Source organism: Stenotrophomonas sp. JAG2, from assembly GCF_041080745.1.
GTDB lineage: Bacteria > Pseudomonadota > Gammaproteobacteria > Xanthomonadales > Xanthomonadaceae > Stenotrophomonas > Stenotrophomonas maltophilia_AA.
The window spans coordinates 167,958-225,628 of record NZ_JBEUMH010000006.1 but is presented as its reverse complement, the minus strand read 5'-3'; the positions used below and the strand labels follow the sequence as shown (position 1 = coordinate 225,628).

The window sequence follows — 57,671 nt, the reverse complement described above, 5'->3', positions numbered from 1 at the left end:
CGCACGGCCTTGGCCGGGGCCTTGGTGGCCTTGCCCGCGGTGCGGCCACGTGCGGCCGGTGCGGCGCCGCCGAACAGTTCTTCCACCGAATAGCCTTGGGCCTTGGCCAGCTTGGTCAGCTGTGCGCGGACCTTGCTGATCGCCGGACGCTTGGCGACGATGGTCTGCTGCTTCTTGGCGTTCTTGATCAGCGCGCCCAGCTCTTTGGCGGACAGGCCGCTCAGGTCAATGCTCATCTACTACTCCGCAATATATTAAGGACAGGGTGAGCCGGTCCTTGGCATCGGAAACAGCATACATTCTCTTTTGCGCAATACACAAACAAACCGGAGATATTGAAACCGGGTCCACCATTGAAAAAGGCCGGGTTACTCACCCGGCCTTTTGTCATTACTTCGTCAATTTCGCCAGCAGCGCGTCCTTGTCGAGGACCTCCGCTTCGGCCGCGCTGCGCGCGCGGTACTCGAAGGTGCCGGCGGCGACGCCGCGTTCGGAGACCACGATCCGGTGCGGCACGCCGATCAGTTCCATGTCGGCGAACATCGCGCCCGGGCGCAGGCCGCGGTCATCCAGCGCCACGTCCAGGCCGGCGGCCTGCAGCTGCGTCAGCAGCTCCGCGGCGGTGGCCGACACGGTCTCGTCCTGCTTGGGGTTGATCATGCAGACCACGACCTGCCACGGCGCCATCGCGTCCGGCCAGATAATGCCGGCGTCGTCGTGATTCTGCTCGATCGCCGCCGCGACGATGCGCGAAATGCCGATGCCGTAGCAGCCCATCGCCAATACCGCGGCCTTGCCGTTCTCGTCGAGGACGGTCGCATTCAACGCCTGCGCATACTGGCGGCCGAGCTGGAACACGTGGCCGACTTCGATGCCGCGCGCGACCTTCAGTTCACCGCCATCGGCGGCACGATCGCCGGCCTTGGCGTTGCGGATGTCCGCCACTTCCGGCTCGGGCAGGTCACGGCCCCAGTTGACGCCGGCGATGTGGAAACCGGCTTCGTTGGCGCCGACGACGAAATCGGCCAGTGCGGCGACCTCGCGGTCGGCCACGATGCGGATCGGCTGGGCCGCGTTGAGCGGGCCGAGGAAGCCGGGCTGGCTGCCCAGGTGCGTGGCGATTTCCGCCTCGCTGGCCATGCGGTAGCCCTGCAGGCCTTCGACCTTGCCGAGTTTGATTTCATTGACGTCGTGATCGCCGCGCACCAGCGCCAGCACGAAACCGGCCTCGCTCATGATCGCGATCGATTTGACCGTGCGTTCCAGGCCCAGCCCGAGCAGGGCGGCCACGGCTTCGCAGGTCTTCTGCGTGGGCGTCTCGACCTTGCGCAGCGTTTCGCTGGCGGCCGGACGCTCGCCGGGCGTGGCGGCGATGGCCGCTTCCATGTTGGCCGCATAGTCCGAGCCGGTGGAAAACACCAGCGCGTCTTCGCCCGACTCGGCGATCACGTGGAATTCCTGCGAGGCATCGCCGCCGATCGCGCCCGAGTCGGCCTGCACCATGCGGAAGTCCAGGCCCAGGCGGGTGAAGATGCGGCTGTAGGCCGCCTTCATGTTTTCGTATTCGCGCACCAGGCATTCATCATGCAGGTGGAAGGAATATGCATCCTTCATCAGGAATTCGCGCGAGCGCATCACGCCGAAACGCGGGCGGATCTCATCGCGGAACTTGGTCTGGATCTGGAAGAAATTGACCGGCAGCTGCTTGTAGCTGGACAGCTCCTGGCGCGCGAAATCGGCGGCGGCCTCTTCGGCGGTCGGGCTGTAGCAGAACACCTGCTCCTTGCGATCCTTGATCTTCAGCAGCTGCGGCCCGAACTTTTCCCAGCGGCCGGTGGCTTCCCACAGTTCCTTGGGCTGGATGGTCGGAATCTGGAATTCCACCGCACCGGCACGCTCCATTTCCTCACGCACGATGCGCTCGACCTTGCGCAGCACGCGCAGGCCCAGCGGCGACCAGGTGTACAGCCCCGAGGCCAGCTTGCGGATCATGCCCGCGCGCAGCATCAAGCGGTGGCTGGTCAGCTCCGCGTCGCTGGGGGTTTCCTTGGTGGTGTGCAGGTGGAACTGGGAGAGGCGCATCGTCGGCTTCGCTGAACGGCAGAAGCCGATATTCTGCCAGTCCGGCCGCCACGATGGGGGTTGCCGGTGGTTTTGGCCCCGCCCGGCGGGGCCGGCGGCTCAGGCCTTGGGCGTGCAGTAGGCCTGGATGGCGGTCTCGGCCAGGGTCTTCTGGGCGCTGCGCTGCGCGTCGGTCAGCGTGGTATCGGCCTTGCCGTCGCCATCGGTGTCCTGCATGACTTTGCCCGGCCCGTCGAGCAGGGCAAGGTTGCCGCGGGCGTCGGTGCAGGCCTTGTTCTCGGCCGGGGCGGCCGCCGCCGTGCGTGGGACGGGGTCCCGGTTCTCGACCTGGCGGGCCTCGTATTTCTGCCCCGTCGGCGGCTTCTCCGAATACTGGGTGACGCCGTTGCCGTCTTTCCACTTATAGACGTTGCCGGCGCTGGCCGTGGCGCTGGCGAGCAGCAGCAGGGCGCTGAGACGGGACAGGGCACGCATGGCAACTCCGGGAACGGGACAGAGCCGCGATTGCAGCACCCCGGGCCGGTGCTGGCAAGCTAAACTGGCCCCATGGATCAACTGAAACCCCCGCCGCGCTCGCGCAGCATTTACCTGCTGCCCAACCTGTTCACCACCGCAGGCCTGTTCGCCGGCTTCTACGCGATCATCGCCGCGGCCAACGGCGATTTCGTCAATGCGGCCATCGCGGTGTTCGTCGCCGCGGTCATGGACGGCCTGGACGGCCGCGTGGCCCGGCTGACCGGCACCAGCAGCGAATTCGGCGTGCAGTACGACTCGCTGGCCGACCTGGTCAGCTTCGGCATGGCCCCGGCCCTGGTGATGTACCACTGGTCGCTGTCGTGGCTGAAGTTCGACGACCCGGTCCTCGGCCGTGTCGGCTGGGCGGTCGCCTTCCTGTACGCCGCCTGCGCCGCGCTGCGCCTGGCCCGCTTCAACACCCAGGTCACCGTGGTCGACAAGCGCTGGTTCATCGGCCTGGCCAGCCCCGCCGCCGCGGGCCTGATGATGTCCTTCGTCTGGGCCTTCGCCGATGGCAACCTCGGCTGGGACGGCAACCAGCTACGCTATGTCGCCCTCGGCGTGACCCTGGTGTCGGCCCTGCTGATGGTGAGCCGGATCCGCTTCTGGAGCTTCAAGGGCAGTGGCGAAAAGGGACCGCGCGCGGATCGTGTGCCGTTCCTGGCGCTGGCCCTGGTACCGATCGCCATCGCGATCATGGTCATCGATATGCCGCGCGTGCTGTTCGCGGTAGGCGTGGTGTATGCCTTGTCCGGCCCGTGTTACTGGGTGTGGCAGCGCACCCGCAAGACGGTCGAGCCGAACGCGTGAGCGGGCAGGCGCTGCCGCCATTGTGGTCGCCGGCGCAGCAGTCCTGGCTGCAGGCGATGGGCTATACGGTGTTCGTCGACGGCAGCGTCGAGCCGGAAGGCCTGGTTGTGCCGGAGATCGAGTTGCGTGCGGCCCCGGTTGCCGAGCCGCCGGCGCCGGTGCGTTCCCCGCGCCCGGCGCCGCCGGCGGACGCGCCGCCACCGGCACGGCGCAACGCCCCACGCACGGTAGAGGAACACGCACCGGCCAGTGCGTCGGCGGCCGCTCCGGCGCGCGCAGGTGGCGGCCGCCGCGCCGCGGTGCGGATGCCGGATCGCCTGCAGATCGCCCTGCTGCGCGCCTCCGGCTGCAACCCGGCCGAGCCGGACACCCAGGCCCTGATGGCCAGCTGGAACCTGGACGAACTGCGCAGCAATGCCGCCGCCAAGCGTGCGTTGTGGCCGCAGCTGCGCGCGCTGCGCAAGCGGGGCCGCCCGTGAGCGCGGTGAGCTCGCCGCGGCCGTTGTCGCTGCGCGCGCTGCGCGAAAGCGACCTCAATGCGGTGATGGCCATCGAGGTACGTGGTTATCCGTACCCGTGGACCCGCGGCATCTTCCAGGATTGCCTGCGTGCCGGCTATCCGGGCCTGGCGATGGAAGAAGATGGCCTGCTGATGGGCTACGGCCTGCTCAGCATCGCCGCCGATGAAGCGCATATCCTCAACATCTGCGTGGATCCGCTGTGCCAGTCGCGCGGCCATGGCCGTCATCTGTTGCGTGCGCTGGTGAAACTGGCGCGCGACCACGGTGCGCACCGCGTGTTCCTGGAAGTGCGGCCGTCCAATACCTCGGCAGTGGCGCTGTACCACAGCGAGGGGTTCAACGAGATCGGCCGCCGGCCGCGTTATTACCCCGCCCGCGAGGGGCGCGAGGATGCGCTGGTGATGGCGATCGAGCTGGTCGACGACGACATCCAGGTGATGCCGCCGCTCTGACGGCCCGATGTAGAGCCACCCCATGGGTGGCTGCGCCTGTCTCCGACAGCCACACCCCGTACGGGCCGGATCGAACAGCAGCCACCCATGGGGTGGCTCTACGTGATCCGCAGCACTACCGCGCCGAGTACGATCAGGCCGGCGGCGATCCAGCGCTGGCGGGTGACCCGTTCGTGCAGGATCCAGGCCGAGATCAGGATGCCGAACAGGATCGAGGTTTCGCGCAGCGCGGAGATCATCGCAACCGGCGCCACGGTCATGGCCCACAGCGCCAGGCCGTAGGAGATCAACGTCCCGAACCCGCCCACGATGCCGTAGCCCCAGTTGCGGCGCGCATAGTCACGCAGTGCGCCGGCGCGGGTGCACAGCGCCCACAGGGGCAGGGGCAGGCCGGAGAGCAGGAACAGCCACAGGGTGTAACTCACCGCGGCGCCCGAATGGCGCGCGCCCCAGGCATCGACCAGCGTATAGGTGGCGATGACCCCGGCATTGAGCAGTGGCAACCACGCGTGCTGCCGCGGGAGGCCGCGCGTCATGCACAGGATGCCCAGGCAGATCAGCGCGATGCCGGCCCATGCGATCCACACCAGGCGCTCGCCAAGGAACAGCGTGCTGACCAGGGCGACCAGGATCGGCGCGCAGCCGCGCATCAGCGGGTACGACGCGCTCATGTCGGTCAGCTGGTAGGTGCGGGCCACCAGCACGTAATACCCGACCTGGAGCAGGGTCGAGGCAGCCAGCCATGACCAGCTCTGCGCCGCGGGCGCGGGCAGGAAGGGCAGGCCGATCGCGGCGATCACCGCCGCCGAACCGGTGACCAGGATCGTGGTCAGCAGCGTGTCGGTGCCGCGTTTGACGATCGCGTTCCAGCTGGCGTGCAGCAGGGCGGCGAACAGCACGATGCAGAAGAGGGGCAGCGACATCGTGTCGGCGGTCATTCAATCCGTGGACGAACCCGCATCATGCCGCAGATGGGCAGGCATTTTGAAAGGCGGCCGACCGAGAGGTCGGCCGCCCATGCGCTTACAGCTTCGCGCGCTGCGAACGCAGACCCGCCAGCTGGGCGGTCCACTCGACTAGGCGCACGCGCTCCTGTTCGACCACCGCCGCCGGCACCTTGTCGGTGAACTTGGAGAGCTTGGTCTCGCTCTTGTCCTTTTCCGATTCCACCCGGGCGATTTCCTTGTCCAGGCGCGCGCGTTCGGCGCCCAGATCGACCAGGCCCTCCAGCGGCACCAGCAGGGTGAGATCGCCCACGATCGCGGCGGCGGCCGGCGGCGTGTCGCTGCCGTTGGCCAGCCACTCGATGCGCTCCAGCTTGAGCAGGAACGACAGCGAGGAGGTGAAGCGGGTCATGCGCGCGCGGTCATCGTCGTTGCCACCCTGCAGCAGCAGCGGCACCAGCTTGGACGGCGGCACGTTCAACTCGCTGCGCACGCGGCGCAGGGCGTTGACCATCGACTTCAGCCATTCCACATCGGCTTCGGCGCGGGCGAAATCACCGGCGAACTCCTCGGCGGTCGGGTACGGCCGCAGCGAAATGGTGTCGTCGGTGATGCCCAGGCGCGGGGCGACCTGCCGCCACAGCTGCTCGGTGACGAACGGGGTCAGCGGGTGCAGCAGGCGCAGCAGCGCTTCCAGCACGTACAGCAGGGTGTGGCGGGTGCTGTTGGCATCGTCGGCATCGGCGCCGTTGAGGGCCGGCTTGGTCAGTTCCAGGAACCAGTCGCAGAACTCGTTCCAGGCGAATTCGTACAGGCACTGCGCCAGCAGATCGAAGCGGTAGTTGGCGTAATGCGTCTGCGCTTCGGCCGAGACCGCCGCCAGGCGCGCGAGAATCCAGCGCTCGGCATCGGTGCGCGGCTGCGGCACGCCGGTGAAGCTGCTGCCCTCGGTGTTCATCAGGGTGAAGCGGCTGGCGTTCCACAGCTTGTTGCAGAAGTTCTTGTAGCCCTCGGCGCGGTTCATGTCGAACTTGATGTCGCGGCCGTGGGTGGCCAGCGCGGCAATGGTGAAGCGCAGCGCATCGGCACCGTGGGCGATGATGCCCTCGGGGAATTCGCGGCGCGTCGCCTTCTCGATCTTCGGCGCGTCCTTGGGCTTCATCAGGCCGGTGGTGCGCTTGGCGACCAGGTCTTCGATGGAGATGCCGTCGATGATGTCCAGCGGATCCAGCACGTTGCCCTTGGACTTGGACATCTTCTGGCCCTGCGCATCGCGGATCAGGCCGGTGATGTAGACGTCCTTGAACGGAATCTTCCCGGTGAAGCTGTCGGTGGCCATGATCATGCGGGCCACCCAGAAGAAGATGATGTCGAACCCGGTGATCAGCACCGACGACGGCAGGTAGCGCTCGAAACCGCGCGCGTCCATCGCCTGCTCGTTCGGCCAGCCCAGCGTGGAGAACGGCCACAGCTGCGAGGAGAACCAGGTCTCCAGCACGTCGCTGTCCTGGTGCAGGGCGACATCGGCGGCAAGGGTGTTCTTCGCGCGTGCTTCGGCTTCGTCGCGGCCCACATAGCAGTTGCCCGCGTCGTCGAACCACGCCGGGATACGGTGCCCCCACCACAGCTGGCGGCTGATGCACCAGTCCTGGATGTTCTCCATCCAGTGGCGGTAGGTGTTGATCCAGTTGGCCGGGACGAACTGGATGCTGCCGTTCTCGACCAGCTCCAGGCCGCGCTTGGCCAGCACGTCCATCTTCACGAACCACTGGTCGGTGAGGTACGGCTCGATCACCTGCTGGGTACGATCACCGCGCGGCACCTGCAGCTTGTGTGCCTTGGTCTCGACCAGGATGCCGAGGTCTTCCAGCTCGGCCAGGATCACCTTGCGCGCTTCGTAACGGTCCAGCCCGCGGTACTTCTCCGGCGCGTTGTCGTTGATCGCCGCTTCCGGGGTGAACAGGTTGATCATCGGCAGGTCATGGCGCAGGCCGACCTGGTAATCGTTGAAATCGTGCGCGGGGGTGACCTTGACCACGCCGGTACCGAACTCGCGGTCGACGTAATCATCGGCGATCACCGGGATCTCGCGGTCGGTCAGCGGCAGCTTGACCATTTTGCCGATCAGGTGCGCGTAACGCTCATCCTCCGGGTGGACCATCACCGCGGTGTCGCCCAGCATGGTTTCCGGGCGGGTGGTGGCCACGGTCAGGGTGCCGCTGCCGTCGGCCAGCGGGTAGCTGATCGACCACAGGAAGCCGTCTTCCTCCACGCTCTCCACTTCCAGATCGGAGATGGCGGTCTTCAGCACCGGATCCCAGTTGACCAGGCGCTGGCCACGGTAGATCAGGCCCTGCTCGTGCCAGCGCACGAAGGCCTCGACCACCGCTTCGGACGGCTGCGGGTCCATGGTGAAGGTGCTGCGCGACCAGTCGCTGGAGGTGCCCAGGCGGCGCATCTGGCGCTCGATGGTGTCACCGGACTGCGCCTTCCACTCCCACACCTTCTCGATGAAGCCGTCGCGGCCCAGCGAATCGCGGGTCTCGCCGGTGTTGGCCAGGGCCAGGTTGCGCGACACCACCATCTCGGTGGCGATGCCGGCGTGGTCGGTACCCACCTGCCACAACGTGTCGTAGCCGCGCATGCGGTGGTAGCGCACCAGCGCATCCATCAGGGTCTGCTGGAAGGCATGGCCCATGTGCAGCGTGCCGGTCACGTTCGGCGGCGGCAGCAGGATGGTGTACGGCTCGCCCTTGCCGGACGGCTTGAAATGGCCGGCCTTCTCCCACGCGTCGTACAACGCGGTTTCAAAGGTTTTCGGGTCGTAGCTGGAGGCGAGTTGGGTCATGCGGGAACCAGGATCGAATACGGAAGGTGGGGGTGCCGGAAGCTCAGCGCCCGAAGGCGCGGCGGATCTTCTGGTCGGTATGGAACTGCGAGACCGCGTAGGCGGCCCAGATCGCGGCGGGCAGCCAGCCGATCAGCGTGATCTGCAGGATCAGGCAGAGGATGCCTGCGATCGGGCGGCCGATGGTGAAGAAGGCGAACCAGGGAAAGATCAGGGCGATCAACAGGCGCATCAAGGGTCTCCGGGGTCGGCGGCGACCGGACGGGCGCCGCGCGGGTTACATGTCGTACTTGTTCAGGTCAAAGCCCAGCGCCTTGTACTGGCGCCAGCGCTCGCGCAGCGGTTCGCGCGCTTCCGGATCGGCCGGGACCACTTCCAGCACGCGGTCGCAGGCGGCCAGGTAGGGGTCGTCGCGCAGGTTGATCACCAGCGGCCGGGCCGGGGCCTCGGTGCCGGGAACGGCGATCAGCACCAGCGCTTCTTCCTCATCCATGTCTTCGCCGGCGATCTGGTGCGGGATGTAGGCATCGTTGTCGAACGCCCACAGCAGCTCGTCCAGCTCCTCGGCCTGGGCCTGGTCGCGCGCCAGCACGAGGGTGAACAGCCCGGCGTCGTTGGCCTTGCGGGCCAGTTCGCAGACCAGGCGCAACGGCTCGGTCAGGAAGCGGGGCTTGGCGATCAGGTAGAAATCAGCACGGGACATGGCAGGGCCTGGAGCGGAGGGGGAACCCGGCGCCAGGCCGGGCGGGATCGCGGCCACCGCAGGGCGGCCGCGATCGGGCAGGGCATCAGGCGCGGGCGACCTGGTCCAGCAGCCACTGGCTCAGCAGGCCGACCGGGCGACCGGTGGCCATGCCGCGCTTGCCTTCGTCGCTGGCCACGCCGGCGATGTCCAGATGGGCCCAGCGCTGGCCCTCGGCGAAGCGCGACAGGAAGCAGCCCGCGGTGATCGCACCGGCCCAGCGGCCGCCGATGTTGTAGATGTCGGCGAAGCTGGAATCCAGCATCGGCTGGTATTCGTCCCACAGCGGCAGGCGCCAGGCGCGGTCGAACACGTGCTCACCGGCGGCCAGCAGCTCGTTGGCCAGGTCGTCGTGCTTGGTCATCAAGCCGGCGGTCTGGTGGCCCAGCGCGACCAGGCAGGCACCGGTCAGGGTAGCCACGTCGACCAGCGCGGCCGGCTCGAAGCGCTGCGCGTAGGTCAGCGCGTCGCACAGGATCAGGCGGCCTTCGGCGTCGGTATTGCCCACTTCGATGGTCTTGCCCGACATCGAGGTGATCACGTCCGACGGGCGGTAGGCGTTGCCGTCGATGGCGTTCTCGACCGCCGGCACCACCACCACCAGGTTCAGCGGCAGCTTGGCCGTCACGGCCGCGACGAAGGTGCCGATGACGTTGGCGCCACCGCACATGTCGTACTTCATCTCTTCGATGCCGCCCTGGGTCTTCAGGTTGACGCCACCGGTATCGAAGGTGATGCCCTTGCCGACCAGCACGTAGGGCTTGGCGTCGCCGCCGTTGCTCCACTTCAGCACGACCAGGTGCGGGCGGTTGGCCGAGCCGCGGGCCACGGCCAGCAGCGAGCCCATGCCCAGCGCTTCCATCTGCTGCTCGTCCAGGATCTCCGCCTCGGCGCCGTCATGGGCCTGGGCGAACGCGACCGAGGACTCGGCCAGGTAGGCCGGGGTGCAGACGTTCGGCGGCAGGTTGCCCAGCTCGCGGGCGTACTGCACGCCGGCGGCGATGGCCTGGCCCTGGGCCAGCGCCTGGGTGTCGGTGCCGGCGACGGCCAGCGTGGTCAGCCCCGGCTCGTCGGCCTTCTTCTTGCCCAGCGTGGCGCTGTAGCGGTAGGCGGCGTGGTCGGCGGTGATGATGGCCTGGCGGATGTTCCAGGCGGCATCGCGGCCCTTGACCTCGATCTCGGTCAGGGTGAACAGCGCGTGGCGGTTGACCCCGCTCTTCAGGGCGCGGCTGGCATCGCCGACCGCCTTGAGGTACTGCGGCACGCCGAATTTGGCCGGCTCGCCCAGCCCGACCACCAGCACGCGTGCGGCGGTGACGCCGGGCAGATCGTGCAGCAGGGTCGTGTTGCCGGTCTTGCCGCCCACGTCGCCGCGGGCGATCAGGGCCGACAGGCGGCCACCGGACGCGGTGTCCAGGGCCTGCGCCGCCGGGCTCAGGGTCTGGTCGGCATAGGCGCCGACGATGACGCAATCGCACTCGGCCGAGGCCGGCGCTGCGTGGTTCAGGGTGAATTCCAGGGCCATTGATCAGATTCCGTTGGCAAATCCGTACAATCGCGAGCTGTTTACGTCCCGTCAGTAGACTGGGCAGCACCGCGAACGAATCCGAGAGTTTAAACCACCGCCCCATGTCGAAGCTCGATCGCTATCTCCTGCGTGATTTCGTCCAGAGTTTCCTGGCCACCCTGATCGTGTTGCTGGTGGTGAGCGTCGGTGGTGTCCTGGTGGACATCCTCGGCAACATCGCCGACGGCCGCCTGCCTGCCCGCCTGCTGTTCTCACAGCTGGGCCTGCAGTTCATCGTCTATATGCCGCTGATCCTGCCGCTGGCGCTGATGCTGGGCCTGCTGCTGGCCACGGCCCGGCTCTACCGGGACTCGGAAATGGCGGTCATCACCGCCATTGGCGTCGGCCCCAGGCGCCTGCTGCGTCCCCTGCTGATGCTGGTGGTGCCGGTGGTCGGGCTGATCGCCCTGTGCTCGCTGTGGCTGGGCCCCTGGGCCGACCGCACCGGCGAGACCATGATCGACGAGGCCAACCGCAGCGTGGTCATGGCCGGGCTGGAGGCGGGCAAATTCACGCCGCTGCCCAATGGCGGCGTGGTCTACCTGTCCTCGGTCTCCCCGGACGGCACCCAGTTGGGCAAGGTCTTCATGCAGCGCCAGAAGGAGGACCGCATCGAGGTGATCTCCGCCGATCACGGCCGGATGTACTTCGAGGGCGCCAAGCAGCGCTACTTGGAGCTGGATGAGGGCCACCAGGTCGAAGGCCCGGCCAACGGCGCGCTGGACTACAAGCTGATGACCTTCGCCCGCAACGACGTGGCGATGCCCGACGGCGCCGAGACCCGCAAGGACGACGACCCCGAGCTGCTGCGGACCACGCAGCTGTTCGGCGATGAGCGCCCCGAGGCGCAGGCGCAGCTGCACTCGCGCATCGCCCCGCCGCTGATCGCACTGGCTTTCGCCCTGATGACCCTGCCACTGGCCCGCAGTTCGCCGCGCCAGCAGCGCTACGGCCGGATGATGCTGGCCTTCCTGGCCTACATGGTGGGCATGAACCTGATGTTCATCGGCACCCGCTGGATCGCCGATGGCAAGATTCCCGGCATCGCGGGCCTGTGGTGGCTGACCCTGCCGCTGCTGGGCCTCGCCCTGTGGATGTATTTCCGCGACGGCAAACTGTCGCGCCCCCGGAGGACCGCATGAACGTGTTGCGCCCCATGCGGTTCGATCTGTACCTGGGCCGTGCCGTGTTCGGCACCGTCCTGTTGACCTGGGCCGTGCTGGTCGGCCTGGATGTGGTGATGGCCTTCTCCGGCGAGTTCAAGGACGTCGGCAAGGGCAGCTATACGCTCGGCCACGCCGCCGCCTGGGTGCTCTACACCGTGCCGCGCCGTGCCTATACCTTCTTCCCGACCGCCGCCGTGATCGGCGCGCTGATGGGGTTGGGCCAGCTGGCCGCCACCTCCGAGCTCACCGCACTGCGCGCGCTGGGCCTGTCGCGCAAGCGCTTGAGCGTCTCGGTGGCGATCGCACTGTCGCTGATGACCGCGGTGATGGTGTTCAGCGGCGAAACGCTGGGCCCGTGGGGTCAGAGCAAGGCGGACGAGATCAAGGCCAGTGCGAAGTGGGGCAGCAGCCTCAGTGCGGCCCGCTATTCGGGCGTGTGGGCGCGCGAAGGCGACACCTTCCTCAATGCCCAGAGCGGCGATGAGCAGTTGCAGGCCGGCGGCGGTACGCGCCTGATCCTGCACGATGTGCGTCTGTACAAGATCGCCGAGGACGGCCGCCTGGCCTCGTTGACGTATGCGACCACCGCCGAGCATGGTGCCGACGGCTGGGTGTTGAACAAGGTGCGCCGCGATACGTTCGGTGAGCGTTCCGCCACCCGCCAGACGGTCGAGTCCGAGCCGTGGAATTCACGCTTGGACGCGGCGGCGCTGGCGAGCGGCATTTCCAAGCCGCGCAACCTGACGGCGATGGATCTGCGCACCAGCATCGAGTACCGCAAGCGCAATGGGCTGGATGCGCGCGATTACGAGGATGTTTACTGGAGCCGCTGGTTCTATCCGATCAATGTGCTGGCGCTGTGCCTGGCGGCGGTGCCGTTCGCGTTCGGTTCGCTGCGCAGCGGTGGGATGGGCAAGCGCTTGTTCCTGGGCATTCTGTTCGCGCTGGGCTTCTGGCTGCTGCAGTTGTTCTTCGGCCGCATGGCCGGTGCGCTGAAGTTCGATTATCGGATTGCGTATGCGTTGCCGCCGGTCGTGATGATGGTGGTATCCGGGTTGTTGTTCCGGCGAAAGTCGGGCTGATTCCCCTGCTGGAGCGCCAGGCATCAGACGCCAGACGCCAACGCCAAACGCCAAACGCTGGAACAGCCAAAGGCCAAAGGCCGAAGCCAGAGCGGCCACCATGTTCTCTCAGGCTAGGCGCGACGGGCTCGCCATTCCGGGACCCGCCGCAAGTACGTCCATGTAGGCTCGTGTGCTGCCATCCATGGCAGCACACGGTCCCGGCCTGGCAATCCCGCCGCGCCTCCGACAGTGTGCTGGTTGGGGAGGGGAGAGCAGCCGGGCATGGCCCGGCTCTACCCGTTCTGATGGATTGGCGAAGTGCCGGTGTTCGTGTTCAATCTTGGCGACTGAGCGACTGAGCGACTGAGCAGTTGATCGACTAAGGGATTGATCGATTGAGCGAAGGTTCGACTGCGCGATGGAGGTTGCGCTCCTGAAGGCGTCTCGATCGCGAGAGCCGGTATTCAGTGCGAAACGTCAGCCAAGCAAAAAATCCGCTTTCACCCACCGCACTTCGCAATCTGTCAATGCGGAGAGGCGCAGCCCATTTCAGGACCGTAGTGCGCCATGGATGGCGCACTACGAGCCTACAGGGACGTACTTGCGGCGGGTCCAGAAATGGGTTGCGCCTCTCCGCAAACACAGAGAAAACAGAGACGCTGCCGTTTTGCGTTTTGCGTTTTGCGCTTTGCGGTTGGCAGTTGCCTTCAACGCTTCGGCAGCCGAACAACCCGCGTCCCGCTGGCCCGGTCATGCCAGGTCAACCGCTGTCGATCCACCAGCGCCCACCAGAACCCCAGGCCGGCCGCCAACACCGACAGCGAGCCCACCGCATACCGCAGCCACAACTGCCTGCGCGTCGGCACCGTGCCGTCCAGCGATACCACCTGCAACCGCCACGGCCGCATCCCCAGCGTCTGCCCACCGCGACGCCAACTCATCGTCGCGTATACCCCCGTCACGCCCCAGCAGCACGCCCACAGCGCCCACTGCCACGCACTGAACGGCGCGATGTTCTCGCGCTCCGCATGGCCGCTCAACGTATAGACCGCCACGAACAGCGCGCCCAACAGCATCCACAGCGCCAGCGCCGGGAAGACGTCGTACAGGAGCGACAGCAGGCGCCACAGCAGCAACGACGCAGGACGATCAGCGGCAGTGGACGACAGCGGGGCATCGGTCATGTCCCGGAGCATACCCGGCCCGCCGCTCACGTTCGATGGCCCCCGATCATTCCGCTCCGTATGCTGTCCGCATGTCCGACGCCACCACCCCCGCACTGCGCCGCCAGCTCGTGCAGCACCTGCCCGAGCTGCGCGACGACGACAACGTCCGCATCCAGCGCTTCCTCGACACCGCCTGGGCCGAACACGGCCTTGCGCGCGCCAGCCTGGACAGCTATCGGCGCGATCTCGAAGGCCTCGCGCGCTGGCGTGATGGCGCCGCAGGGGGACTGGCCGGCCTCGACCGCGCCGGGCTGTTCGACTACCTCGCCTGGCGCTCCCGTCATGGCTGGTCGCCGCGCAGCAATGCCCGCCTGCTCTCCGCCCTGCGGGCGTTCTTCGCCGATGCCGTCCGCCGCGGCGAACGCAGCGACGACCCCAGCGCGCTGCTCGATCCGCCCAAGCTGCCCCGCCTGCTGCCCAAGGCGCTCGCCGAAAGCCAGATCGACGCACTGTTGGCCAGCCCCGACATCGACACGCCGCTCGGCCTGCGCGACCGCGCCATGCTCGAGCTCATGTATGCCGCCGGCCTGCGCGTCAGTGAGCTGGTCAACCTGCCGGCCAATGCCGTCAACCTGCGCCAGGGCGTGCTGCGCGTCACCGGCAAAGGCAGCAAGGAACGCCTGGTCCCGCTCGGCGAAGAATCCCAGCACTGGCTCGAACGTTACCTGGCCGAATCGCGCCCCCGGCTCACCGGCAAACGCAACGTGCCCACCCCGCAGGACGGCGCCGTGCCGATGTTCCTGGAGCCCTCCCTGCATCCGGTCAGCCGCCAGCAGTTCTGGGGCTTGGTGAAGAAGTACGCGGTGCTGGCCGGGATCGACCCGGCCCGTATCAGCCCGCACGGCCTGCGCCACAGCTTCGCCACGCACCTGCTCAACCGGGGCGCAGATCTGCGTGCCCTGCAGATGCTGCTGGGCCACAGCTCCCTGTCCACCACGCAGATCTACACACTGGTCGCGCGCGAGCACCTGCAGAAACTGCACGCCAAGCACCACCCGCGCGGCTGATACCGCGCCGGACAGGGGCGCGCGCCGCCGTTCCACTGCGGTCCAGCTGCGGGGGCAGGCAGCTGTGCGAGAATCCAGTCTGACTCCTTACACCGGAATGCTCGATGCTCCGTGTTGCCATTGCGGCGCTCTTCGGCGCGCTCAGCCTGACTGCCTGCGCGCAGCAACCGTCCGCTCCGGCGGCCAAGACCACGGCCGCTGCTCCGGCCGCTGCCGGCGATGCCGACCAGCGCGTGCGCACCGCGCTCCAGCAGCTGGACCCGACCTTCAAGCCCGATTTCATCGGTGCGGCGCCATTTGCCGGGTTCCGCGAAGTGCTGGTCGGCGGCCAGGTGCTGTACGTCTCCGATGACGGCCGCTATCTGATGCAGTCCCAGCCGTACGACATCCAGAACAAGGGGCCGGTCAGCAGCCAGGGCCTGCTCACCTACCGGCGCAAGCTGCTCGACGGCGTGCCCACCAACGAGCGCATCGTGTTCGCCGCGCCGAACGCCAAGTACACCGTCAGCGTCTTCACCGACATCGAGTGCGGGTACTGCCGCAAGCTGCACCAGGACATCGCCGAGCTCAACCGCAACGGCATCACCGTGGAATACCTGGCGTTCCCGCGCATGGGCCTGGGCAGCCAGGACTACACCGACATGATCTCGGTCTGGTGCGCGGCCGACCGCAAGCAGGCCCTGACCGCGGCCAAGACCGGCAAGGCCGTCACCCCGAAGAACTGCACCAACCCGGTGGCGATGCAGTACAAGCTCGGCCAGCAGATGGGCGTCAACGGTACCCCGGCGATCTTCGCCGCCGACGGCACCCAGCTCGGTGGCTACCTGCCGCCGGCCCAGCTCAAGGCGGCGCTGGAGCGCGTCTCGGCAGGCGGCAGCCGCTGAAAACAACACGCCCCGGCCAGGCCGGGGCGTGTTCTTCACTGAGCGGGGTGATGCTTCGCTCGATCAGCCGGGCCGCGCCCTGCTCGATCAGTCAGGCGCCGTCCCGCGCTACGGTGTTACTTCAGGCCATCACTGATCGCCTTGGTCAGCGTGCCCTGCGCATCATCGCCGCTGAACTCCCAGAAGAACGCACCGCCGAGGCCCTGCGTTTTCACGTAGCCCATCTTCTCGGTGACCATGGCCGGCGTGTCCACGCTCCAGAAGGTGGTGCCGTTGGATATCCACGTGGCCTTGGCGACGCTGTCGGTGTAGACCGGCCAGTTGAGGGTCTTGAGCACCTTCCAGTCTTCGATGCCGGCCTCGTACGTGCCCGGTGCCGCGCCGCTGGCGCTCTTGTAGAGCCCGTTGTTGCCGGCGGCCACACCGGTCCAGCCACGGCCGTAGTAGCCGATGCCCAGGTTCAACTTGCTGGTCGGCACCCCGCGGCTGAGGAAGGCCTCCATCGCATCATTGCTGTTGTAGAACTTCTGGTCGCCGGTGGAGGGATCGGCCGGTGAATCGAACAGGGCCGAGTGGTGATTGGTCTGCGGATCCCACGCGCCGTGGAAGTCGTAGGTCATCACGTTGATGAAATCCAGGTACGGGTGGTAGCTGGCCGGATCGGTCACGCGGATCTTGTCCACGCCTGCGCCCACGGCCACCGTCAGCAGCAGGCCCGGCCGCACCGCATCGAGCTGGCGGCGGAATTCGGCCAGCAGCGCGGTGAAGTTGGCATTGTCGGCTGGCGTGCCGCAGCTCAGCCCGCAGGCCACCGGGTACTCCCAGTCGATGTCGATGCCGTCGAACACGCCGAGCGCCGCACCCGCGCCGCCCGCACCATCGGCGACCGGCAGGTTGCCCTTGATGTAGGCATCGATGCACGAGGCCACGAACGCCTGCCGGTTGGCCGGCTGCGCCGCGCTGGAGAACCCGCGCGACCAGGTCCAGCCGCCGAGCGAGATCAGTACTTTGATGTTCGGGTGCTTGGCCTTGAGCTGCTTGAGCTGGTTCCAGTTGCCGCGCAGCGGCTGGTCCCAGGTATCGCCGACCCCGCTCACGCTGGCGCCGGCGGCAAACGACTTGCCGTAGTCGGCATACGCATCGCCGCCCACGCCGGTGTTCGGGTCGGAGGCCTGGGTCACGCCCACTTCGCAGCGGTTGTTGCGCACGTTGCCGAAGGCGTAGTTGATGTGGGTCAGTTTCGCCGCCGATCCACTGGTGTCGATGTTCTTCACCTGGTAGTTGCGGCCATAGATGCCCCACTGGGTGAAGTAACCGATCACCCGCTTGGTGCCGCCACCGCCACCGCCAGCGGCCGTGGTCACGCTGATCGAACCACTCTGCGCCGAGGCGTTGCCCGCGTTGTCGCGTGCCCGCACGGTGTAGGTGTAGGCGGTGCTCGCGCTGAGTCCGCCATCGGTGTACTGGGTCGCACCGGGCGAGCCGACCAGGCTGCCGTTGCGGTACACGTCGTAGCCGGCCACGCCGCTGCCGCCGCTGTTGTCGGTGGCCGCATTCCAGGCCAGGTTCACCGTGGTGGCGGTCTTCGCGGGCGAGGCCAGCCCGCCCGGGACGCTGGGCGGCGTGATGTCGTTGCTGGCGGCGGTGACGGTCACGTTGACCGTGGCCGAGGATGTCACCGCGTTGTTGTTGTCGGTCGCCACCGCCTTGAAGGTGTGGCTGCCGGCCGCGGCGTTGCTCCAGACCACGCTGTAGGGCGCGCTGGTGTCGATGCCCAGCGAGGTGCCGCCGCGGAAGAACTCGACCTTGCTGACGCTGCCGTCGGCGTCGCTGGCCGTGGCGCTGACCGTGATGCTGCTGCCGGCGCTGAAGCTGGCCCCGGCGGCCGGGGAGGTCAGCGTGACGCTCGGCGGCTGGTTGCTGCCGCTGCCGTCGCAGGCGCCAAGGTTGGAGTAGTAGGGCGCGCCGGCCGGGTGGTCGGGCGGGGCGTTCCAGATGTCCTGGTTGGCGCGGTACAGCACGCCCCCCTTCTGCAGGGTCTGGCCGGCCAGATAGATGGCCGCGCCGTTCCATTCGGGGGCCCCGGTACAGTTCGCCGCCTGGACCAGCGTGGGCGTGCCCGCGGCCGCGGCCAAGGCCAGGGCGAGCAGCCAGCGGGGTCGGCGGAGGAGGGTGGCGGGGGAGGAAAACGATGTCACTGCACGGCGCGCAATCGGGTCTGGCATGGTCGGTCTCCGATCAGGTGGGCGCATGCCGCCGGGATGGCGGCATGCGTGCAGCAGTTCCGGACGCCGGTGAGAGAGGCCGGCAACGACATGGGGGACGGACGGCACCTGGCCGCAGGCCAGGTGGTGATAACGTTGTCATGTAATCCGGGTGCAATCCGTGAACCAGTGCATGGTTCTGGCGTGAACGAGGTTGGCCCCGGCCTTGGCCGGTCGATCCCCCGGGCCGGGCCGTGGCGGCCGACTTGGGTACAATAGTGGGCCCCGTTCCCAACCACGGTTCCCCGGACATGATGGTCCTCGAGGGCGCATCCGCCCTTTCGCCGTTCCGCCGCGAACGTCTTGAATCCCGCCTGCAGTCCCTGGCCGCCGATCTGCGCATCACCGGTGCCTGGCATGTCTACTTCATCCAGACCGAGGGCGATGCGGCCCCGGACCCGGCGATCCTGAGCCGGATCCTGGAAGCCCAGCCGGCGCTGGCCGGGCGTGAGGACGGGGCGGTATCGCGCTTCGTGGTGCCGCGGTTGGGCACGCTGTCGCCGTGGTCGAGCAAGGCGACCGAGCTGGTCCGCGGTGCCGGGCAGCCGATCCGCCGGGTCGAACGTGGCCTGCGCATCGACCTGGCCGGCTGGCCGGCCGATGCCGCCGCGCAGGAAGCGGTGATCCGCGCGCTGCACGACCCGATGACCCAGTCCGTGCTGGCCGAGACCACGCAGGCCCAGGCGCTGTTCAGCGCCCCGGCGCGCGGCGAGCTGGAGCGGATCGCACTGGATGACCTGGAAGCGGCCAACAACCGCCTCGGCCTGGCCATGGCCCAGGACGAGATCGACTACCTGCGCCAGCGCTTCGGCGACCTGGGCCGCAAGCCGTCGGACGTGGAACTGATGATGTTCGCGCAGGCCAACTCCGAGCACTGCCGGCACAAGATCTTCAATGCCAGCTGGACCATCGACGGCGCCGACCAGTCGCACTCGCTGTTCCGGATGATCAAGAACACCCACCAGCAGACCCCGCAGCACACGTTGAGCGCCTACAGCGACAACGCCGCGGTGGTTGCCGGCTTCCCGGCCGCCCGTTATCGCCCGGACCCGGCCACCGGCCAGTACCGCAGCGAGGCCGTGGTCGATTCGGCGTTCTGCATCAAGGTGGAAACGCATAACCACCCGACCGCGATCGCGCCGTTCCCCGGCGCGGCCACCGGCGCGGGCGGTGAGATCCGCGATGAAGGCGCCACCGGCCGCGGCGGCAAGCCCAAGGCCGGCCTGACCGGTTTCTCGGTCTCGCACCTGCGCATCCCGACCCTGCCGCAGCCGTGGGAAGCGCCGCGCGCGCTCAACCCGCGCATGGCACCGGCGCTGGACATCATGCTGGACGGCCCGCTCGGCGGCGCCGCCTTCAACAACGAGTTCGGCCGCCCGAACCTGCTCGGCTACTTCCGCAGCTTCGAACTGCCCGAAGGCGAGGGCCTGACCCGCGCCTACGACAAGCCGATCATGCTGGCCGGTGGCCTGGGCGCGATCGACCAGAACCAGGTCGAGAAGCTGCGCCTGCAGCCCGGCGATGCGGTGATCGTGCTCGGTGGCCCGGCGATGCTGATCGGCCTCGGCGGGGGGGCGGCCAGCTCGGTGGCCTCCGGTGAAAGCGCCGAAGACCTCGATTTCGCCAGCGTCCAGCGCGACAACCCGGAAATGGAGCGTCGCTGCCAGGAAGTGATCGACCGCTGCGTCGCGCTCGGCCTGGACAACCCGATCCGCTGGTTCCATGACGTCGGCGCGGGTGGCCTGTCCAACGCGATTCCGGAGTTGCTGCATGACTCCGGCGTGGGTGGCGTGATCGATCTGGGCAAGGTGCCCGCCGATGACCCGTCGCTGTCGCCGATGCAGCTGTGGTGCAACGAATCGCAGGAACGTTACGTGCTCGGTGTGCCGCAGGCGCGCCTGGCCGAGTTCGCCGCGCTGTGCGCGCGCGAGCGTTGCCCGTTCGCCGCGGTCGGTGTCGCGACCGCCGAAGAGCGTCTGGTCGTGGCCTATGGCGCGACCGTGGGCAACACCCCGGCCGATGCCCCGATCGATCTGCCGATGGACGTGCTGTTCGGCAAGGCGCCGAAGATGCACCGCGACACCGTGCACCCGGCTGCACCGCGATGGCCGGCGCTGAAGACCGCCGGGCTGGACCTGCACGAGGCCGGCCTGCGCGTGCTTGCGCATCCGTCGGTGGCCTCGAAGAACTTCCTGGTCACCATCGGTGACCGCAGCGTCGGTGGCCTGACCGCACGCGAGCAGATGATCGGCCCGTGGCAGCTGCCGCTGGCCAACGTCGCCATCACCCTGGTCGGTTTCGATACCGTCGCCGGTGAAGCGATGGCGATCGGTGAGCGCACCCCGCTGGCCCTGCTGGATGCGGCCGCCTCGGCGCGCATGGCGGTCGGTGAAGCGATCACCAACCTGTGCGCGGCCCCGGTCGATGCGCTGGAAACGGTGAAGCTGTCGGCCAACTGGATGGCCGCGGCAGGTCACCACGGCGAAGACGCGCTGCTGTATGACGCAGTGCGTGCGGTCGGCATGGAACTGTGCCCGCAGCTGGACCTGAGCATTCCGGTCGGCAAGGACTCCCTGTCCATGCAGGCGCAGTGGCAGGCCGACGGCCAGGCGCACAAGTCGGTATCGCCGGTGTCGCTGGTGATCTCGGCCTTCGCGCCGGTTGCCGATGCGACCGGCCAGCTGACCCCGCTGCTCGACCGCGATGCCGACAGCGAACTGTGGCTGATCGGCCTGGGGGCTGGCAAACAGCGCCTGGGCGGCTCGATCCTGGCCCAGGTGCACGCCGACCATTCCGCACTGCCGGCCTTTGCCGGTGCCGTGCCGGACCTGGACGATGCGCAGCGCCTGCGTGCCTTCTTCGAGCTGATCCGCGACGCGCGCCAGGCCGGCCTGCTGCTGGCCTACCATGACCGCAGCGACGGCGGCGCGTTCGCCGCGCTGTGCGAGATGGCCTTCGCTTCGCGTCTCGGCCTGGACATCACCCTCGATGCCTGGGGCGATGATCCGTTCCGCAGCCTGTTCAATGAAGAGCTGGGTGCGGTGGTGCAGATCGCCAAGGAAGACCGCGCGGCGTTCGCCGATCTGGTCGAGCGTCATGCCCTGACCGAATGCGCGCAGCGCATCGCGCGCCCGACCACCGCCCCGGTGGTGCGCGTCTCGCTGCAGGGCGACAGCTTGGTCGAGTGGCGCTGGGAAGCGCTGTTCGATGCCTGGTGGTCGGTCACCCACGCGATGCAGAAGCTGCGCGACAACCCGGACAACGCCGACCAGGAGCGTGCGATCGCGCGCAACTTCAACGCGCCGGGCCTGAAGCCCAAGCTGACCTTCGATATCAGCGAAGACGTGGCGATGCCCTTCATCAACACCGGCGCGCGTCCGCGCGTGGCGGTGCTGCGCGAGCAGGGCGTCAATGGCCAGATCGAAATGGCGAACGTCTTCGAACGTGCCGGCTTCAGTTCGTTCGATGTGCACATGAGCGACCTGATCGAAGGCCGCGTCGCGCTGTCCGATTTCACCGGCCTGGTGGCCTGTGGCGGCTTCAGTTACGGCGATGTGCTCGGTGCCGGCCGCGGCTGGGCCACCTCGGTGCTGGAGCGCAGCGCGCTGCGCGATGCCTTCGCGGCGTTCTTCGCCCGCGAGGACAGCTTCGCCCTGGGCGTGTGCAACGGCTGCCAGATGATGAGCCAGCTCAAGGACATCATTCCCGGTGCCGGGCACTGGCCGCAGTTCCGCCGCAACCGCAGCGAGCAGTTCGAAGCGCGCACCGCGTTGCTGGAAGTGGTGGAATCGCCGTCGATCCTGCTGCGCGGCATGGCCGGCTCGCGCCTGCCGGTCGCGGTGGCGCACGGCGAGGGCCAGGCCGTCTTCGCCAATGCGGTCGATCAGGCCGCGGCGCGCGTGTCGCTGCGTTACATCGATGGCGATGGCAACGTGGCCACCCAGTACCCGCTGAATCCGAACGGCTCGCCCGACGGCATCACCGGCCTGACGACGACCGATGGCCGCACCACGATCATGATGCCGCATCCGGAACGCACCCCGCGTGCGATCAACCACAGCTGGCATCCGGACGACTGGAACGGCGATTCGCCGTGGCTGCGGATGTTCCGCAACGCAAGAGTATGGTGCGGCTGATACTGCGCAGCGCATCGAATGCGATGCGGTGAAAGTCGCGTGAAGAAACCGCCGGCCTGTCCGGCGGTTTTCTTTTGCATGGCCGACAATCTGATCGACAGCAATGAGTTACATCGCGTTACAGCGTGAAAACGCGTTATGGCGATTGCTCACATACATCTAACAAAATCAGGCAATAACACGTCGTTTCTGTGACGCAATTCGCGGTCATATGAATTTCAATGTCAAAGTCTTGACGTTGTTCAAACTGTACGTTAACACTGCATCCTCATTTCGACAGCGTTCAGTTCCGCAGTAAGCGCATGGATGGCGTGCACGCTGTAGGTATCTGCCAGCCATTGCGCACAACGCAGTAAATCAAGCGAAAAAACGCCCCCAGGGGACGTTGGACCACGCGGTCCGGCGTTGGCGTCGCTTTGCCTAAAACCAGCCTAATCAGGAGCCGCATCGATGAATCGGATTTATCGCAAGGTCTGGAACAAAGCACTGGGGCAGATGGTCGTCGCCTCGGAATTGGCCAGCAGCCAGTCCTCGGGTGTCGTCATCGATCAGCGCCGAACCTCTGGCGGACGCAACACCGCACTGCTCTCGGCCGCCGTCGCGTTGACGCTTGGATTGGGCACGGCAGGCGCCGTGCAGACGGCGTACGCGCAATCGGTGGAAGTGGGGGGCAATGCGAACTGCCTGGTGCTCAACAGCGGCATCGTCGACAGCTGCGTGGTCGATGGCAACGCCACGGCATCGGGCACCAACGCGGTCGCCATCGGCAGCAACAGCACGGCCTCGGCGGCCAACAGCGTGGCGCTCGGCGCCGGCTCGAAGGCCAACCGGGCCAACACCGTGTCGGTGGGGGATGCCGGCAAGGAACGCCAGGTCACCAACGTCGCCGCCGGCACGGCCGCGACGGACGCGGTGAACAAGGCACAGCTGGACAAGGTGGCGGTCGCGGCCGAAGGCGCGACCCGCTATTTCAAGGCCGACGGTGACGGCAGCGACGCCGATGCGGCAAAGATCGATGGCGAGGGTGCACTGGCCGCAGGTGCCAGCGCCAATGCCGATGGCGACGGCGCAACGGCGCTGGGTCGCAGCAGCCAGGCGATCGGCAATGCCACCACGGCAGTGGGCAGCGAAGCGCTCGCGATCGGCCTCGGGGCGAGTTCGTTCGGCCAGGGCAGCATGGCCTTCGGTGATGCCAGCATCGCGCTCGGCCAGAGTGCCGCGGCCTTCGGTCTGGGCGATGTCGCCCTCGGTGCATCGGCCGTGGCGGCCAGTGAAAACGGTGCGGCCACCGCGATCGGCGGCCTGGCGGAAGCCAGTGCCGATGGCGCGACCGCGATCGGTGGGGGTGCCTTGGCCATCGGCCCGGGCAGCACCTCGCTCGGCCGCGGTGCGGCCAGTGCCGGTGAAGCCTCGGTCGCGGTCGGCGCGTTCAGCGTCGCGGTCGCGGATTTCAGCGCGACCCTCGGCGCGAACTCGGCTGCGGTGGCGGTGGGCAGCGTGGCGCTCGGCGCCGGTTCGTACGCCGATCGCGTCGATACGGTATCGGTCGGCAATGCGGAAAACGGCCTGCGTCGCCAGATCACCAATCTTGCCGATGGCACCGAAGACAGCGACGCGGTGAACAAGGCGCAGCTGGACCAGGTCGGTGCGGTCGCAGCCAACACCGACAAGCGCTTCCAGGCCACCGGCAGCAGCGACAGCGATGCCGGTGCCCTCGCAGCAGGCGACAACGCGACCGCGATCGGTGAAGCCGCCAACGCGCTGGCCAACGGCGCGACCGCGCTCGGCAGCGGCGCCACGGTCACCGCGCAGAACGCTACGGCCGTCGGCTACAACGCCAGCGCCACGGGCCAGAACAGCGCGGCGTTCGGCACCAATGCGCAGGCCAATGGTCCGGGCAGTGTGGCAGTGGGCGGTGCAGCGGTGGATGCCGATGGCAACCCGCTGATCACCAACGGCGGCGTGCCGGTGGATACCGGTGCGACCAGCGCAGGCGTAGGCGGCACGGCCGTCGGCGCGAGCGCGGAAGCCTCGGGTTTCGCTGCATCGTCCTACGGCGTCGGCGCATACGCGGCCGGTGCACAGGCCTCGGCGTTCGGGGCGGTGGCCAATGCCACCGGCGACTATTCCACCGCCGTCGGTACGCAGAGCGTGGCGACCGGCAACAGCAGCACCGCCATCGGCGGTCCGGCGGATCTGCTGCCGGGCCTGGGCTTCTTCGTTCAGACCCAGGCCAGTGGCGAAGCGGCCACCGCGGTGGGCGCAGGTGCGATCGCCAGCGGTGATTACGCGGTGGCCAACGGTACCCTGAGCGAAGCCTCGGGCACCGAAGCTACCGCCGTGGGCTACTTCGCCTACGCCCCGGGCGAGGGCGCCACGGCGCTCGGCGCGGAGACCTGGGCCAGCGGTGAACTGAGCACCGCGGTGGGCTTCTACAGCACTGCGCGCGGCGCGAACAGCGTTGCGCTGGGCGCCAACTCCACCGCCACCCGCGACAACACGGTCTCGGTCGGTGATGTCGGCAACGAGCGCCAGATCACCAGCGTCGCGGCCGGTACCGAAGCCACAGACGCGGTCAACAAGGCGCAGCTTGACGCGGTTGCGACGTCGGCCTCGGCGACCTCGGCGCAGTTCAAGGCGAACGGTGCGGCCAGCGGTGCGGTTGGCGCATTCGCCGATGGCGAGGATGCGCTGGCGGCCGGTGAAGCCAGCAATGCGCTGGGTGCCGGCGCCACTGCCGTGGGTGGTGGTGCGACCGCAGTCGGCGATGACACCGTCGCGCTGGGCCGCAACAGCAGCGCCACCGGCACGGGCAGTGTCGCCATCGGCGGCCTGGGCCAGGCGTATGACGAATACAACCAGCCGCTGGTCGATGACCAGGGCAATGCGATCCTGATCGGTGCCACTGCCGCGCCGGACAGCGTGGCGGTCGGTGCCGGCGCGCAGGCCACCGGCACCACCAGCAATGCGTTCGGCAGCGGTGCACAGGCCACCGGCAGCAACAGCCTGGCCAGCGGCTACAAGGCGCGCGCCACCGGCGACTACAGCGTGGCGCAGGGCGACAACGCCTTCGCCAGCGGCGAAGAAACCACCGCGACCGGCGCGTATGCGTGGGCCACCGCGGATGGCGCCACCGCCTTCGGTTCCAGTGCGTGGGCGACCGAAGCCAACGCGACGGCGGTGGGTCAGTCGGCCTGGGCCAGCGGCACCGGCTCGACCTCGATCGGGTACAACAGCTGGGCGCGCGGCAGCAGTTCCACCGCGCTCGGCCGCGGTGCTTTCGGCTACGGCGACAACAGCGTGGCCGTCGGTTTCCAGGCATTGGGCAACAGCATCAACAGCATCGCCATCGGCACCAACGTGGTCGCCGGCGGCGAGAGCGCGATCGGCATCGGTGCCGGCAGCAGCGCAACGGCGTCCAATGCGGTCGCGCTCGGCGCGGGTGCGGTCGCCGACCGTGCCTACACCGTCTCGGTCGGCAACGATGACCGGCAGCGCCAGATCACCCAGGTGGCCGCCGGTACCGAGGGCAGCGATGCGGTCAATGTGGATCAGCTGACCGCGGCAACCGACCAGTTCCAGGCCAGTGGCGAGGGTGTGGCCGTCGCCGGTGGCCAGGAAAGCGTGGCCGCCGGTGCGAACGCGGCCACCGATGGCGATTACGCCACCGCGGTGGGTTCAAGCAGCTTCGCGGCCGGCACGGGCGCGTCGGCGTTGGGCAGTGGCGCCTTCGCCCTGGCCGACAACGCCAGTGCCGTCGGCTTCAATGCCGTCGCCAGCGGTGCCAATGCGATCGCGGTCGGCGCCAATGCGCAGTCCACCGCCGAGTACGCGACGGCGACCGGTGCCGAAAGCCTGGCCTCCGGCGAGCAGAGCACCGCGACCGGTGCGGCCAGTGTCGCCTCCGGCGCCGGCAGCCTGGCCGGCGGCGCGCTGTCGGAGGCGGCCGGTGAAGAATCGGTGGCCCTGGGTTACTTCAGCAGCGCGAGCGGCGAAGGTGCAACCGCGGTCGGTGCGGAAAGCGTGGTCAGTGGGACGCTCTCGGCCGGTTACGGGTTCGCCTCCGAAGCGACGGCGAATTACACCACCGCGATCGGTGGCTACGCGGTGGCGTCGGCCTTCAACGCGACCGCACTGGGCAGCTTCGCCCAGGCGACCGGCTCCAACAGCGTGGCACTCGGTGGCGATGCCGAAGCCTCCGGTGCGTACAGCACCGCCACCGGCCAGGGCAGCCTGGCCAGCGGCATCAACAGCGTGGCCGTCGGTGGTGCGCTGTTCGGCCTGCTGCCCACCGAAGCCTCCGGCAACTACTCCACGGCCGTCGGCGGTGGTGCATGGTCGCCGGGCGTCAACAGCACCGCGCTCGGCAATGCGGCCACCTCGAGCGGCGCGAACAGCGTCGCCCTCGGCGCCGACTCGATCGCCGACCGCGATGACAGCGTCTCGGTCGGCAGTGCCGATGCGCAGCGGCAGATCACCAACGTCGCAGCAGGCACCGACGGCACCGATGCAGTCAACGTGAACCAGTTGAATGCAGTGGCCGATGCGGCCGCCACCACCAGCAAGTACTTCCAGGCCAGTGGCAGTGCCGACAGCGATGCCGGTGCCTACGTGGAAGGCGACAACGCGCTGGCCGCCGGTGAGGCGTCCAACGCCATCGGCAACGGTGCCACCGCGCTGGGCAGCGGCAGCACCGTGATCGGCACCGAATCCACCGCGCTGGGCTTCAACGCCACGGTCACCGGGGACAACGCGGTGGCGATCGGCAGCAATGCGAGCAGCAGCGCCGCAGGCGCGGTGGCCATCGGCGATCTGAGCGCGGCTTCCGGCGCGGCCAGCGTCGCCATCGGCGGCGGTTCGCTGTCGCAGGGCTTCGGTGCGGTGGCGATCGGTGCCGGCTCCGAGGCTGCGGGCCTTGCCGCCACGGCGGTCGGTTACGGCGCCTGGGCGCTGGGTCGCGAGTCCACCGCGATCGGCAACTTCGCCACCGCGGACGGCTGGCAGGCCAGTGCGTTCGGCGCGAACGCCACCGCAGGCTTCTTCGGCACTGCACTGGGCAGCAATACGCAGGCGGCCGACGTGGCGACAGCGGTAGGCCAGGGCACGCGTGCGGATATCGCCGGTGCCGCCTTCGGGGTGCAGGCCAACGCAGGCCTGTATGGCGTGGCGGTGGGTAACAACGCCGCTACCGGGGAAGACGGCGTGGCCGTCGGCTTCAACGCGCTGGCCGGTGCGGATGCGGGCAGTGTCACGCAGGGCATCCAGACCACCGCCATTGGCAGTGAAGCCTGGGCGACCGAAGACGGTGCCACCGTCGTCGGCTACAACAGCTACGCACAGGCGGTGAATTCGACCGTGGTGGGCAGCAACACCTGGACCACCAAGGACGCCGAGAACAGCGTCGCGCTCGGCGCCGGATCGCTGGCTGATCGTGCCAACGCCGTCTCGGTGGGTGCCGCGCAGGCCTGGACCGACGCGGCGGGCGTGGTGCATGAGGCCATTGATCGGCAGATCACCAATGTCGGGGCCGGTACCGAAGACACCGATGCGGTCAATGTCGCGCAGCTGAAGGAGGTGGCAGCAACGGCTGAAGCCACCAGCAAGTACTTCCAGGCCAGCGGCAGCGCTGACAGCGACGCCGGTGCGTACGTGGAAGGCGACAACGCGCTGGCCGCCGGTGAGGCGTCCAACGCCATCGGCAACGGCGCCAGCGCGCTCGGCAGCGGGGCAACGGCCGTCGCCGACAACGCGACCGCGGTCGGCTTCAACGCCTTGGCAAGCGCCGAAGGCGCCGCGGCCCTGGGCAGTGACGCGCAGGCGACCGGCGAAGACAGCGTCGCGGTCGGCAACGGCGCCAGTGCCAGCGAGATCGGTGCCAGTGCCACGGGCGCCGGTGCGCAGGCCGGCGGTGCTTACGCCACGGCGACCGGCAGCCAGTCCACGGCGGCGGGCCAGCAGGCCACCGCCAACGGCTTCCGCGCGAATGCCTCCGAAGCCGGTGCATCGGCTTTCGGCAGCTACAGCGAAGCGACCGGGCAGCTCTCTTCCGCGCTGGGCTACGGGGCGGTTGCCTCCAACGCCTACGCCGTGGCGGTGGGTGCCGCCTCGACCGCCTCCGGCGCGGGTGCGGTGGCAGTGGGCGAATCGTCTGAAGCCACCGGCGATGAGAGCGTGGCGATCGGTGGCACGACCTTCTACGGTCTGCTGCCGTCGCGCGCGTCGGGCACCGGTGCTTCCGCATTCGGTGCAGGCGCGTGGGCAACCGATGATTACGCCACCGCGATCGGCTGGAACGCGTGGGCCGATGCGGGCAATGCGACCGCACTGGGCGCCAGTGCCAGCGCGGAGGGCGTGAACAGCGTCGCGCTCGGCGCCGGTTCCACCGCGGATCGCGACAACTCGGTCTCGGTCGGTACAGCCACCGCGCAGCGGCAGATCACCAACGTCGCCGCCGGTACTGAAGGCACCGACGCGGTGAACGTCGATCAGCTCAATGCGGTCGCCGATGTGGCGGAAACCACCAGCCGGTACTTCCAGGCGTCGGGCAGCGGCAATGGCGATGACGTCGGCAGCTATGTCGACGGGGCGTATGCCACCGCGGCGGGCGAAGCGGCCAATGCGTTCGGCACCGGGGCCTCGGCCTATGGCAGCGGCGCCCTGGCCTCCGGGCGCAACGCCTCGGCGTCGGGCTTCAACGCCTCGGCCACGGCCGATTCGGCGACCGCCATCGGTGGTGCGCTGTATTACGAAGATGACAATGGCAACGTGCTGCTGGACAAGGCCACCAGTGCCAGCGCCGTCGGTGCCACCGCACTCGGTGCGGGGGCGCAGGCGGACGGCAGCTTCAGTACCGCCACCGGCGCCGGCGCCACGGCAACGGGGCTGCAGTCCTCGGCGTTCGGCTACAGCGCCGAAGCCGGCAGCGACTACAGCACTGCGGTCGGTACCTTCAGCGCGGCCAGCGGCGTGCGCACCACGGCGTTGGGCTACGGCGCCGAAGCCAGTGGTGATTACGCGTCCGCACTGGGCTGGGGCAGCACCGCCTCGGGCAGCTACGCCAATGCACTGGGCTACGCGTCGCAGGCCAGCGGCGACAACAGTGTCGCTGCCGGTTCCAACGCCTGGGCCACCGCGGCACGCACCACGGCGGTCGGGCAGCTGGCCTGGGCCACCTCCCAGGGCGCCACCGCCATCGGTCAGGACAGCTACGCGTACAGCGGCATCAATGCCACCGCGTTGGGCACCAGTTCGTCGGCCAGTGGCGCGGGCAGCGTCGCGCTCGGCGCCGGCGCCCGCACCAGCGAGGCCAACGTGGTCTCGGTCGGCGGCGGCAATGGCACCACCGGCCCGGCCACGCGCCGCATCACCAATGTCGGGGACGCGGTCAATGCCAGTGACGCGGTGACCAAGTCGCAGCTGGATACCGTGGCTGCGACCGCCGATGCGGTCGGCAAGCACTTCCAGGCCAGCGGCAGCGGTGTGGCCACGGCAAGCGGCAGCGATGCGCTCGCCGCCGGTTCCGGCGCGACCGCCAGCGGAACCCGCAGCAGTGCATTGGGTACCGCCGCCATCGCCTCGGCCACCGGTGCCACCGCAGTCGGCGCCGATGCCTCGGCACGCGGTGCCAACAGCACCGTGCTCGGCCGCCAGGCCTCGACCAATGCGACCAACGGCGTGGCGATCGGCAACGGCGCATTCGCCAGCAACGGGGCCAACAGCATCGCGATCGGTTCGGCAGCGGGCGTCTCCGGTGCCAACGCTGTGGCGCTGGGTGCGGGGTCGCGCGCAGTGGAGGCCAACGTGGTCTCGGTGGGGGGCGGCAACGGCACCGACGGCCCGGCCACGCGCCGCATCGTCAACGTCGGCGCCGGCCGCATCGCGGCAGGCAGTACCGATGCGGTGACCGGTGGCCAGCTCAACACCACCAACCAGCGTGTCGGTGCGGTGGAAACCCGGGTCGGTGATATCGACACCCGGATCGGCTCGGTCGAGAACGTCACCGCCAATGCGCTGACCTATGACGACAGCAGCCGCGACACACTGACCCTGTCGGGTCTGCAGGGCACCACGCTGGACAACGTCGGCAGCGGTTCGATCGCGTCCGGCAGCCGCCAGGCGATCAACGGCGGACAGTTGTTCCAGTCGCTGACCGATGTCGCCACCTTCCTCGGCGGCGGCGCCAGCGTGGGCATGCAGGGGGTGTTCGTCGCGCCGAACTATGTGATCCAGGGGGCGACGTACAGCAACGTGGGCGATGCACTGGGTGCGCTGGACCGCAAGGTCAGCGATCTGGACCAGCGCGTGGCCGGTGGCGGCAGTGGCGGTGCACGTGCACGCACCGCCGCAGTGGCCACCGCCAGCGTCGCACCGGAAGCCAGTGTCATGAGTGCTGCCAGCGAGGACGCGATTGCGACGGTCCAGGGCACGCCGACCGCGGCGAGCGTGGGCAGCAGTCAGCCGCTCAGCGCGCCGGCGGCCGCACCGGCCGCGGTCAATGCGGTGGTGATGGGGGACGGTGCCGTGGCCAGCGGGGCGTCGGCCACGGCGATCGGCCAGGGCGCGACCGCCTCGGCCGCCAACTCCGTGGCACTCGGGCAGGGTTCGGTGGCGGATCGTGCCGATACGGTCTCGGTCGGCAGCGTCGGCAACGAGCGTCAGGTCGCCAACGTCGCGGCCGGTACGCAGGCCACCGATGCGGTCAACAAGGGCCAGCTGGACGGTGGCATCGCGACCGCCAACAGCTACACCGACCAGCGCTTCACCTCGATGGCCGACAGCTTCGATATCTACAAGGGGGAGATCGACCAGCGCCTGCGTCACCAGGACCGTCGCATTGATCGCCAGGGTGCGATGAGCGCGGCCATGCTCAACATGGCCACCAGCGCCGCCGGCGTGCGCACCCAGAACCGCGTCGGTGTCGGCGTCGGTTTCCAGGGGGGCGAATCGGCGCTGTCGCTGGGCTACCAGCGCGCGCTCAGCGAGCGCGCGACGGTGACCCTGGGCGGTGCCTTCAGCAGTGATGACAGCTCGGTCGGCGTGGGTGCCGGCTTTGGCTGGTAAGCCGTTTCAACGCGGGGCCGTGCGCGGCCCCGCTGCAACGCAATGCAAGGCCTGAGGGGGCGGGTCACGGGAACCCTGGCCAGGGCCGGCCAGGGAGCTCGCATGGAGTGTTGGCCTGAACAGTCGTTTGATCCATGACCTTGAAGAGGACGTCAACGTGACCAGTAAGCAGAACCTTCGCATCAATGTGCTGGCAGCCGCCGTGCTGTCGTTGTCCGCAGGCGCCAGCGCCTATGCCGCGGGCCTGCCGGCCAAGGAGCCGGTGCGCCAGCCGGCTGCCGCCCAGGGCGCAGAGCGCATCATCGTCAAGTACCGCACGGGTACCGCGGCGGCCACGGATCGTTCGGCCAAGCTGACGGCCGTGCAGTCGGCGGTCGCCCGTGCCAGCGTCGGTGGTTCCGCCGCCGGGCGTGCCAGTGCGGTGAACCCGCAGATCGTGCGCAAACTCGGCGTCGGTGCCGATCTGATCCGCCTGCAGGGCCGCCTGAGTCCGGCCGAACTGCAGAAGGTGTTGGCCGAGATCAAGGCCGATCCCTCCGTGCAGTACGCCGAAGTGGACGTGAAGCTGCAGCGCACCGACGTGCGCCCGCGCAATGCCACGCCGCAGCTGGTGCCGAACGATCCGTACTACGCCCAGTACCAGTGGCATCTCAACAGCGCCACCGGCGGCATCAACGCGCCGGCTGCGTGGGACGTCGCCCAGGGCGAAGGCGTGGTGGTGGCGGTGCTCGATACCGGCATCCTGCCGCAGCATCCGGATTTCTCCGGCAACCTGCTGGAGGGCTATGACTTCATCAGCGACGCGGAAACCTCCCGCCGCGCCACCGATGACCGCGTCCCGGGTGCGCTGGATTACGGCGACTGGGTCGAGAATGACAACGAGTGCTACGCCGGCTCGCTGGCCGATGACAGTTCCTGGCACGGCACCCACGTGGCCGGCACGATCGCCGAGTCCACCAACAATGGCGTGGGCATGGCCGGTGTCGCGTACAAGGCACGCGTGCTGCCGGTGCGCGTGCTCGGCAAGTGCGGCGGCTACCTGTCCGACATCGCCGACGCGATCACCTGGGCCTCCGGTGGCACCGTTGCCGGTGTGCCGGCCAACGCCAATCCGGCCGAGGTCATCAACATGAGCCTGGGCGGCGGCGGCGCGTGCGATGCGCTGTACCAGGATGCGATCAACGGTGCCGTCTCGCGGGGCACGACCGTGGTGGTCGCGGCCGGCAACTCGGCCTCCAACGCGGCCAACTTCCGTCCGGCCAGCTGCGCCAACGTGGTGTCCGTCGGTGCGACCCGGATCACCGGTGGCATCGCTTATTACTCCAACTTCGGCACGGTGGTGGATCTGTCCGGCCCGGGCGGCGGCGGCAGCGTGGACGGCAATCCGGGCGGCTACGTCTGGCAGTCCGGCTACAACGGCCTGACCACCCCGACCTCCGGCGCCTACAGCTACATGGGCATGGCCGGTACCTCGATGGCGTCTCCGCACGTCGCGGCGGTGGCGGCCCTGGTGCAGGGCGCGGTCACCGCGGCCGGCAAGGATCCGCTCAGCCCGGCTGCGCTGGAAACGCTGCTCAAGCAGACCGCGCGCGCGTTCCCGGTCACCATCCCGACCGCCACGCCGATCGGCTCCGGCATCGTCGATGCCAAGGCCGCGCTCGACAAGGCGCTGGAAGAAGAGTGCACCGAAAACTGCGGACCGGTCGCCACGCCGCTGACCAACAAGGTTGCCGTTGGTGGCCTGAGCGGCGCCGGTGGCAGCGAAGCGCTGTACAGCTTCGAGGCACAGGCCGGCAAGGTGCTGAGCCTGCTCACCTACGGTGGCAGTGGCAATGTGTCGGTGTACGTGAGCCAGGGCAAGGAGCCGACCGCCACCGCGTTCGACGCCAAGTCCACGCGTCCGGGCAACAGTGAAACGGTGCGCTTCACCGCACCGGCGGCCGGCACGTACTACATCAAGGTGGTCGGCGAGTCCGCGTTCAGCGGCGTGAGCATTCTGGCCAACCAGTAATACCGCAGCACCCCGAACGGGAGTCCGTCATGTGACGGGCTCCCGTTTTTACATCTGGACGGTGTGCAATCCCGCGTAGGATCGCGGTGAACTGCTAAAGTCGCAGCGGTTGCCAGGAGAATGTTCTTGAACGCGGTTGCCCAGGATCCCACTGCAGCATCCACAGCCGAATCCCGCATCGTTGCGGTATTGCTGGAGAAAGGTCGGCTCAAGGACGGCGACCTGGCCCGTGCGCGCCCGCTGCACCGTGAATCCGGCGGCAGCCTGCTGGGCTTGCTGGTCCGGCTGGGGCTGGTCTCCGAGCGCGACCATGCACAGACCAGCGCCGAGGTACTCGGCCTGCCCCTGCTCGACGCCAAGACGGTGCCGGAATCGCCGCCCGAAGCCCTGCTCGACGGGTTGCCGCTGACGCTGCGGTTCCTCAAACAATTCCATGTCTGTCCGCTGGCGCTGCACGACGACGCGATCGATCTGTGGGTGTCCGATCCGCAGGACCCGTATGCGGCCGATGCGGTCCAGCTGGCGATCGGGCTGCCGGTGCGCCTGCACGTTGGCCTGCGATCGGAGATCGATGACCTGATCGAGCGCTGGTTTGGCCAAGGCCGCAGCGCGATGGGCGCGATCATCGAGACCGCCGACGGGGAGGGCGCCGCGGTCGACGACATCGAACACCTGCGCGATCTGGCCTCCGAAGCGCCGGTCATCCGCCTGGTCAATCTCGTCATCCAGCGCGCGGTGGAACTGCGCGCCTCGGATATCCACATCGAGCCGTTCGAGAATCGCCTGAAAGTGCGTTACCGCGTGGACGGCGTGCTGATCGAGGGCGAAAGCCCGCCGGTCAACCTGACCGCCGCGGTGATCAGCCGCATCAAGATCATGGCGCGGCTGAACATCGCCGAGCGCCGCCTGCCGCAGGACGGCCGCATCATGCTGCGCGTGCAGGGCAAGGAGCTGGACCTGCGCGTGAGCAGCGTGCCGACCGCGCACGGCGAAAGCGTGGTGATGCGCCTGCTCGACCGCGATACGGTGGTGTTCGATTTCCATCGTCTGGGGTTCACCGACGCCTTCCTGCCGCAGTTCCGCAAGGTGCTCGAACAGCCGCACGGGATCCTGCTGGTCACCGGCCCGACCGGCTCGGGCAAGACCACCACGCTGTACACCGCGCTGAGCCAGCTCAATACCGCCGACGTCAAGATCATCACCGTCGAAGACCCGGTCGAGTACCAGATCGAAGGCATCAACCAGATCCAGGCCAAGCCGCAGATCGGGCTGGATTTCGCCAATGCGCTGCGTAGCATCGTGCGGCAGGATCCGGACATCATCATGATCGGCGAAATGCGCGATCTGGAAACCGCGCGCATCGCGATCCAGTCGGCGCTGACCGGCCACCTGGTGCTCTCCACGCTGCACACCAACAACGCGGCCGGTGGCATCACCCGCCTGCTCGACATGGGCGTGGAGGATTACCTGCTCACGTCCACCATCAACGGCATCCTGGCCCAGCGCCTGGTGCGCCGGCTGGAGCCGCAGCATGCGCAGCGTTATGCCGCCTCGCCGGAGGAGGTCGAGAAGTTCGGCCTGCGCCGGCTGCAGCCGGAGGGCGAGATCTTCCTGTACCGCGCGCAGCCCTCGGCGATCGCGCCGACCGGCTATCTCGGCCGGACCACCATCGTCGAGTTCCTGGTGATGAACGATGCGCTGCGCAGTGCGGTGATGCGTCGCGCCGGGATGGGCGAGATCGAGCAGATCGCCCGCGCCGCCGGCATGCGCACGATGTACGAAGATGGCCTGTCCAAAGCGCTGCAGGGCCACACCACGCTGGAAGAAGTGCTGCGCGTGACGGAGGAATCCTGATGCGCGTGCGCGGCCGGCAGTGGGAGAACGGCTGAGCATGGCCCAGTACCGCTACAAGGCGCTCAACGCGCATGGCGAACTGTTCGATGGCCAGATGGAGGCGGCCAGCGAAGCCGAGGTGGCCGCGCGCCTGCAGGACCAGGGCCACATGCCGATGGAAGCACGGCTGGCCAGCGAGGGCGTGGCCGGTGCCTCATCCTGGGCGGCGCTGCTGCGCCGGAAGCCGTTCGACGGCGGCGGGCTGGTGCAGTTCACCCAGCAGCTGGCCACCCTGCTCGGTGCGGGGCAGCCGCTGGACCGCGCGCTGAGCATCCTGCTGGAGCTGCCCGAAGACGAGCGTACGCGCCGGGTGGTCACCGACATCCGCGACATCGTGCGCGGCGGTGCGCCGCTGTCGACCGCGCTGGAACGCCAGCACGGGGTGTTCTCGCGGCTGTACATCAACATGGTGCGCGCCGGTGAAGCCGGGGGCAGCCTGCACGACACGCTGCAGCGGCTGTCGGACTACCTGGAGCGCAGTGCCGAACTGAAAGGACGCGTCATCAATGCGCTGATCTATCCGGCGATCCTGCTGGCGGTGGTCGGCGGCGCGCTGCTGTTCCTGCTCGGCTACGTGGTGCCGCAGTTCGCGCTGATGTACGAAAGCCTGGATGTCGCCCTGCCGTGGTTCACCCAGTGGGTCCTTACCGCCGGCCTGGTCGTGCGCGAAGGCTGGATCATCATGATCGTGGTGCCTGCGGTGATCGCGCTGGTGGTGGAGCGCCGCCTGCGGCAACCGGCCGCGCGCCTGGCCGTGGATGGCTGGCTGCTGCAGCGCAAAGGCATCGGCCCGTTGCTGGCCAAGCTGGAGACCGCGCGCCTGGCCCGCACCCTGGGCACGTTGCTGCGCAACGGCGTGCCACTGCTGTCCGGCCTCGGGATCGCGCGCAACGTGCTGGGCAACCGCGCGCTGGCCGCCGATGTCGACACCGCCAGCGACGAGGTCAAGAACGGCAACGGCCTGTCGGCGTCGCTGTCGCGCGGCAAGCGTTTTCCGCGCCTGGCGCTGCAGATGATCCAGGTCGGCGAGGAATCCGGTGCGCTGGATACGATGCTGCTCAAGACCGCCGATACGTTCGAGCAGGAAAGCGCGCGTGCGATCGACCGTCTGTTGTCGGCACTGGTGCCGGTGATCACCCTCGTGCTGGCCTCGGTGGTCGGCCTGGTGATCGTGGCCGTGCTGGTACCGCTGTACGACCTGACCAATGCCATCGGCTGACCGGCCGCTGGAGAATACCCCTGTGATTCGATGCAAGGAGCCTGCCATATGCAACGTCGTCGCCTGACCCGCTTCACTTCCGCGCGCCACCAGTCCGGCATGAGCCTGCTGGAAATCATCATCGTGATCGTGCTGATCGGTGCGGTGCTGACCCTGGTCGGCAGCCGCGTGCTCGGCGGTGCCGATCGTGGCAAGGCCAACATCGCCAAGGCGCAGGTGCAGACCATGGCCGGCAAGATCGACAACTACCAGCTGGACACCGGCAAGCTGCCGGCCAAGCTGGATGATCTGGTCACCCAGCCGGGCGGCAGCGCCGGCTGGCTCGGCCCGTATGCCAAACCGGCCGACCTCAATGATCCGTGGGGTCACGCGCTGGAGTACCGCGTGCCGGGCGAGGGCCAGCCCTACGATCTGATCAGCCTGGGCAAGGACGGCAAGGTGGGTGGCAGCAGTTACGACGCGGACATCCGGTACGAGTAACCGGCCTTGGGAGCACCGTGGCCCGTGTCGAGCAGACCGCCGCATCGCGTGCCCGCGGGCAGCCGTGCACGCGGTCTGTCGCTGCTGGAGATGCTGCTGGTGGTCGCCCTGATCGCGATCATCGGCGTGGTCACCGCCACCGCGATGAACGGTGGCATCGATGGCCTGCGCCTGCGCAATGCCGGCAAGGAGATCGCCACCCAGCTGCGCTACACACGCACCCAGGCGATCGCCACCGGGCAGACCCAGCGCTTCGTGATCGATCCGCGCGCGCGCAGCTGGCAGGCCGCGAACGGTCGCCATGGGCAGATTCCCGCCGCGCTGGACGTGCAGTTCCGCGGCGCCGGCCAGCTCAGCACCGCGCCGGGGCAGGGCAGCATCGCCTTCTTCGCCGACGGTGCCGCCAGTGGCGGCAGCATCGCGCTGAGCACGCGCGGTGCGGTGTGGGACATCCAGGTGGGCTGGATCACCGGCGAAGTCCGTGCGGGCCCGCGTCGGGAGGGCCGATGAAGAAGCACCAGCGCGGCTACTCGCTGCTGGAGGTGATCATCGCCTTCGCTCTGCTGGCGTTGGCGCTGACCCTGCTGCTGGGCAGCCTGTCCGGCGCCGCGCGCCAGGTCGGGCAGGCCGAGGTGCGCAGTCGCGCCACGTTGTACGCGCAGTCGTTGCTGACCAGCACCGGCGTGGAGGCGCCGCTGCAGGAGGGCAGCACGCAGGGCGAGTGGGAGCAGGGCAAGTACCGTTGGCGGCTGCAGGTCGAGCCTTATGCGGAGCCGCGCACGACCACCGCGCCGGTGACGACCGACGTCGGCGGCCCCACCCTGGCCCAGATCACCCTGCAGGTGCGTTGGGGCGAGGGTAACGGCGAACAGCTGCAATGGCGCAGCCTGCGCCTGCTGCCCGCCGTACCGGGCACGCCGCGATGACGCTGCGCGCGCGGCGTCCCCGCGGTTTCACCCTGATCGAAATCCTGCTGGCCACGGCGCTGCTGGTGGGCGGTCTGGCACTGGCCTTCGCCACCGTGCGCTCGGCGATGGCGATCAGCCAGCGCGGCGAGCGCATGGCCGCCCAGAACGAGCGCATGCGCGCGGTCGAAGGCTTCCTGCGCCGCCGTCTGTCGACCGCGTTGGTGATCGCGACGTCGCCGCCGGATCCCACCCGCGACCCGGTGTATTTCCTGGGCGAGCCGCAGCGGATGTTGTTCGTCTCCGATCTGCCCGGGTATCTCGGGCGGGGCGGGCCGTATGCGCATGAACTGCAGGTCCGGCGCACGGGCGCGCAGCAGCAGCTGGAGGTCGGGTTGACCCTGCTGCAGAACGGCGAAGCGATCGAAGAAGCTCCGCCGCGACCGCCGGAGATGTTGGCCGATCAGCTGCGCGAGGTGCGCTTCCGCTATCGCGGCACGGATCCGCGCACCGGCCAGCTCACCGAGTGGCTGGACCGCTGGGAGGACACCCGGCGCCTGCCCTTGCTGGTCTCGATCGAGATCGTGCCGCTGCAGGGGCCGGCGTGGCCGCCGATGATCGCCGCCTTGCCGCCACCACGGACGGATCGCCCATGAGGCCGGCGCGCGGCGCGGCGCTGGTGCTGGTGCTGTGGTTGATCGCCCTGCTCACGGCGGTGATCGGCGCATTCGCGCTGAGCGCGCGAGTGGAGCACATGCAGCAGCGTGTGATCGGCGACGACGCCATCGGCCAGGAATATGCGCGTGCCGGGCTGGAATACGCCCTGCATCGCCTGCAGCCGCGCGCCAGCCAGCCGGCATGGGTGGCCGACGGCCGCCGCTACCGGTGGACCTTCGATGAACGCCGGATCGATCTGGCGATCCTCGATGAGAACGGAAAAGTGAACCTGAATCTGGCCGATGCCAGTCTCCTCACCGCCTTCCTGCGCGCGATGGGTGAAGCGCCGGACCGGGCGCAGCGATTGGCCGGGGCCATCGTCGACTGGCGCGATGCCGACAGCCTCAAGCAGCCCGGCGGGGGCGCGGAGACGCCGGATTACGTCGCGGCCGGCCTGCCCTATGGCGCACGCAATGCGCGCTTTGAGACCGTGGGGGAACTGCAGCGCGTGCTCGGCATGGATGCAGACCTGTATGCGCGGATCGAACCGATGCTGACCCTGTACAGCCGCCAGGCACGGCCGGACCCGCGGTTCGCGTCCGGCCCGGTGTTGACCGCGCTGGGGCTGGACGCAGAACGCCTGCTGGCCGAACGCGAGCGCGCCGCGGCCGCGGATGACGCCGGATTGCCGGTCGCACCGCTTGCAGGTGGCAGCGGCACCTATAGTATCGAGAGTCGCGCCACGGACGAACGCGGCCGGATATCGGTACTGCGCGCCGTGGTGAGGATGGGGTCGGCAGGCACGCCGGGAACGGCATACACAGTATTTCGCTGGGAACAGGGAATGGCAGCAAGATGACGGCATGGCGTGACAGTCTGGTGCGGGCCCGGGGGCGCGTGTCGCCTGGCGTGGGCAGCAGCCTGCGCTGGTGGCGGCAATCATTGCTGGCCTGGCTGCCGGTGCGCTGGCAATGGGCGATGGGCTGGTCACGCTCGCGCCTGCTGCTGCAGCGCGACGGTGACGTCCTGCGCCTGCAGCGCCAGACCGGCGAACAGATCGAGGCGATCGCCGACCTGCCGTGGCCGGTCTCGCCCGGCGCGGTCGACGGCGTTCTGGATGCGCGCCTGCGCGGCCTGCCGCGGCACTGGCTGCTGCCCGCCGAGACGGTGCTGCGCCGCCCATTGCGCTTGCCCGCGGCGGCCGCCGAGCGGCTGCGCGACGTGGTCGGTTTCGAGATTGATCGGCAGACGCCATTCGATGCCAGCCAGGTCAGCTATGACGTACGCGAGCTGGGGGCGTTGCCGGATGGCCAGCTGCAGGTGGAGCTGGTGGTGATCCCCCGTCCGCAGCTGGAACAGTGGGCACAGCAGGCCGGGCCTTGGGCACAGGCCGTGGCCGGCGTGGATGCGGTCGACGCCGAGGGCCGTCCGCTGGACGTCAATCTATTGCCGGTTGCGCAGCGGCAGCCGTATCGGGACCCGATGGCGCGCTGGAACGCGATCCTGGCGATCAGCGCGATCGCACTGATCGCGCTGGCCGGTCATCAGCTGCTCGAGAATCGCCAGGCGGCGGCGGATGCGCTGCGCGCGCAGGTCGATGACGCCGCACGCGATGCACGCCGGGTCGCCGCCGAGCGGCAGCAGGTGCAGAGCCTGGTCGAAGGCGCTGCGTTCCTGGAGGGCAAGCGCGCCGAACATGCCAGCACGGTGGAGATCTGGAATGAACTCACCCGCCTGCTGCCGGACGGCACCTATCTGGAAAAAATGTCGATCGAAGGCACGACGCTGCAGCTGATCGGGCTCAGCCGCGAAGCCTCGCAGCTGGTGCCGCTGCTGCAGGATTCGCCGCTGTGGCGCAAGGTCAACCTGACCGGCGTGCTGCAGGCCGATGGCGCGACCAGCGGCCGCGACCGCTTCACGCTGACGGCCGAGCTGCAGCCGCTGCCCGGCGCCACGCCACCTGCGAAGGAGGTTGCCGATGGCAGCACAACCGACGCGCCGTGATCGCTGGCTGGCGCTGGGTCTGCTGCTGGCGGTGATTGCCGTGGCCTACCTGCTGCTGGTGCATCCGTGGTTGACCCGCCCGCTGCTGGCGATCAACGCCGATATCGCCGCCGTGCAGGAGCGCCAGCAACGCGTGGACACGCAGTTGGCGCAGCGTGGGCAGATCGCCACCCAGCTGCGTGAGGTGCAGGCGGCGCTCGAAGGCCGCCCCGGCTTCCTGCGCGAGGCCACCGCTGAATCCGCCGCGGCCGCGCTCTCCAGCCGCCTGCAGGATGCCGTGGCCTCGGCCAGCCCGGGCAACCGCAGCTGCACCATCAGCAACCGCACGCCGCTGCCGGATGCCAGCCGTGAGCCGGCGTTCCCGCGCGTGGCGCTGCAGGTGCGCCTGCGCTGTGGCGTGCCGGAGATGGCCGCGGTCCTGCATACGCTGGAGACGGGCACGCCGCGCCTGTTCGTGGACAACCTCAATCTGCTCGCGCAGCGCTTCCAGCAATCCCCCAGCGAAACCGGTACGGGCCTGGACGTGTCGTTCGAACTGGTCGGGTATCTGCGCCCGGGCGCCGCGCTGGAGCCCGGTGCGGCGCCACCACCGCCGCCATCGCCGTTGCCGGCCGGGCCGAATGCCGACCCGGGCGCGGCACCGCCCGCCGATGCGGCGGAACCCCCGTCGGATGATGCGGCCGACCCAGCGCCTGCACCGGCCGCTGCCGAGGAGGTCGAGCATGAAGCTTGAAGCAGCCGGCCTGCGCACCTGGTGGCTGGGCGGCATCGCACTGTGGGCGCTGGCGATCTGGGTGGCGACGCTGTTCGGGATGGGCAGCCGCATCGCCCCGGCCACCGATGGCGATGCCGGGGCCGCGCCGTTGCCGCGACTCGGGCCCGCTGCGCCCGAACGCATGGCCTCGGCCAGTACCTATGCACAGATCGGCGCGCGCCCCTTGTTCGCCGAAGACCGTCAGCCGCGCCCGTACCTGCTCGGTGGCACCGAGCAGGGCACGGCCAGCAGCGTATCGCTGACCGGCGTGCTGCTGACGCCCGGCTTCGGCATGGCGATCCTGACCACCGACCAGCGCCAGTCGCTGCGGCTGCGCTTGAACGGTGAAGCGGTCAACGGCTGGCAGCTGCTGGCGCTGGAACCGCGCCGCGCCACCGTCAGCGGCCCGGGCGGCACGCAGACGCTGGAGCTGCCCGTGTTCAACGGGCAGGGCGGCGAACCACCGACCGTGCTGGGCGCCACGTCACTCACCTCGGTACCGCCGGCCGGCACCGGCGCGCGTCCGATCAACAGCGTGGCAGCACCGATGCCGCCACCGCCGGCTCCCGCGCCTGCGCCCCAGGCCGCCGCCGCACCCTCGAATGCAGCGCCCACCGCGCAGAATCCGCAGGGGCCCAGCGAAGAGCAGATGAAGGCGATCCGCGAGCGCATCCAGGCGCGCCGCCAGCAACTGCAGCAGCAACAGCAGTCGCAGCAACCGCCCGCGGGCGGCTCCGGCCACAACCCTTAGAGTGACAGCATGACCCTGCGCCTTTTCCCCGTGTCTTTCCTCGTCGCCCTGTTGGTGGGCTGCACCACCGTGCCCGCGCCGGAGGTACGCCGCGATGCGGTGCTCGACAGTCACCAGGTGGTTGCCGGCGACGGCTCCCGCGCGGGCATCGAGGCCGAACCGCTGGGCAACCATGGCGCCCCGCAGGCGGTGATCCGCCGCGGCACCGGCACCATGATCAACCGCAGCGCCGCGGCCGCACCGCAACCCTCGCTGGGCAATGCCTCCACCGGCAACGCCACGTTCAACTTCGAAGGCGAATCGGTGCATGCGGTGGTCAAGGCGATCCTCGGCGACTTCCTCGGCCAGAACTACGTGATCGCGCCGGGCGTGCAGGGCACCGTGACGCTCGCCACGCCCAAGCCGGTGTCCTCCGCACAGGCGTTGAACCTGCTGGAAATGGTGCTGGGCTGGAACAACGCGCGCATGGTCTACAGCGCGGGCCGTTACAACATCGTGGCCGCCGACCAGGCGCTGGCCGGGACGGTCTCGCCGAGCACCGCCTCGCCGGCCAATGCGCGTGGCTTCGAAGTGCGCGTGGTGCCGCTGCAGTACATCTCCGCCACCGAGATGAAGAAAGTGCTGGAGCCGTACGCGCGCCCGAACGCGATCGTCAACGTCGACAACGGCCGCAACGTGATCACCTTGGGCGGCACCCGCAGCGAGCTGGAAAACTACCTGCGCACGGTGGAGATCTTTGACGTGGACTGGCTGTCGGGCATGTCCGTGGGCGTGTTCCCGATCCAGTCGGGCAAGGCCGAGCAGGTCGCCGCCGATCTGGAAAAGGTGTTCGGCGAGGAGAGCAAGACCCCAAGCGCCGGCATGTTCCGTTTCCTGCCGCTGGAGAACGCCAACGCCGTGCTGGTGATCACCCCGCAGGCACGTTACCTCGACCAGATCCAGCAGTGGCTGGACCGCATCGATACCGCCGGCGGCAATGCGCGGCTGTTCTCCTACGAGCTGCGCTACGTCAAGGCCAAGGACCTGGCCGAGCGCCTGGCCGAGGCGTTCGCCAACGAGAACGGCCGTAGCGGCCGCGGCAGCGGTTCGCTGGCGCCGGGCGCGTCGCCGATGGACATCGGCAGCCGCGATGGCAACAGCAACAGCAACTTCTCCAACACCGGCAGCAGCAACGGCAGCAGCCGCGGCGGACTGGGCGAAGGCACGATGAGCCTGCCGCAGCGCCAGTCCGGCAACGCCAGCTTCAGCCTGGAAGTGCAGGGCGATACCGTCGGTGTTTCGGCGGTGGAGGAAACCAACACCTTGCTGGTGCGCTCCACCCCGCAGGCCTGGCGCTCGATCCGCGAGGTCATCGAAAAGCTCGACGTGATGCCGATGCAGGTCCACATCGAGGCGCAGGTGGCCGAAGTCGCGCTGACCGGCGACCTCAGCTATGGCGTCAACTGGTTCTTCGAGCAGGCCGTCGCCACCGGCAAGACCGAGAGCGGCATCGACCTGCCGAGCGCGCTGGGCCGCTCGATCTGGGGCAGCATCTCCGGCACCGTCGGCAACGACGGCGTGGGCTGGACCTTCCTCGGCAAGAACGCGGCCGCCGTGGTCAGCGCACTGGACAAGGTCAGCAACCTGCGCCTGCTGCAGACCCCGTCGCTGTTCGTGCGCAACAACGCCGAAGCCACCCTCAACGTGGGCACGCAGATTCCGATCAACTCGGTGTCGGTCAATACCGGCGTGGGCGGCGACAACACCTACAGCCAGGTGCAGTACCTGGATACCGGCGTGATCCTCAAGGTGCGACCGCGCATCACCCGCGATGGCGTGGTGTTCCTGGACATCGTGCAGGAGGTCAGTTCGGCCGGCGCGATCCCGGCCGGGTGCGACCCGACCCGCACCACCTGCAATCCGCCGATCAATACCCGCAAGATCTCTACCGAAGCGGCGGTGCAGAGCGGCGACACCATCATGTTGGCCGGCCTGATCACCAACTCCGACGACGACGGCGCCAGGGGTGTCCCGGGCCTGAGCAGGATCCCGGTCATCGGCGCGCTGTTTGGCAGCAAGACGAAGAAGTCCGAGCGCTCCGAGGTGATCGTGCTGCTGACCCCGACCATCGTGCGCAACGCGCAGGAGTCGCGGAACCTGACCGACGAATACAGCAGCCGCTTCCGCGCGATGGAGCCGTTCCCCGAGCCCAAGGCCAAGCGCTGAGTGTTGCCCGGCCCCCGCTGTCACCGCGGGGGCCGATCTTGTTACGCTGGCCGCGCCCAAGGGAGGCTGCGATGACACAGCGACACGGCGAAGACGGCAGCACCCGGAGGTCGGCATGACTACGGTCATCCTGCTGCCGATCGGGGTCGATGATGCCGCGCTGGACCGCTGCCTGGCCGCGCTCGATGCCGGCACTGCGCCCGGCACCGCGATCTGGCTGGCCGACGATGGCCAGGCCGGGCCACGCGCGCAGGCGGTGATCGAACACTGGCTCGCGCAGACGCCGCTGCAGGCCGAGTACACCCGCCGCGCCCGCGCCATCGGTGAAGTGGCCCACCTGGATGAGATGCTGGCCGCGTGCACCGGCGCCGATGTCGTGGTGCTCGCCCCGGATGCGATCCCGGCACGGGGATGGCTGCAGCAGCTGCAGGCCTGCCTGGCCCGCGATCCCTCGATCGGCTCCGCCACGCCGTGGTGCAACGCCGGTGAGACGGCGGCCTGGCCGCGGCTGGGCGAGATCAACCCTCTTCCGGACGACCTGGATCTGGCCCCGCTGGCGCAGGCCTGCGCGGCGATGCCGCCGCTGCATCCCGAGCTGCCGTCCGCGGTGACCCACGCGGTGCTGTTGCGCGGCAATGCGCGGCGCAAGGCGGGCGGCCTGGACATGCACAGCTATGCCTCGTGGAATGCCGCCCTGATCGACCTCAGCCTGCGCATGGCCGGGCTCGGCTGGCGGAATGCACTGTGCGAGACCGCGTTCGTCGCCCGGGTCGCCGAAGGCGTGACCGGCGAGGGCGACATGGAGGCGCTGGCAACGCGCTGGCCGGCCTGGCCGCCGCGGCTGGCCGGCTTTCTGATGGCCGATCCACTGCAGCAGGCCCGCCACGACCTGCAGCAGCATCACCGGCAGGCGATAATGCCCAAGGCGCAGGGCGATCTGTTCGCGCCGCCCGTCATTGCCGTCCCGGAGTCGCCTGTTTGAGCCCTGCCATCGCCGCCATCATCGTCAGTTACCAGAGCGCCAGCACGTTGGACGCCTGCCTGCTGCGCCTGCGCGAGGCGCGCGACATCGCGGAGATCCGCGTGGTCGACAACGACTCCACCGACGGAACCCTGGAAATCGTGCAGCGGCATGCCAGCGCGGATGCGCGGGTGCGCTTCATCGCCAACCCGGACAACCCCGGCTTCGCCGCGGCCAACAACCAGGGCGTGGCCGACAGCCAGGCGCCGTGGCTGGCCTTCATCAACCCGGACCTGATGGTCGGCCCCGAAACCCTCGCCCTGCTGCGCGAACGCGCGCTGCCGTTGGGTGACTGCGTGCTCGGTGTCGAGCAGGTCGACGAGGACGGTCGCCCGGACGATGCGGTGCGCCGTCGCGACCCGGATTTCGCCGCAATGCTGCGCAATCCCGGGCAGGGCGGGAAACTCGCCATTCCGGTCGACCGCAGCCAGCCGCTGCAGACCGTGCCGGCCCTGTCCGGCGCATTGCTGCTGATGCCGCGCGCGCTGTTCGACCGGATCGGGGGATGGGACGCCGGCTACCGCCTGCACGCCGAGGACCTGGACCTGTGCCGTCGCGCGCGCGAGGCCGGGGCGGTGATCGCCATCGCCAACGACCTGCAGGTCACCCATGTGCGTGGTGTCTCCAGCCGCTCGCGGCCGTTCTTCGTGGAGTGGCACAAGCACCGCGGCCTGTGGCGGTACTTCCGCCGGTTCGAGGCGCCGCAGCGTCCCTGGCTGGTGCGCTGCGCGGTGTGGGGCGCGATCTGGGCGCATGCCCTGGTCCAGGTGCCACGCCTGCTGCGTCGCCGGTAGACCTCCGCTGCCCGGCCGTTGGTCGTACACAGTGGCAGGCGCATAATCTTCAGCATGATCATCCAGTCCCTGCTCGACACCGACCTGTACAAATTCACCATGATGCAGGCGGTGCTGCATCAGTACCCCGGCGCGCAGGTGCAGTACCGGTTCAAGTGCCGGACCCCGGGCGTCGACCTGGCGCAGTTCATCGACCAGATCAACGCCGAGATCGACCACCTGTGCAGCCTGCGCTTCAGCGCCGAAGAGCTGGACTACGTGCGCGGCCTGCGCTTCGTCAAACCGGACTTCGCCGATTTCCTCGGCCTGTTCCACCTGGACCGCAAATACATCGCGCTGCGCCCGTCCACCACCGTCCCCGGTGAGATCGAGCTGGACATCACCGGTCCGTGGCTGCACACCATCCTGTTCGAAGTCCCGCTGCTGGCGATCATCAACGAGGTCTGGTTCCGCAACACCACCGACTCCGATTTCAGCGAAGGCGAGCGCCGCCTGCAGGCCAAGACCGCGCTGCTGCGCGATACGCCCGGTTTCGAGCTGTGCCGGATCGCCGATTACGGCAGCCGCCGCCGCTACTCGCGCGCGTGGCATGCGCGCATGCTGCCGATGCTGCGCGATGCGCTCGGTGCGCAGTTCGTCGGCACCAGCAACGTGCATTTCGCCCGCCTGTACGGCATGACGCCGCACGGCACCATGGCCCACGAGTATCTGCAGGCGTTCCAGGCGCTGGGCCCGCGGCTGCGCGATTCGCAGGTCGCCGCGCTGGAGTCGTGGGCGCGCGAGTACCGGGGCGACCTGGGCATCGCGCTCTCCGACGTGGTCGGGCTGGAGGCTTTCCTGCGCGATTTCGACATGTATTTCTGCAAGTTGTTCGACGGTGTCCGCCACGACTCCGGCGACCCCTTCACCTGGGGCGACCGCATGCTGGCGCATTTCCACAGCCGCCGCGTGGATCCGCGCAGCAAGGTGCTGGTCTTCAGCGATGGCTTGAACATCGAAAAAGTGATGCAGCTGTTCGACTACTTCCGCGGCCGTTGCCAGGTGGCGTTCGGGGTGGGCACGCACCTGACCAACGACCTGGGGCCGACCCCGCTCAACATCGTCATCAAGATGGTCCGCTGCAACGGCCAGCCGGTCGCAAAACTGAGCGATTCGCCGGGCAAGAGCATGTGCGACGATCCGGGTTATCTGGCGTACCTGCGCCAGGTGTTCGAGCTTTCACCCGAGTGAGACGCCTTAAAAAGCGACAATGGGACGTCATCCGCGTCACTAAGTGACCTTAAGCGTCACTTTTCCGAGAAAATGTGATCTTCATCACGTTGCACTGGCTAGCTCTGGCAACTTGGCCTACGATTTGCGTGATGGAAGTCACATTCGTTGGTCATCACATGGAGCTGTCTAGTGAAGGTCCTATCTGTTTTCGGAACGCGTCCTGAAGCTATCAAGATGGGGCCGCTGGTGCGCGCACTGCACGCCGCGCCGGGAATCGAGTCCATTGTCTGCATCACCGGCCAGCACCGGGCTATGCTCGACCAGGTGATGTCGCTGTTCGAGATCCACCCGGATCACGACCTGGATGTGATGGTGGCCGACCAGACGCTCAACGGCCTGTGTTCCCGGCTGTTCGCCAAGCTCGACGCGTTGTACGAAGCGGTAGCGCCGGATCGCGTGCTGGTGCACGGCGATACCAGTACGGCGATGACCGCCGCGCTGGCCGCCTTCCATCGCCGCATCCCGGTGGCGCACGTGGAGGCCGGGCTGCGGACCGGTGACCTGCAGCAGCCCTGGCCGGAAGAAATGAACCGCCGCGTGATCGACGTGGTCGCCGACCATCTGTTCGCGCCGACCGACAGCTCACGCTACAACCTGGAACAGGAAAACCTGGCCGGGCGCATCAGTGTCACGGGCAATACCGTCATCGACGCGCTCAAGCAGACGGTCCAGCGCATCGACCAGGATGCTGCGCTGCGCGCATCGATCGATGCGCAGTTCCCGTTCCTGCAGCCCGACCGCAAGCTGCTGCTGGTCACCGGCCATCGGCGCGAGAACTTCGGGGGTGGCTTCGAGAACATCTGTCGTGCGCTTGCCGAGCTGGCACAGCGCGAAGACCTGCAGATCGTCTACCCGGTGCACCTCAATCCGAACGTGCAGGGGCCGGTCCATGCGCACCTGGGTGGCCTGGACAACGTGCATCTCATCGCGCCACAGGATTACCTCAATTTCGTCCGCTTGATGCAGCGCGCGCACGTGGTGCTGACCGATTCCGGTGGCGTGCAGGAAGAGGCCCCCGCGCTGGGCCGCCCGGTGCTGGTGATGCGCGATGTCACCGAGCGTCCCGAAGCGGTGCAGGCGGGCGTCGTACGCCTGGTCGGCACCGATCCGGACCGGATCGTTGCCGCCGTGCACGCGGCCTGCGACCGGCCGGCCGTGGCCGCGCACTTCATTCCCGATGCCAGCCCCTATGGCGATGGTCGTGCTTCGGCACGCATCGTCGCCGCGCTGCGCGGTGAGCCGTTCGATGAGTTCGTGGCCGCCCACGTCTCTGCCGTTTCCCACTCCTCCCTTTCAGAAGTGATGCCATGATCCAGACCAACCGTAGTACCGATCGTTTCCGCAAGGTATTACCGCTGGCCTTGGTGATGGCCCTTCCACTCAGTCCTGTCCACGCTGCCGATACCCCGGCCGGGCAGTTCACGGAGTGGGCCGCCGATGCCACGGTGACCCGCAGCATGACGCTGCGCGAGTTGGGTTTCCGTCAGCCGCTGACCCTCAGTGGCCAGGAAAGCCAGCGTGAAATCTATCTGCCGGTACCGGCGGGCGTGCCGACCCGCGATGCGCAGCTGCAGCTCGATGGGCGCTACGTGCGCGGCCATACCGGCCGCAGCTCGGGGTTGTGGTCGGTCGATGGCGACCCGGTTGCCGCGCGCTCGATCACCGATGCGCAGGGGGATGCCAGCCAACTGCTCGGCATCGACGGCCTGCCGCGCGACAACGGTTTCGTCCGCGTGGGCGTGGGCTGGTGGTCGGTGGTATCGGATTACCGCTGCGCCGATCAGAGCGCCCCGGCCAACGTGTTGCGGTTGTCGCCGGAGTCGCGCTTCAGCTACAGCTTCGATGGTCGCGCGGTGAACACCGTGGCCAAGGCCTGGGGCGCACTGCCCACACGGGTACGCCTGCTGGTCGATGGCAAGGCGCTGCAGGCGCCGGCCTATGACGCGGCGTGGCGGGTGGGTGCGGCGCTGCGCAACGGCGGCAAACAGGTCGACGTGGTGGCGCTGCCGGTGGTGGGTGGCACGGTCGATCTGACCGGGATCAGCATTCCGGCCAGCCTGCAGGCCGTTCCGGCCTACGCGGCGCTGGCCGCCGGCGGCAGCCAGCATCGCATCGCCTCGCTGGCCGAAGTCGGCGCCCTGCTGTCGCTGCGCGACAGTGGGCCGCTGGCCGTCGACGTGGCCATCAGCACCGATCCGCTGCGTGCTGCCGTGCGGGCCGCGCTGGATGCGCTGGCGGTCGAAGTGGGTGCCAGTGGCGGCGATGCCGCCGCGGCGTTCACCGCGTGGCGTGGCAGCGACATGGTCGCGCTGGAGAAGGGCGCCGGTGGCGCATCGGTCAGCGTTGCAGCGGTGGCCGGGCGCCCGACCCTGGTCGTCGCCGCCGAGGCCGGGGCCAAGGTTGCCGGGCTGCTCACCGAGCAGTGGCGCGCGTATGCACTGGGTCGCACCCTGCAGGTGGCCCAGGCCACCCCGCCGGTGGTCGGCGACGACGCGATCCTGCTCAGCCGTCTCGGCAACATGTCCGGTACGCTGGACATCGTCACCCGCGGCGACCGCACCGCCAGCTTCGAGCTCGGCGCATTGTCGGCCGATGGCCGTCTGCCCGACCAGGTGGTGGTCGATGTGTCGGCCGCACCCAACGCGGCCGGGCAGGGCGCGGTGGCGAGCATCTATTTCAACGACTACCTGCTGGGCGCCAGGGTGCTCGCCGCCGACGGCAAGCCGCAGCGGCTGGTCGCCAAGGTTCCGGCCTATGCACTGGCGGCCCGCAACGAAGTGCGCGTGAGCTTCCTGCGCCAGCCGGCGCGCCCGTATTGCCACGATCCGGCCACCGCGTTCCCGGTGTCGATCCTGCCCAGCAGCCACCTCAAGCTGGCCAAGCGCACCCTTGATACCGACTTTGTCGGCGCGGCCAGCCAGCTGGCGCATGCCAACGAAGTGTTCGTGCCGGCCACCTGGCTGCAGGACGCTCCCGCGTCGTTGGCCAAGGTCATCGCCATCGCCAGCGCGGTCGGCGTGTCTGCGCAGGCGGCCGAACTGAAGGTGGTCGACGCCGGCACCGCGATCACCCCGGGCAACCCGTACCTGGCCTTCGCATTGGCCCCGTCCGGCGTCGACCCGGCCGGGCTCAAGGACGGTCGCCTCGTGGTCGGCGGCGGCAAGCAGCCGTTGCTCGATCTGGCTGGACTGGACCACGCCGCTGCGGTGCAGGTGGTGGATGCCGGCGGCCATACCGGCGTGATCTACAACGATCTGGGCGCGCAGGGTCCGCTGCTGGACCAGCCGTTCCGCCTGCTGCGCGGTGATCTGGCCGTGCTGGATGGCAGCGGTGTGGTCAGCGACTTCGACAGCAAGGATCCGTATGGCGCGCGCGTGGCCGATGCCGGCAACCCGCAGCCGTGGTGGCAGCAGCACATGGTGTGGTTGCTGGTCCTCGTCGGGTTGGTCGTGTTCGCGCTGCTGGCCGCCCGCGTCACCCAGATCCGCCGCCGCCGCAAGTCCGGCAACACGGGGCACTGACCGCCGTGGACGGTCTGTCCTGGAACATCCAGCTGGCCAACTACTACGCCACCCTGGAAACGGTGGCGGCAGCAGTGGCCGTGCTGATCCTGATCTCCAGCCTCGATGACCTGTTCATCGATGTCTGGTACTGGGTCCGCGAAAGCTGGCGCACCCTGACCGTCAAGAAGCGTCGCGAGTATCGTCCGCTGACCCAGCAGGACCTGCTGCAACGCCCCGAACAGCCGTTGGCGATCATGGTGCCGGCCTGGGCCGAGTACGACGTGATCGCGCAGATGGTGGAGAACATGATCGATGTGCTCGACTATCGCGAGTACATCGTCTTCGTCGGCACTTATCCCAACGATGCCGAGACCATCGCCGAAGTGGAGCGCATGCGCCGGCGTTACAAACGCCTGCGCCGGGTGGAGGTGCCGCATGCCGGCCCGACCAGCAAGGCCGATTGCCTCAACTGGCTGATCCTGTCGATCTTCGATTATGAGAAGCGGCACGACATCGAGTTCGCCGGGGTGATCCTGCATGACAGCGAGGACGTGCTGCATCCGATGGAGCTGCGCTTCTTCAACTACCTGCTGCCGCGCAAGGACATGATCCAGCTGCCGGTGACCTCGCTGGACCGCGAGTGGTACGAGCTGATCGCCGGCGTGTACATGGACGAGTTCGCTGAATGGCATGCCAAGGATCTGGTGGTGCGCGAGAGCGTGTCGGGCATGGTGCCCTCGGCCGGCGTCGGCACCTGTTTTTCGCGCAAGGCGCTGCTGGCATTGAGCGCGGCCACCAACAACCAGCCGTTCAACACCGACAGCCTCACCGAGGATTACGACGTGGGCGCGCGCCTGGCGGCGATGGGCATGCATTCGATCTTCGCCCGGTTCCCGGTGCAGTTCCGCGTGCGCCGACCCTCGTGGTTCGGCTGGGGGCCGGTGCGTGAAAGCACCCAGTCGATGGCGCTGTGCGTGCGCGAGTACTTCCCCGACAACTTCCGTGCTTCCTACCGGCAGAAAGCGCGCTGGGTGCTCGGCATCGGCCTGCAGAGCTGGGAAACGCTGGGCTGGCGCGGCTCGCTGGCGACCAAGTACCTGCTGGCGCGTGACCGCAAGGGCATCGTCACCTCGTTCGTCAGCATCATCGCCTACATCATCTTCCTGCAGCTGCTGCTGTTCTGGCTGCTCAAGGTGACCGGGGTGTGGACCACCCAGTTCCCGACCATCTTCCAGGCCGGTACCTGGCAGATGAACATCGCCCTGATCACCACCGCCGCCCTGGCCAGCCGCGTGGTGCAGCGCTTCTACTTCGTCAACAAGCTGTACGGATGGGAACACGCGTTGATGTCGATCCCGCGCATGGTGGTCGGCAACATGATCAACTTCATGGCCACCGCGCGCGCGTGGCGCATGTTCCTGCTCTACCTGCTGTTCGGCAAGCGCATGGTGTGGGACAAGACCATGCACGATTTCCCCAGTGCCTCGCAGCTGGTGCAGACCCGCAAGCGGCTGGGCGAACTGCTGACCACCTGGCAGGCGGTCGAGCCGGAGCGCCTGGAAGAAGCGCTGCAGCAGCAGCAGGGCGGGCGCCAGCAGCCGCTGGGCCGCATCCTGGTCTCGCAGGGCTGGCTGGACGATGAAACGCTGGCCGAAGCCATCGCGTTCCAGGGCGACCTGGCGCGTGCCGTCATCGACGTGGACTACCTGCAGGCCGGGCAGTTCCCGCTCTCGGTGGAAGCGTGCGTGCAGTGGCGCCTGTTGCCGCTGCCCGGCAGCACGGCCGACACGTTGTCGGTCGCGGTGGCCAACCCGCTCAGCGAGGCCGAGCAGGCACAGCTGCTGCACGACGTGCACGCCACTGCCGTGGAACAGTCGATCGCGCGCGAAAGCGAGATCAATGCCGGCCTGCGCCTGATCAGCGGTGAAACCTACCGCATCGACGCGGTGCCGTTGCTGGGCGATCTGTTGGTGGAAATGCGCCTGATCGCCCGCGACCAGTTCGAACGCGTGCTGGACGAGTACAAGCCACAGCGCGACGGGCGCATCGGCGACTACCTGGTCAAGCACGGCGTGGCCACCGAAGCGGCGATCGCCGAGGCGGTGCGCGAGCAGCATCGCCGTTCCGGCCAACCTCAATACAGCGCCGACGGAGAGCTGAAGGTATGAGAACCACCCTGCTTTCCAGCGTGATCGCCCTGGGCCTGATCGGCCTGGGCAGCGCCAGTGCCTTCGCACAGGAACCGCTTCCGTTGTCGGGGAACGCATACCGCATCGCCGAGCAGGCATTCGGCGCGTACGACCGCGGCGATTTCCAGCAGGCCTACCGCACGGCCAGCGAAGCAGTGCGCCTGCGCCCGGACGTGGCGCGGCTGCGGCTGCTACAGATCTATGCGGCGCAGAAGCTGGGCCGTGCCGACGAGGTGCGTGCGCTGGCACGGCGTGCGATCGCCGATGGCATTGCCGATCCGGCCCTGCCGGGGCTGGCCGCCGCCGCCCCGCGTGGCGGCACCGCCACCGGCGCCGGCGTGCGTGGGGCTGCCGCGGCCCGCCCGACCGCGGCCGAACTGGCCTACCAGCGCGCGTTCCCGTTGGCGGCACAGGCCTACGAGGCGTTCAACAGCGACCGCATGGAAGAAGCCGCCAGCAAGGCCGAGCAGGCGTTCCGCCAGCAGCCGCAGCAGGGTGCCTGGGCGATTTTGTGGGTGGCCTCGCTGGAGGCGGGCGGAAAGCTCGATGAGGCGCAGCAGGCCGCCGCCACGGCATTGACGCTGGGCGCACCGAACCGCACCGATATTCTCGCCGCGCAGCTGCGCATCCAGCGCGAGCAGGCCGTGGTGCCTGCGCAGGAAGGCTACCAGGCGCTGATCGCCCTGCGTCCACAGGATGCAGTGGCGCCCGCACGCCGGGCCGTGGCACTGGCCCCGGAGTCGGGCAGCCATCGCCTGCTGCTGATGACCGCGCTGCTGCTCAGCGACCAGCTGCCCGAGGCGGTCGATGCCGCCTCCGACGCGATCGCGCAGGACGCCGACGACACCAACGCCCTGGTGATGCGCGGTTACCTGCAGCAGCGGCTGGGACGCAGTGCGCAGGCCAATGCGGATTTCGACCGCGTGCTTGCGCAGGATTGGCTGGATGGCCAGCAGCAGCGCAACGTGCGGCTGCTGGCGGTGGATGCGGCCCTGGCCGCGGGCGACCGCGACCGTGCCGAGCAGCTGCTGGCACCGCTGAAGGCCGATCCGCTGACGGATGAAGATGCCGATACCCGCCGCGCCATTGCCGATGCGGTGGCCCTGCGCACCCGCGCGCTGCGCTCGGCGCGGCCGGGCCTGGCGCTCACCGAGGCGACCTATCCGGCACCGATCCAGCAATGCCGTGAAACGCCCTATGGCACGCAATGCGAGCTGACCCCGACCGACCTGCAGGGCGAGGGTGGCGCAGCCCAGCGTGCCTATGCGGCCTTTGGCCGGCAGGACTACCAGCAGGCCATCGAGGAGGCGCGCAAGGCCGTGCAGGCCGCGCAGGACAGCGCGCCGCTGCAGGCCTTGCTGACCACCTCGCTGGCCGCGGGCGACCGCAGCCAGCAGGCCGAAGCGCGCCAGCGCCTGGATACTGCACTGGCCACCACGCCGGAGGATGCCGGCCTGCTGATGCAACGTGGCTATCTCAACCAGCGCGCCGGTGAACCACGCCATGCACTGGGCGATTTCCAGGCGGCCGAGGCGACCGGCAAGGCACCGCCGACGGTGGTGCTGGACCAGGCCTACGCCAACGCTGCGCTGGGCCAACATACCGAGGCGGTGACCCTGCTGCGCGGTGCGATCGACAGTGCCGACGCAGGCACGTTGCCGCTGGACACCGCGCAGCGCTACAACACGCGCAGTTCCATCGCCAACTACTCGCGCGAGTGGGGCATGACCTTGTCGGCCGGCTACCGGGGCGCACGCCAGGCGGCGACCAACCTGGGCGGTGCGGCGATCAGCACCCCCGGCGATTCGGTGTTCGGCACGCTCGAAGCGTTCTGGCGACCCGAGAAAACCAACAACCGCCATGGCACGCTGGAGCTGTATGCGCGCCTGGCCAACACCCTGTACGACGAAGGCGGCACCTTCGAATCGCTGCAGGCGATCGACCCGTGCACCGGCATTCCCAGCGAGGATGCACGCGCGCGCGCCGAGCGACTCAGCCGCTCGCGTTCGATCGCCGGGTGGCCGTCCACCATCGGCTCGTTCGGCGCGCGCTACACCTTCGGCCAGACCGGACTGAGCGCCGGCCTCGAGCGCCGCCAGTTCCTTGGCACGGCGACCCGCAACGGCGGCGTCTATCCGGATTCGGCGGCCATCCAGTGCCGCATCCAGGTGGAGTCGAGCCAGCCGCTGCAGATGACCACCGCGGCCCGCTACCGGCTGAAGGACAACGCCGGCGGCTGGATGTCCTACCTGACCTACGGCTTCTACCACGGCACCGGTGTGCGTACCGACGTCAACCAGTGGTGGACGCTCAGCGGTTACGCCCAGGCCGGCTTCACCTGGGATGACAACCGTGCGCAGTTCACCGTCGATCAGATCGACAGCAACGGCGACACGGTCGCGCGGCTGACCGATTCCGAGGGGCGCCTGCGTCGCCAGCAGTGGTTCGGCGCGGCCGAACTGCGCGCAGGACGCAGCTATCGCTTCGGCGCCGAGCAGACCCGCTGGGTACTGAGTCCGTATCTGGTGATCGGCGCGGACTGGATCGACCAGCGCTCGAAGGTGCGGGGCATCACGTATCCGCTGATCGGCGCGCAGTCCTTCGACCTCTCCGACACCGATCGCAGCTGGTCGCTGGGTGCGGGTCCCGGCGTGGGCGTGCGCTACTGGTTCCGCGAGGACCACTACAACGCGGCACGGTCCTACCTGGACCTGGCCGTGCAGTACCGGTTCGCCCTGGGCGGCGGCGATACGCAGCGCGCCAAGGGGCTGTTCGCCACCGCCACCCTGTACTACTGACATGGAAAAGGCATGATCGACATGGACAAGCATTCCCCGTTCGAACCCACCTCGCCACGCCGTCGCCTGCGTGCGCGCCTGCCGCTGCTGGCGGTGTTGTGCGCGTTGGCCGGTGCGGGTGCCGCGCAGGCGCAGGCACCGGCCAAGCCCACTCCGCCGGCCGCGGCCGCCAAGGACGACTCGGCCATCGTGCTGGTCGGCAAGGACGGCTGGTTGTTTCCGGCGTGGGGCAGCCTCAGTGACGTGGACATGCAGGCAGTCGACTCGTCGACCCGCCTGATCGCCGAGGCCAAGGCCCGCCTTGCCGCACGCGGCATCCGCCTGGAACTGTTGTTGCTGCCGGACAAGGTGCTGTTCTACGAAGATCGCCTGCCCGAGGGCAAGGTGGTGAGCGCCTCGGTTGAAAAGCGCTACGACACGCTGCTGGGCTCGCTGCAGAAGGCCGGCGTCGAGGCGCTGGACGCGCGCAAGGTACTGGCCGGCGTCCACGCCGCGGGCAGCGACGTGTTCTATCGCAGCGACCAGCACTGGACCCAGGCCGCCGCCGATGCCACCGCCGATGCGCTGGCGGCACGGATCAAGCAGGCCGTCCCGAACCTCGCGGGTGAACCGGGCTCGGGCACGCCGCTGGGCAAGGAAACCCGTGAACGCCGCTATGGCGACCTGGCGGAACTGTTCCTGCCGCCGGAACAGCGTGCCGCGGTCGGCCGCGAGACCTTCACCGTCCGCCGCGTCGCGGAATCGCAGGGTCTGCTCGACAGCGGCAAGGCCCCGGTGCACGTGACCGGGCACAGCATGGTGCAGCCCTATTTCGGTTTCCCGCAGAAGCTCTCCAATGCGCTGGACCGTCCGGTGACAGTGAACTGGAAGGCCGGCAACGTCGGGCCGTGGATCATGCTGCTGGAGTATCTGGAGTCCGATGACTTCCGCACCAATCCCCCGCAGGTGCTGGTCTGGCAGATGTTCGAACCGGTGTACGGGTTCGGCCCGCAGGCGCAGGGCCAGTGGGACAACGCCTCGATCATGACGCCCCAGCAATGGACCGCGCGCTTGAACAAGGCACTGGGGCAGTAACCCGATGAGTGCACGTCCCGGCGCGCCCGCGCCCCTGCCACCGGCCGCGCCGGCCCGTGCCCATCTTCCCACCACCGTGGTGGTGATCGTGCTGCTGGTCATCGGCCTGCTCGCCGGCGGCTGGATGCTGGGCAAGGCGAAGATCCCCGCCGCGTCGCTGGCCCCGGCGCGCTGGGCCGACGGCGAAGCCGGCCGCGCGATCAACGAAGCGCTCAAGCTGCCGGTACAGGCCCAGGCCGACCTGGCCACGGCGGCGCTGCGCTATCGCCTGCTGGGCGATCTCGGCCCGCAGGTTGCGCTCGGCTGCCCGGACTGGCTGTTCTACCGCGATGGCCTGCGACCACAGCCCGGTGCCGGCGCGCAGGTGCTGGCCCAGCGCGTGCGGCTGATGCAGCACTGGTCGGCCCAGCTCAAGGCGCAGGGTGTACAGGTGCTGGTGGTGGTGGTGCCGGACAAGTCGCGGGTCGAACAGGCACACACCTGCGGGCTGCGCCATTCGGCGAGCATGCGGGCGCGGCTCGGCCAGTGGCAGCAGGCGCTGCACGCCGCGCAGGTGCCTTCGACCGACCTGCTGCCGGTGCTGCAGGGCGCCGACGCGCCGATGTTCTTCCGTACCGACGTGCACATGAACCGGCTCGGCGCCCAGCGTGCCGCCGACGCCGTGGCGGCCTCCGCGCTGCCGCTGCTGGGTGGCCCGGGCGGGCAGGCCTTCGAGGTCGGCGCACCCGGGCCGGCCAACCCGCGGATGGGCGATCTGATCGTGCTGGCCGGGCTGGAAAAGGCGCCACCGGCCTGGCGCCCGGCGCTCGACCAGGAGCCGGAACAGGTGATTGCGCCGCTGCGCAGTGGTGG

39 protein-coding genes and 1 pseudogene (2 of these 40 cut by a window edge) are annotated in these 57,671 nt (G+C 68.7%); 30 read left to right on the top strand and 10 right to left on the bottom strand.

Translation table 11 applies throughout. From position 1 onward, the window contains the following. The 3 genes and pseudogenes from AB9O74_RS09950 to AB9O74_RS09940 form a co-directional block, all read right to left on the bottom strand. A pseudogene (locus tag AB9O74_RS09950) lies at positions 1-236 on the bottom strand (H-NS family nucleoid-associated regulatory protein); its annotated part reaches 139 nt to the left of the window's first position; the annotation flags it as partial. Positions 237-390: 154 nt separating this feature from the next. Beyond that, positions 391-2,082, bottom strand: a complete 1,692-nt coding sequence (locus AB9O74_RS09945; RefSeq protein ID WP_369349194.1) for a proline--tRNA ligase — start codon at positions 2,080-2,082, stop codon at positions 391-393. 99 nt (positions 2,083-2,181) lie between these two features. Next, positions 2,182-2,556 (bottom strand): DUF4124 domain-containing protein, encoded by a 375-nt coding sequence (locus AB9O74_RS09940; RefSeq protein WP_369349193.1) that lies wholly within the window; start codon positions 2,554-2,556, stop codon positions 2,182-2,184. Positions 2,557-2,628: 72 nt separating this feature from the next. Between AB9O74_RS09940 and pssA the strand changes: the two genes are divergently transcribed. The 3 genes from pssA to rimI are packed head-to-tail and all read left to right on the top strand — an operon-like array spanning position 2,629 to position 4,381. Beyond that, positions 2,629-3,408 carry a CDP-diacylglycerol--serine O-phosphatidyltransferase gene (gene pssA / locus AB9O74_RS09935; RefSeq protein WP_176991050.1) on the top strand — a complete coding sequence of 260 codons (780 nt, stop codon included), beginning with the start codon at positions 2,629-2,631 and terminating at the stop codon, positions 3,406-3,408. Then, complete coding sequence (locus AB9O74_RS09930) at positions 3,405-3,887, top strand: hypothetical protein (RefSeq protein ID WP_369349192.1); 483 nt, start codon at positions 3,405-3,407, stop codon at positions 3,885-3,887. The genes pssA and AB9O74_RS09930 overlap by 4 nt, the downstream gene beginning before the upstream one ends. Next, entirely contained in the window at positions 3,884-4,381 is a 498-nt protein-coding gene (rimI, locus tag AB9O74_RS09925) for a ribosomal protein S18-alanine N-acetyltransferase (protein ID WP_176991052.1), read from the top strand. The genes AB9O74_RS09930 and rimI overlap by 4 nt, the downstream gene beginning before the upstream one ends. Before the next feature lie 98 nt (positions 4,382-4,479). Here rimI and AB9O74_RS09920 read toward each other — a convergent pair whose 3' ends face one another. From AB9O74_RS09920 to AB9O74_RS09900, 5 genes are all read right to left on the bottom strand, one after another. Continuing rightward, positions 4,480-5,304: a DMT family transporter gene (locus tag AB9O74_RS09920; RefSeq protein ID WP_369349191.1), complete on the bottom strand. Its 825-nt coding sequence runs from the start codon at positions 5,302-5,304 to the stop codon at positions 4,480-4,482. A gap of 100 nt (positions 5,305-5,404) precedes the next feature. Further along, positions 5,405-8,173, bottom strand: a complete 2,769-nt coding sequence (locus tag AB9O74_RS09915; RefSeq protein WP_369349190.1) for a valine--tRNA ligase — start codon at positions 8,171-8,173, stop codon at positions 5,405-5,407. Positions 8,174-8,216: 43 nt separating this feature from the next. Then, entirely contained in the window at positions 8,217-8,405 is a 189-nt protein-coding gene (locus AB9O74_RS09910) for a YqaE/Pmp3 family membrane protein (protein WP_121042605.1), read from the bottom strand. Positions 8,406-8,450: 45 nt separating this feature from the next. After that, a complete protein-coding gene (locus AB9O74_RS09905; RefSeq protein WP_019182556.1) occupies positions 8,451-8,876 on the bottom strand; it encodes a DNA polymerase III subunit chi in 426 nt (141 codons plus the stop codon). Positions 8,877-8,961: 85 nt separating this feature from the next. Continuing rightward, positions 8,962-10,440 (bottom strand): leucyl aminopeptidase, encoded by a 1,479-nt coding sequence (locus tag AB9O74_RS09900; RefSeq protein WP_369349189.1) that lies wholly within the window; start codon positions 10,438-10,440, stop codon positions 8,962-8,964. 104 nt (positions 10,441-10,544) lie between these two features. Here AB9O74_RS09900 and lptF point away from each other — a divergent pair, with 104 nt between their 5' ends. After that, a complete protein-coding gene (lptF, locus tag AB9O74_RS09895; protein ID WP_176991057.1) occupies positions 10,545-11,624 on the top strand; it encodes an LPS export ABC transporter permease LptF in 1,080 nt (359 codons plus the stop codon). Next, on the top strand, positions 11,621-12,730 hold the full coding sequence (lptG, locus tag AB9O74_RS09890) for an LPS export ABC transporter permease LptG (RefSeq protein WP_369349188.1): 1,110 nt from the start codon (positions 11,621-11,623) through the stop codon (positions 12,728-12,730). Before lptF ends, lptG begins: the two co-directional genes overlap by 4 nt. A 689-nt stretch (positions 12,731-13,419) precedes the next feature. On the opposite strand, the gene AB9O74_RS09885 is transcribed toward lptG, so the two are convergent. Further along, on the bottom strand, positions 13,420-13,908 hold the full coding sequence (locus AB9O74_RS09885) for an RDD family protein (protein ID WP_369349187.1): 489 nt from the start codon (positions 13,906-13,908) through the stop codon (positions 13,420-13,422). 59 nt (positions 13,909-13,967) lie between these two features. Between AB9O74_RS09885 and xerD the strand changes: the two genes are divergently transcribed. After that, on the top strand, positions 13,968-14,945 hold the full coding sequence (gene xerD / locus AB9O74_RS09880) for a site-specific tyrosine recombinase XerD (protein WP_176990448.1): 978 nt from the start codon (positions 13,968-13,970) through the stop codon (positions 14,943-14,945). A gap of 104 nt (positions 14,946-15,049) precedes the next feature. After that, positions 15,050-15,829, top strand: coding sequence for a thioredoxin fold domain-containing protein (locus tag AB9O74_RS09875; protein ID WP_179460719.1), 780 nt, complete (start codon positions 15,050-15,052; stop codon positions 15,827-15,829). Between the two features lie 116 nt (positions 15,830-15,945). Here AB9O74_RS09875 and AB9O74_RS09870 read toward each other — a convergent pair whose 3' ends face one another. Beyond that, on the bottom strand, positions 15,946-18,054 hold the full coding sequence (locus AB9O74_RS09870) for a glycosyl hydrolase family 18 protein (protein ID WP_369349186.1): 2,109 nt from the start codon (positions 18,052-18,054) through the stop codon (positions 15,946-15,948). A gap of 290 nt (positions 18,055-18,344) precedes the next feature. On the opposite strand from AB9O74_RS09870, the gene purL reads away from it, so the two are divergent. From purL to AB9O74_RS09755, 23 genes are all read left to right on the top strand, one after another. After that, the gene (purL, locus tag AB9O74_RS09865; protein WP_369349185.1) at positions 18,345-22,229 is read left to right on the top strand and encodes a phosphoribosylformylglycinamidine synthase; all 3,885 of its coding nucleotides are present in this window, start codon (positions 18,345-18,347) and stop codon (positions 22,227-22,229) included. 450 nt (positions 22,230-22,679) lie between these two features. Further along, complete coding sequence (locus AB9O74_RS09860) at positions 22,680-31,289, top strand: ESPR-type extended signal peptide-containing protein (RefSeq protein ID WP_369349184.1); 8,610 nt, start codon at positions 22,680-22,682, stop codon at positions 31,287-31,289. Between the two features lie 157 nt (positions 31,290-31,446). Next, the gene (locus AB9O74_RS09855) at positions 31,447-33,300 is read left to right on the top strand and encodes a S8 family peptidase (protein ID WP_369349183.1); all 1,854 of its coding nucleotides are present in this window, start codon (positions 31,447-31,449) and stop codon (positions 33,298-33,300) included. Between the two features lie 126 nt (positions 33,301-33,426). Beyond that, positions 33,427-35,154 (top strand): type II secretion system ATPase GspE, encoded by a 1,728-nt coding sequence (gene gspE / locus AB9O74_RS09850; protein ID WP_369349182.1) that lies wholly within the window; start codon positions 33,427-33,429, stop codon positions 35,152-35,154. A gap of 37 nt (positions 35,155-35,191) precedes the next feature. After that, positions 35,192-36,412 (top strand): type II secretion system F family protein, encoded by a 1,221-nt coding sequence (locus AB9O74_RS09845; RefSeq protein ID WP_179460725.1) that lies wholly within the window; start codon positions 35,192-35,194, stop codon positions 36,410-36,412. Between the two features lie 48 nt (positions 36,413-36,460). Beyond that, positions 36,461-36,892 (top strand): type II secretion system major pseudopilin GspG, encoded by a 432-nt coding sequence (gene gspG, locus AB9O74_RS09840; RefSeq protein WP_176990440.1) that lies wholly within the window; start codon positions 36,461-36,463, stop codon positions 36,890-36,892. A 90-nt stretch (positions 36,893-36,982) separates the two neighbouring features. Further along, positions 36,983-37,402, top strand: coding sequence for a GspH/FimT family pseudopilin (locus tag AB9O74_RS09835; RefSeq protein ID WP_241696592.1), 420 nt, complete (start codon positions 36,983-36,985; stop codon positions 37,400-37,402). Next, the gene (locus tag AB9O74_RS09830) at positions 37,399-37,818 is read left to right on the top strand and encodes a prepilin-type N-terminal cleavage/methylation domain-containing protein (RefSeq protein ID WP_369349181.1); all 420 of its coding nucleotides are present in this window, start codon (positions 37,399-37,401) and stop codon (positions 37,816-37,818) included. The genes AB9O74_RS09835 and AB9O74_RS09830 overlap by 4 nt, the downstream gene beginning before the upstream one ends. Further along, complete coding sequence (locus AB9O74_RS09825) at positions 37,815-38,453, top strand: type II secretion system protein J (RefSeq protein WP_369349256.1); 639 nt, start codon at positions 37,815-37,817, stop codon at positions 38,451-38,453. The genes AB9O74_RS09830 and AB9O74_RS09825 overlap by 4 nt, the downstream gene beginning before the upstream one ends. Beyond that, a complete protein-coding gene (locus tag AB9O74_RS09820; RefSeq protein WP_369349180.1) occupies positions 38,450-39,313 on the top strand; it encodes a general secretion pathway protein GspK in 864 nt (287 codons plus the stop codon). Before AB9O74_RS09825 ends, AB9O74_RS09820 begins: the two co-directional genes overlap by 4 nt. Continuing rightward, positions 39,310-40,458 (top strand): PilN domain-containing protein, encoded by a 1,149-nt coding sequence (locus AB9O74_RS09815; protein ID WP_369349179.1) that lies wholly within the window; start codon positions 39,310-39,312, stop codon positions 40,456-40,458. The genes AB9O74_RS09820 and AB9O74_RS09815 overlap by 4 nt, the downstream gene beginning before the upstream one ends. After that, positions 40,433-41,191, top strand: a complete 759-nt coding sequence (gene gspM, locus AB9O74_RS09810) for a type II secretion system protein GspM (RefSeq protein ID WP_369349178.1) — start codon at positions 40,433-40,435, stop codon at positions 41,189-41,191. Before AB9O74_RS09815 ends, gspM begins: the two co-directional genes overlap by 26 nt. Then, on the top strand, positions 41,181-41,963 hold the full coding sequence (locus AB9O74_RS09805) for a hypothetical protein (RefSeq protein WP_369349177.1): 783 nt from the start codon (positions 41,181-41,183) through the stop codon (positions 41,961-41,963). Before gspM ends, AB9O74_RS09805 begins: the two co-directional genes overlap by 11 nt. Before the next feature lie 9 nt (positions 41,964-41,972). Then, the gene (gene gspD / locus AB9O74_RS09800; RefSeq protein WP_369349176.1) at positions 41,973-44,168 is read left to right on the top strand and encodes a type II secretion system secretin GspD; all 2,196 of its coding nucleotides are present in this window, start codon (positions 41,973-41,975) and stop codon (positions 44,166-44,168) included. Between the two features lie 115 nt (positions 44,169-44,283). Further along, positions 44,284-45,150, top strand: a complete 867-nt coding sequence (locus AB9O74_RS09795; RefSeq protein WP_369349175.1) for a glycosyltransferase family 2 protein — start codon at positions 44,284-44,286, stop codon at positions 45,148-45,150. Further along, positions 45,147-45,983 carry a glycosyltransferase family 2 protein gene (locus AB9O74_RS09790; protein WP_369349174.1) on the top strand — a complete coding sequence of 279 codons (837 nt, stop codon included), beginning with the start codon at positions 45,147-45,149 and terminating at the stop codon, positions 45,981-45,983. The genes AB9O74_RS09795 and AB9O74_RS09790 overlap by 4 nt, the downstream gene beginning before the upstream one ends. Before the next feature lie 54 nt (positions 45,984-46,037). Further along, on the top strand, positions 46,038-47,213 hold the full coding sequence (gene pncB / locus AB9O74_RS09785) for a nicotinate phosphoribosyltransferase (RefSeq protein WP_369349173.1): 1,176 nt from the start codon (positions 46,038-46,040) through the stop codon (positions 47,211-47,213). 171 nt (positions 47,214-47,384) lie between these two features. Next, positions 47,385-48,566 (top strand): non-hydrolyzing UDP-N-acetylglucosamine 2-epimerase, encoded by a 1,182-nt coding sequence (wecB, locus tag AB9O74_RS09780; protein WP_369349172.1) that lies wholly within the window; start codon positions 47,385-47,387, stop codon positions 48,564-48,566. Next, complete coding sequence (locus AB9O74_RS09775; protein ID WP_369349171.1) at positions 48,563-50,776, top strand: hypothetical protein; 2,214 nt, start codon at positions 48,563-48,565, stop codon at positions 50,774-50,776. The genes wecB and AB9O74_RS09775 overlap by 4 nt, the downstream gene beginning before the upstream one ends. Positions 50,777-50,781: 5 nt before the next feature. Continuing rightward, positions 50,782-52,926 (top strand): glycosyl transferase family protein, encoded by a 2,145-nt coding sequence (locus tag AB9O74_RS09770; protein WP_369349170.1) that lies wholly within the window; start codon positions 50,782-50,784, stop codon positions 52,924-52,926. Next, a complete protein-coding gene (locus AB9O74_RS09765; RefSeq protein WP_369349169.1) occupies positions 52,923-55,745 on the top strand; it encodes a hypothetical protein in 2,823 nt (940 codons plus the stop codon). The genes AB9O74_RS09770 and AB9O74_RS09765 overlap by 4 nt, the downstream gene beginning before the upstream one ends. Positions 55,746-55,766: 21 nt before the next feature. After that, entirely contained in the window at positions 55,767-56,819 is a 1,053-nt protein-coding gene (locus tag AB9O74_RS09760; protein WP_369349168.1) for a twin-arginine translocation pathway signal, read from the top strand. A 4-nt stretch (positions 56,820-56,823) separates the two neighbouring features. Next, a protein-coding gene (locus tag AB9O74_RS09755) for a cell division protein FtsQ (RefSeq protein WP_369349167.1) crosses the window boundary here: on the top strand, positions 56,824-57,671 show its 5' portion. It continues 277 nt past the right edge of the window; the window shows 848 of its 1,125 coding nt (coding positions 1-848); it begins with the start codon at positions 56,824-56,826; its stop codon lies beyond the right edge, outside the window.

Coding starts and splice junctions, on each gene's coding strand:
- AB9O74_RS09945 (WP_369349194.1), bottom strand. CDS start 2,082: ATGCGCCTCTCCCAGTTCCACCTGCACACCACCAAGGAAACCCCCAGC.
- AB9O74_RS09940 (WP_369349193.1), bottom strand. CDS start 2,556: ATGCGTGCCCTGTCCCGTCTCAGCGCCCTGCTGCTGCTCGCCAGCGCC.
- pssA (WP_176991050.1), top strand. CDS start 2,629: ATGGATCAACTGAAACCCCCGCCGCGCTCGCGCAGCATTTACCTGCTG.
- AB9O74_RS09920 (WP_369349191.1), bottom strand. CDS start 5,304: ATGTCGCTGCCCCTCTTCTGCATCGTGCTGTTCGCCGCCCTGCTGCAC.
- AB9O74_RS09915 (WP_369349190.1), bottom strand. CDS start 8,173: ATGACCCAACTCGCCTCCAGCTACGACCCGAAAACCTTTGAAACCGCG.
- AB9O74_RS09910 (WP_121042605.1), bottom strand. CDS start 8,405: ATGCGCCTGTTGATCGCCCTGATCTTTCCCTGGTTCGCCTTCTTCACC.
- AB9O74_RS09905 (WP_019182556.1), bottom strand. CDS start 8,876: ATGTCCCGTGCTGATTTCTACCTGATCGCCAAGCCCCGCTTCCTGACC.
- AB9O74_RS09900 (WP_369349189.1), bottom strand. CDS start 10,440: ATGGCCCTGGAATTCACCCTGAACCACGCAGCGCCGGCCTCGGCCGAG.
- lptF (WP_176991057.1), top strand. CDS start 10,545: ATGTCGAAGCTCGATCGCTATCTCCTGCGTGATTTCGTCCAGAGTTTC.
- lptG (WP_369349188.1), top strand. CDS start 11,621: ATGAACGTGTTGCGCCCCATGCGGTTCGATCTGTACCTGGGCCGTGCC.
- AB9O74_RS09885 (WP_369349187.1), bottom strand. CDS start 13,908: ATGCTCCGGGACATGACCGATGCCCCGCTGTCGTCCACTGCCGCTGAT.
- xerD (WP_176990448.1), top strand. CDS start 13,968: ATGTCCGACGCCACCACCCCCGCACTGCGCCGCCAGCTCGTGCAGCAC.
- AB9O74_RS09875 (WP_179460719.1), top strand. CDS start 15,050: ATGCTCCGTGTTGCCATTGCGGCGCTCTTCGGCGCGCTCAGCCTGACT.
- AB9O74_RS09870 (WP_369349186.1), bottom strand. CDS start 18,054: ATGCCAGACCCGATTGCGCGCCGTGCAGTGACATCGTTTTCCTCCCCC.
- purL (WP_369349185.1), top strand. CDS start 18,345: ATGATGGTCCTCGAGGGCGCATCCGCCCTTTCGCCGTTCCGCCGCGAA.
- AB9O74_RS09860 (WP_369349184.1), top strand. CDS start 22,680: ATGAATCGGATTTATCGCAAGGTCTGGAACAAAGCACTGGGGCAGATG.
- AB9O74_RS09845 (WP_179460725.1), top strand. CDS start 35,192: ATGGCCCAGTACCGCTACAAGGCGCTCAACGCGCATGGCGAACTGTTC.
- gspG (WP_176990440.1), top strand. CDS start 36,461: ATGCAACGTCGTCGCCTGACCCGCTTCACTTCCGCGCGCCACCAGTCC.
- AB9O74_RS09835 (WP_241696592.1), top strand. CDS start 36,983: ATGCTGCTGGTGGTCGCCCTGATCGCGATCATCGGCGTGGTCACCGCC.
- AB9O74_RS09830 (WP_369349181.1), top strand. CDS start 37,399: ATGAAGAAGCACCAGCGCGGCTACTCGCTGCTGGAGGTGATCATCGCC.
- AB9O74_RS09825 (WP_369349256.1), top strand. CDS start 37,815: ATGACGCTGCGCGCGCGGCGTCCCCGCGGTTTCACCCTGATCGAAATC.
- AB9O74_RS09820 (WP_369349180.1), top strand. CDS start 38,450: ATGAGGCCGGCGCGCGGCGCGGCGCTGGTGCTGGTGCTGTGGTTGATC.
- AB9O74_RS09815 (WP_369349179.1), top strand. CDS start 39,310: ATGACGGCATGGCGTGACAGTCTGGTGCGGGCCCGGGGGCGCGTGTCG.
- gspM (WP_369349178.1), top strand. CDS start 40,433: ATGGCAGCACAACCGACGCGCCGTGATCGCTGGCTGGCGCTGGGTCTG.
- AB9O74_RS09805 (WP_369349177.1), top strand. CDS start 41,181: ATGAAGCTTGAAGCAGCCGGCCTGCGCACCTGGTGGCTGGGCGGCATC.
- gspD (WP_369349176.1), top strand. CDS start 41,973: ATGACCCTGCGCCTTTTCCCCGTGTCTTTCCTCGTCGCCCTGTTGGTG.
- AB9O74_RS09795 (WP_369349175.1), top strand. CDS start 44,284: ATGACTACGGTCATCCTGCTGCCGATCGGGGTCGATGATGCCGCGCTG.
- pncB (WP_369349173.1), top strand. CDS start 46,038: ATGATCATCCAGTCCCTGCTCGACACCGACCTGTACAAATTCACCATG.
- AB9O74_RS09775 (WP_369349171.1), top strand. CDS start 48,563: ATGATCCAGACCAACCGTAGTACCGATCGTTTCCGCAAGGTATTACCG.
- AB9O74_RS09765 (WP_369349169.1), top strand. CDS start 52,923: ATGAGAACCACCCTGCTTTCCAGCGTGATCGCCCTGGGCCTGATCGGC.
- AB9O74_RS09760 (WP_369349168.1), top strand. CDS start 55,767: ATGGACAAGCATTCCCCGTTCGAACCCACCTCGCCACGCCGTCGCCTG.